This window comes from Microbacterium sp. EB106-03-03-XG65, assembly GCF_058791955.1.
On the sequence record NZ_JBYTEB010000001.1, the window covers coordinates 367022 to 421407 of the forward strand.

The following is a 54386-nucleotide window of genomic DNA, read 5'->3' on the forward strand; positions in this document are numbered from 1 at the left end:
AGGCGCGTGACGTGCTGAGGTCGCTGGCGTTCCTGCAGACCACGAGCGGACCGAATGCCGGTCGGGTCGTGCTGTGGCAGCAGGAGGACGGCACCCTGAACCCCAGCGCGATCCCCGTCGAGCTGCCCGACCCGTCGGACTCCGCCGAGTCGTACTGGCTCGCCCGCTCGGTCTGGGCGTTCGGCGAGGGATATGCGGCGTTCCGTCGGGAGGATGCCGAGTTCGCGGCGTTCCTGCTCGCGCGGCTGCACCTGGCCCTCGATGCGCTCGGACGCGAATCGCTGTCGCGCGCCGGGCAGCGGGTGCGCAGCGACGGGCGCGATCTGCCCTCCTGGCTGATCGCCGGCGGCGCGGATGCCACGGCCGAGGCCATGCTCGGGCTCGCCGCCGCGACCGAGGCCGGAGACGCGCGCAGCCGCCAGGCTCTGCAGACCTACGGCGAAGGGGTCGCCGCGATGGCGACTGACCCTGCGAAGGGCTGGCCGTTCGGAGCCGTGCTGCCGTGGACGGGGTCGCTCGGCTTCTGGCACGCCTGGGGGGCGGCCGCGCCGGAGGCGCTGGCTCGCGCGGGTGCGCTGCTGCGGCGACGCGAGTGGATCGCAGCGGCCGTGGCGGATGCCGGGACGTTCACGCCCCAGGTGCTCGCCTCGGGTGGACCCCACAACGCCTGGGCGCCGCTGCCCGCCGAGGCGCAGATCGCGTACGGCGCGCATGGACGCGTCGCGGGGGCCGTCGCCGCGGCTGCGGTGGGCGGCGAAGGACTGCGTGTGCTCGCGGGGCTCGCCGCCGGATGGTTCTTCGGCGCCAACACCGCGGGCATCCCGGTCTACGATCCGGCCACCGGGGTCACGTTCGACGGCGTCGAGACCGACGGTCGGGTGAACCGCAATTCGGGCGCGGAGTCCACGATCCACGGCCTGCTCACGATGCAGCTGCTGGACGCGAACCGCGACATCGCACGCATCGCCACGTCGATCACGGGACTGTCGTCGTTCGCGGGACTGCGGGTCATCGACGCCGAAGGGGCGCGACTCTCGGCGGGCTGCGAGGTCGTGCGGCCCGAGGGCGGCGCGTGGACCGGCGAGGGCAACCTCTCGGGCGGCGCGTATGTGCGGGTTCCCGCGGGCGAGACGGTCGAATTCGACGTGACTGAGGCCGGCGGCATCCTGCACGGACTCGTCTGGAGGCAGAAGGCGGATGCCGGGGACGCTGTGTGGGAGGTGTTCCGGGGTCGCAAGCGGCTCTGGAGCACGCGCACCCCCGCGGGCGGCACCGGCGATCGCGGACTCACCGAAGCCGACGGGATGCTCGTTCCGCAGCTGCTCGGTGGCGATCTGCCCGCGGAACCCGTGATCGTGCGGTGCACGAGCCGCGGCGACGTGCGGCTCGACGCTCTGGTGATCCAGCCGGCGGTGTCCACGGCCGTGTATGCCACGGCATCCGGCTCGGCGGTGCTTTACGCGAACGGCACGCGGCGCGATCAGCGGACAGCCCCGCTCGCCCCCGGCTCCGGCCGCGCGTACGACGCCGACGGGTCGCAGCGCGGCCAGGGGGTGCAGGGCGGCAGGGTCCGCGTGCGCGGCGGCGGGTTCACGATCACCCGGACGTGACCGGCTCTTTCCTCCCGCTTCGAATCGCGCACTGTGCACCTTTCGGGCCCCGATTTCTGCACAGTGCGCGATTCGAAAGCCGAGGCACCGACTAGCGACGCTGCAGGTCAGGGTCGACGGCTGTCGGTTCGGGCGAGCGCGTCTGCTCGTCCTTCGTTCCGCTGCTCACGCCCCAGACCGGCCCGAAGAGCAGCCAGAGTCCAGCGACGCCCCAGGCGCGGCCGATCCACCACCACAGCTCTCGGGATGCGCCGTCGTCGACCGCCACCGCCATGAACACGAGGTAGGCAGCCGTCGCGATGACCGCCGCGACGACGACGCGGAGCCACTCCTTCCACAGCGCGGCCTGCTTCTCGGCTCGTCCGGCGGGCTTCGACGGCGCGGGGCCACCGGCGAACCGGTGTGCGAATCGAGCATCCGCCCACCGCACGATCGCCGGCCCGAAGCCGACGGAGAATCCGAGATAGATGCCGGCCAGCCCGTGGGTGATGTCGAACGGAGATCCGCCTCTCAGATCGAACGCCGTCGCCACCACGAGCACCACGTCGAGAAGAGGGATCAGCAACAGCACGGCTCCACCCAAGCGCTTCAGACGCGCCGGATAGCGCAGCAACAGTCCGAGCCCGAGGAGGATCCACAGTCCGATCTCGCACCCGATGATCACGGCAGCGATCGGATGCTCCTGCAGGAAGTGCAGCGGGGTCATCATTCTCCTTATTGGCACAGTTGGGCTAACAACGCTCAAGCTAGCACAGTTGGGCTACATTGAAGCCATGCCCCGACTCATCGATCACCACGAGCGCGAGAGGCAGATCGCGGCAGCCGTGTGGCGCATCGTTCTCGCCGAGGGAGTGAGCGCCGTTTCGCTGCGGACGGTCGCGACCGAGGCCGGCCTGGTCGTCGGATCCGTGCGGCACATCTTCGCCTCGAAGTCCGACCTGCTCGCCTTCGCCATGCGCCTCGTCCACGAGCGCGCCGCGGACCGCATCCGCCCCCACCTCGACGACCCAGAGCCTCTGCGCGCCGCCCTCGGGGCACTCGAGGAACTCCTCCCGATCGACGATGAGCGGGTCATCGAGATCCGCGTACACCTGGCACTGACCGCGGAGGCGCCCCGACACGCGCAACTCGCCGAGCTCGCCGACGCCGCGCACGCCGACATCGCGCGTCTGTGCCGCGGCCTGCTCCAGCGATTGATCGATACCGACGCGCTCGATCGCGGCATCGACCTCGACCAGGAGGCGCGGTACCTGCAGACCGTCGTCGACGGGATCGCTCTGCACGGCTCCCGCGGAGCGCTCGATCGCGCCCAGCAGACCGAGCTGATCCGCACTCACCTGCATCGGCTCGCGCACGAGTCGTTCGGGTAGCATCCGCCTCCCGCTTCGAATCGCGCACTGTGCAACTTCCGGGCCCCGATTTCTGCGAAGTGGGCGATTCGAAAGCCGAGGGGCTGGGCGGACTACGGTTGCGGTGTGCCTGCGATTCCCATGAACGATCCACTGCCTGAACGACCCGCGCCCGACAACCCCTCCGGCAAGCTCGTGCTGCTGCGGCATGGCGAGACGGAATGGTCGAAGGCGGGCCTGCACACCGGGCTCACCGATGTGCCGCTGACCGCCCGCGGCGAGGATCTCGCGCGAGGCGCCGGTCGACTGGTCGCCGATTACGATTTCTCGCTCGTGCTGTCATCGCCGCTCGAGCGCGCCCGTCGTACCGCGGAGCTGGCGGGGCTGCACGCCGAGGTCGATCCGCTGCTCGTCGAATGGGACTACGGCGGATACGAGGGTCGCACCACCAAGGAGATCCGCGCCGAGCTCGGCTACGACTGGAGCGCGTTCACACACGGCGTGATCCGTGGTGAGACGCCCGGCGAGACGGTCGAAGAGGTCGCTGCCCGCGCGTCACGGGTGCTGACCCGTGTGCTGCCCGTGCTCGTCGAGGGAGACGTGGCGCTCGTCGCCCACGGCCACTTCCTCCGCATCCTCACGGCGGTCTACCTGCGACTGGCCCCGCGCTTCGGCGCGCAGATCTCACTCGACGCCGGATCCGTCTCGGTGCTCAGCTTCTATCGCGAGCAGCCCGCGATCCTGTCGTGGAACTACGGCCTCGAACTGCCTCTCGCGCCGTCCGAGTCCTGAGACGTTCGCCCGCGCGAGGAGGCGGTTCAGCTCGCGCGGAGCAGCGAGACCGCGTAGATCGTGGGCGCGCCGTCGAGGTCGAGGTCGATCCGCATGCCGGTGCCTGTCGTGGTCACGTCGAACGCGATGGTCGAGTTCGTGCACGCGATCGGCTCTCCCGCTCCGTCCAGCTCTGACTCGTCCGTCAGCTCGCCTGCGGTGAGGGTGATGGTGCCCTCGCCACGGCACGCCAGTTGCGCCTGGTACGAGCCGGGTTCGATGGATCGGAAGTCGGTTCTGTGGTGCGCAGCGGTGCTGGCGCTCATCCATCCCGAGAACCCGGTGGCATACGCCTCTTCCTCGGATCCCGGAACTGCGGTCTTCGCCCAGTCGGCGATCTCATCGGGCGGGATCGGCAGTTCGGCCGCCTCGGCGCTCACGCTCGGATTCGGGGTCGGCGTCGCGGTCATGGAGGGAGTCGCCGATGCGCTGGGCGACGGCGATCCGCTGCCGTCACCGCCTGCATCCGGGCTGCCGCTCGTGCACCCGACCAGCAGCATGGCGGCTGTCGCAAGGGTCGCTGTCGTGAGGATCCTCCGTGTCGTCTCCATGCCTCCACGCTACGGAGGACTCAGCGGATCGCAACCCCGCGCGGGAGGTCGACCGCGGAGCGCCCGTCGGCAAACGCCCACTGACCACCTCTTTTTTGAACAACTAAAAAAAGGAGTAGTCTAGAGACATGGACACCGACTTCGACTCCGCACTGCGCGATGCGGGACTGCGGGCCACCGCGGGCCGCGTAGCCGTGCTGGAGGCGATGGAATCCATGGCTCATACGGATGCAGAGCGGGTCTACCGTGCCGTGTCCGAAGTGCTTCCGACCACGTCGATCCAGTCGGTGCACAACATCCTCGCGGACCTGACGACGGCGGGGCTGCTGCGCCGGATCGAACCGGCAGGATCCGCATCGCTCTACGAACGGCGCATCGGCGACAACCACCACCACATCGTGTGCACCCAGTGCGGTGCGATCGGTGATGTGGACTGCGTGGTCGGCGAAGCGCCGTGCCTCACCCCGTCCTCGGCGGGGGGATTCACCGTCCAGACAGCCGAAGTGACCTTCTGGGGCCTCTGCCCCAGCTGCCAGAACGGCGCGCAGTAGCATCCGCCGCGCATCCCGGGCACCCGGGATGATCGTCGTGCCTGCGTGCAGAAGGAGAAGAACATGACCGACCCATCGACCACCCCCGCGACCACGACGCAGACGGGCACACCCGTCGCGAGCGACGCGCACTCGCTCACCGTCGGAGCTGACGGCCCCACCGTTCTGCACGATCGCTACCTCGTCGAGAAGCTCGCGTCGTTCAACCGCGAGCGCGTGCCGGAGCGCAACCCCCACGCCAAGGGCGGCGGAGCCTTCGGAACGTTCACCGTGACCGAGGACGTGTCGGCCTACACCCGTGCCGCGGCCTTCCAGCCGGGCGCTCAGAGCGAGACGCTGCTGCGTTTCTCGTCGGTCGCCGGAGAGCAGGGATCCCCCGACACCTGGCGCGACGTGCGCGGCTTCGCGCTGCGTTTCTACACGCCCGAGGGCAACCTCGACATCGTGGGCAACAACACCCCGACCTTCTTCCTGCGCGACGCCATGAAGTTCCCCGACTTCATCCACTCGCAGAAGCGCCTCGGCGACTCGGGCCTGCGCAACGCCGACATGCAGTGGGACTTCTGGACCCTCTCCCCCGAGTCCGCCCACCAGGTCACCTACCTCATGGGCGACCGCGGCCTGCCGCGCAGCTGGCGCCACATGAACGGCTACGGCTCGCACACCTACCAGTGGATCAACGCCGCCGGCGAGCGCTTCTGGGTGCAGTACCACTTCCTGTCGAAGCAGGGCGTCGAGGCGATGAGCGCCGAAGAGGCCGAGAAGCTCGCAGGATCGGATGCCGACTACTACCGCCGCGACCTGTTCGACGCGATCGCCAGCGGCGACGCCCCCTCGTGGGACGTCTACGTGCAGGTCATGCCGTACGAAGAGGGCAAGACCTACCGCTTCAACCCGTTCGACCTGACGAAGACCTGGTCGAAGAAGGACTACCCGCGCATCAAGGTCGGCACGTTCACGCTCGACCGCAACCCGCAGAACTTCTTCGCCGAGATCGAGCAGGCCGCCTTCTCGCCCGGCAACCAGGTTCCCGGAACCGGCATCTCGCCCGACAAGATGCTCATGGCTCGCGTGTTCGCGTACTCGGACGCCCAGCGCTACCGCATCGGTGCGAACTACAACCAGCTGCCGGTCAACCAGCCGCACGCGGCCGAGGTGCGCAACTACATGCACGAAGGCCAGATGCAGTACAAGTTCAACCCGGCCGAGCACCGCGTCTACACGCCCAACTCCTACGGCGCAGCCGGCGGCCCGACGGCCGACCCGGCCGCAGGTGTCGAGGCGAGCTGGGAGTCGGACGGCGAGCTGATCCGCGCCGCAGCGACACTGCACCTCGATGACGACGACTTCGGTCAGGCCGGCACGCTGTACCGCATGGTCTTCGACGAGGAGCAGCGCGCGCGCTTCCTCGACACGCTCACCGGACAGGGCAGCGCCATCACGATCGACGCCATCCGCGAGCGCTTCTTCCAGTACTGGACGAACGTCGACGCAGCGCTCGGCGACGCGCTCCGCGCGCGCTTCTGAGCCGCAGCCGCTGACGACCGAGACCCACCGTCCCCTCGGGCCGGTGGGTCTCGGCGTCTCCGGGGGTCTCCGGGGGAGCACAATGGATGCCGTGGCTGTACCTCTCTCCGACCTGAACACCATGCCCGATCCTCAGTCGGTGCACGCGGCTGACGGCACTCGTCTCGCGACCTACACCTGGGGCGACATCGACGCACCGGTCGTGGTGATCGTGCACGGCTTCGCCTCGAGCGCCCGTGACACCTGGGTGCTCACCGGGTGGGTGCGCGAGCTCACGAAGGCCGGCTACCGGGTGCTCGCGCTCGATCAGCGTGGCCATGGTCTGAGCGAGAAGCCGCACCAGTCCGACGCCTACGGCATCCGCACTCTCGCGACCGACGTCGAGACGGTCATGGACACATATCTCGTCGACGAAGCGTTCTACGTCGGCTACTCTCTCGGCGCGCGGGTCGGATGGGAGGTGGTGCGCGACCTCCCGCACCGCATCGGACGCGCGGTGCTGGGCGGGGTGCCCGACGGCATCCCTCTCGCCCGGCTCGATCTCGATCAGGTGCGAAGGTACCTGGCCGACGGCACCCCCGTCTCTGATCCGACGACGCAGAACTACATCGCGCTGACCGAGCGCGTGCCGGGTAATGATCTCGGCGCCCTTGTGGCGCTGGCTGGCGGTCTGCGCCAGTCGCGGACGATCGACCCTGACCCGTCGAATGCTCCGGCGTCCCCGATCCTGTTCGCGACGGGGTCGAAGGATGCGATCATCGAGGGCTCGAGAGCTTTGGCGACCGCAGCCCCGCAGGGACGGTTCTTCGAGATCCCGGACCGTCATCACTTCAACGCTCCGGGATCCCGCGCCTTCAAGGAAGCCGCACTGGCCTTCCTGTCGGAGACCTGACCGCGGGGATGAGAAGAGCCCTCCGCCTCAGGGAGACGAAGGGCCCTCGATGTGACGGTCAGACCGTCGCGCTCTGCTCGCGCTTCGGCAGCACCCATCCCGCACGCGGGAAGTGGCAGGTGTAGCCGTTGGGGTACTTGATCAGGTAGTCCTGGTGCTCTTCCTCGGCCTGCCAGAACGGCCCCTCGGGCTCGATCGTGGTCACGGCCTTGCCCGGCCACAGGCCGGAGGCGTCGACGTCGGCGATGGTGTCGCGCGCGACCGCCTCCTGCTCGGGGCTGAGGGGGAAGATCGCCGAGCGGTAGCTCGATCCGATGTCGTTACCCTGACGGTCCTTGGTGGACGGGTCATGGATCTGGAAGAAGAACGCCAGAATGTCGCGATACGTCGTCTTCGTGGGATCGAAGACGATCTCCACCGCCTCGGCGTGACCCGGGTGGTTGCGGTAGGTCGCGTGCTCGTTGCTGCCGCCGGTGTAACCGACGCGGGTGTCGAGCACGCCGGGCTGGCGGCGGATGAGGTCTTCCATGCCCCAGAAGCAGCCGCCGGCGAGCACAGCGGTCTCGGTCCCGGGGGTGCGGGTGATTGTTCCGGTGTCGGTCATGAGTTCTCCTCAGAGTTCGGGGTGGGGAAGAGGTGACGGTAGCGACCGTACCCCTCATCTTCGAGGCTGTCAGCCGGGATGAAGCGGAGTGCGGCGGAGTTCATGCAGTAACGGAGGCCTCCGGCCTCGCGGGGTCCGTCGTCGAAGATGTGACCCAGGTGGCTGTCGGCCCCGCTCGAGCGGGCCTCGGTGCGCTTCATCCACAGAGTGCGGTCGGTGCGGGTGGTGACGGCATCGGCCTCGATCGGCTTGGTGAAGCTCGGCCATCCGGTGCCGCTGTCGAACTTGTCGGTCGACGCGAAGAGCGGCTGGCCCGAGACGACGTCGACGTAGATGCCGTCGTCGTGGTTGTTCCAGTACGCGTTGCGGAAGGGCGGCTCGGTCGCGTCCTCCTGCGTGACCTCGTACTGCAGGTGCGTGAGGTCGCTGACGGCCCCGGGGGTCTTGCTGTACTCGTTCGACATGGTGTGTCTCCTTTGTCCGACGCGGCTGGCTGCGGCGTCTTAGAGCACAACCGTAGGATGGCTCGTTTTGGTCCCCCGGGACTGTGAGCGCGCTGTGAGTTTCGTGCAGTCGATAGAGTTGCTCCGCCATACACAACAGGGAGACGCACATGTCGGTTGGACTGCTCGCCGTCGTCGATGACATCCTCAGCGCGGCCATGAAGGCCTCTGCCAAAGCGGCGGGAGTCGTGATCGACGATGCCGCCGTGACCCCGCAGTACGTGCAGGGCATCACTCCCGCTCGTGAGCTGCCCGTCGTCGCGAAGATCGCACTCGGCTCGCTCGCCAACAAGTTCGTCATCATCATCCCGATCGCTCTGCTGCTCACCGCCTTCGCGCCGTGGGTGCTGCCGTATCTGCTGATCCTCGGCGGCGCGTACCTGTGCTTCGAGGGCGCCGAGAAGGTGCTCGAGTGGTTCGGTGTGCAGCACGGCCACGCCGACGAAGGTGCCCGCAACGAGAACAAGCTCGTATGGGGAGCGGTGCGCACCGACCTCATCCTGTCGACGGAGATCATGCTGATCTCGCTCGCGAACCTGGAGGCCGGCCTCGGCATCTGGACCACCCTCGCGATCCTCGCGGTGATCGCCCTGCTGATGACCGGCGTCGTCTACGGCGCCGTGGCTCTGCTCGTCAAGATCGACGACATCGGGCTGAAGATGGCGAAGAACCCCTCGAAGCGCGTGCGTCACACCGGCACTCGCATCGTCCGGTCGATGCCTGCGGTGTTCCGATTCATCAGCATCCTCGGCACGGTGGCCATGCTGTGGGTCGGCGGGCACCTGCTGCTCGTGAATCTCGGCGAGGTCGGAGTGCACTTCGGCGCCGACATCCTGCACAGCATCGAGCACTTCCTCGAGCCGGCCGGTGGCGTGATCGTCTGGATCGGCGACACCCTCTTCTCTGCCATCGCGGGCCTGATCGCGGGTCTGATCATCGTCGGCATCATCCTCGGCATCGGCCGTCTGATCGGCAAGGAGCCGAGCTTCCACGAGGGCGAGGAATCGCCCGCCGACGTTCACGTCTGACACCGACACGGCCTCTGCGGCGTCACGCTGCCACGTCATATCGGGCCCTCCCGCCCAGACGCGGTGTCCGGTCAGGATCCACGTGCGGCGGCGGGTGCTCATGCCTCCAGTTTAGAACATGTGTTCGAATCTGACGCGAGATGCCGGCATCCGATACGGCTCGCGCATCCCCGCACCCCCGCCGGATCAGGGCACTACGAACCCGCGTGGTCCTCGCTCCGCAACCACTCGTCGAAGGTGGTCGTGCCCTGCAGAGCATCCGGCCCGCCGCGCAGCGAACCAGATGCCAGCCCGCGCCCGTACGCCCCCGGAAGGCGGATTCCGACCACCGGCCGACGGACCCGGTCGAAGGCCAGCTGACGCCTCGCCAGATCGAGCAGCACCTCGTCACGCGGCCCGACCAGATCGCGCGCCCTGACCGCGGCACCTGCTTCGGCGACCCGCACCAGGTGAACACCGACCTCCCTCGCGGCGACCGGCCGCATGAGCAGCTTCGGCATCACCGCGACCGGACCGCGCATCCCCGACAGCAGCTGACCGGCGAACTCGTGGAACTGCGCGGCGCGCGCGACGGTGAACGGCACCTCGCCCGCGGCCACGGCGCGCTCCTGCGCCAGCTTCCCCGCATAGTACGAGGCGTCGATCCCGTCGATCCCGACGATCGACAGCGCGACGTGGTGGCCCACACCTGCGCGCACCTCGGCGGCGAGCAGGTTGCCGGTGGCGGCCTCGAAGAACTCGACGGCGGCCGACGCCGACAGAGTCGACACGTTCGTGACGTCGATGACGGCATCCGCGCCTCGCAGTGCATCGTCCAGTCCCGCGCCCGTGCTCACGTCCGTTCCGCTCGCCCGCGACAGAACGACCGCATCGTGCCCGGCAGCCTCGGCGGCATCGACGACATACCGCCCCACGACCCCTGTTCCCCCTGCGATGGCGATCCTCATACGACTCCCTCTCGATCCGCGGTGCATTCTGCACCTCCTGCATCGAATGACGAGACAGCAGCGAGAAGTGTGAGGCCTCACACTCCTGAGTCCCGCATCGTCATATTCTGCGAAGGCGCCCCGCGCGCGTATCCGGTGAAAGGCACAGTATGGACGAGACCCTCGACGATGTCTTCCGCGAGCGCCGCCGCCTGCTGGCTCTCGGCTATCGCATGACCGGAACGCTCGCGGATGCCGAGGATGTCGTGCAGGAGACGTATCTGCGCTGGTACCGGCTCGCCGAAGCCGAGCGCGAGGCGGTCGCGAACCCGGCGGGCTGGCTCACGACCGTCGCGGGGCGCGTCGCTCTCGACCTTCTCGGTTCCGCCCGACGCCGGCGGGAACAGTACATCGGCCCCTGGCTGCCGGAGCCGATTCCGGCCGACCTCTTCGCCGGCGCAGCGGCCGGAGCGCGCTCAGCGCGCCTGACCCAGGATCCGCTCGATCGCATCACCCTCGACGACGACGTCTCCACGGCACTGCTCGTCGTGCTCGAGGCGATGACGCCCGCCGAGCGCGTGGCATTCGTGCTGCACGATGTCTTCGCCGTGCCGTTCGACGAGATCGCCGAGGCGGTGGGTCGGTCCTCGGCTGCGGTGCGACAGCTGGCCGCATCCGCCCGCCGTCACGTTCGCGAGAGCCGGGCTGTCGCGGTGTCTCGCGCCGAGCACGACCGGGTCGTACGGGCGTTCCAGGAGGCCGCGAGCACGGGCGAGATCACCCCGCTGCTGAATTTCCTCGCACCTGACGTCGAACTGCGAAGCGACGGCGGCGGGATCGTCAGCGCAGCGCGCAATGTCGTGAGCGGCGCCGACAACGTCGCCCGATTCCTGCTGGGCATCGCCGCCAAGCGACCCGACATGTCGATGGAGCCGGAGCAGTTGGGCGATGGGCTCGGCTTCGTCTTCCGCGAGCAGGGCGAAGCCGTGTCGGTCATGAATCTGCACGTCGAGGAGGGCGCGATCACGCGACTGTGGATCGTCCTCAACCCCGCCAAGCTCACCCACTGGCTGCGCCCCTGAGGCATCGCGGGCGTCAGGACCTCGTCGGGGTTCGAGCCGACGGCGAGGCCAGTCTCGCGCATCCGCGGCGCGGGCATCCTGCTACCGTCGTCCCGTGCGCACCCGAGCGCAGATGCAGGAGACCCGATGAGCGACCATCAGATCCGGGATGCCGAGCCCGCCGATGTCGAGGCGATCACGGCCATCTACAACGATGCGGTGCTGACCACCACCGCGATCTGGAACGACGAGGCGGTCACGGTCGACGACCGCACCGCCTGGCTCGCCGAGCGGACCGAACGCGGGTATCCGGTGCTCGTGGCGGTCGATGACACGGGCGTACTCGGCTACGCGACGTTCGGCGACTGGCGCCCGCACAGCGGCTACCGTCACACGGTCGAGCACTCCGTCTATGTGCGCGAGGGGCAACGAGGTCGCGGCATCGGCAAGGCGCTCATGGTCGAGCTCATCCATCGCGCGCGCAGACTCGGCAAGCACGTCATGGTCGCCGCGATCGAGAGCAGCAACACAGGGTCGATCATCATGCACAAACGCCTGGACTTCATGCAGGTCGGACGGATGCCGCAGGTCGGCGCCAAGTTCGACCGCTGGCTCGACCTCACCTTCCTGCAGCTCGTGCTCGACGAGCGCCCGTTCCCGGACCGGCACGCATGAACGCGTTCCTGTGGCTCGTCGACGCGTTCAACTCGCAGTGGGTGCTTCCGGGCGGACAGGTGCTGCTGATCCGCGAGGTGGTCGGCAATGCCTTCGGCCTGGCCAGCGCGCTCGGCGGCATGCAGCGCAAGATCTGGGCGTGGCCCGTCGGCATCGTCGGCAATCTGCTGCTGCTCACGGTGTTCCTCGGCACCATCCTGAACCCCGACCACGAGCTGCCGCACCTGCTGGGGCAGGCCGGACGCCAGGTCATGTTCATCGTCGTCGCGATCTACGGATGGGTGCGCTGGCGCCAGGCATCGTCGGACGGCGGCCGGGTGACTCCGCGGTGGGCTCCGAACAGCGCCCGCATCGGGTTGGTGCTCGCGATGATCATCGGCACGGTCGCCCTGACTCCGCTGTTCCGCCTGCTCGGCTCGTACGAGCCCGTGTGGGCAGATGCCTGGACCTTCGTCGGCTCGCTGCTCGCCACGTACGGCATGGCCAAGGGGTGGACCGAGTTCTGGCTGATCTGGATCGCGGTCGACATCGTCGGCGTGCCGCTGCTCTTCAGCTCGGGCTTCTACGCCACCGGATTCATGTACGTGTTCTACGGCGTCTTCACCGCAGTGGGGTTCGTCGTCTGGTGCCGCGCGCAGGCGAACGCCAAACCGCAGGTCGACACGATCATGCCCGATCCGAGGCCCATCACCTCCACGATGAAGACCGTCGACGGCGACTGACGGTTTCCACTGACCCTTTCGAATCGCGCACTATGCAGTTCAGACCGGGTCGAATCTGCCAAGTGGGCGATTCGAAAGCCGGCCGGGGGGCGGCACCCCGAATGTGTCGGCGCATGTCAGCGAGGGTGGCCGCGGTGGGCGGCGGCGGGTTTGCTTGACGGCATGACCCGTCAGATCCGTTTCAACGCCTTCGACATGAACTGCGTCGCCCACCAGTCGTCCGGCCTGTGGCGGCATCCCGACGACCGATCGCGCCAGTACAACACCATCTCGTACTGGACCGATCTGGCGAAGCTGCTCGAGAGCGCGACCTTCGACGGCATCTTCATCGCCGACGTGCTCGGCACCTACGACGTCTACGGCGGAACGAACGAGGCGGCGATCCGCAACGGCGCCCAGGTTCCCGTGAACGATCCGATCCTGCTGGTCAGCGCGATGGCCGCGGTCACCGAGCACCTCGGCTTCGGCATCACCGCGGGCACCGCGTTCGAGCATCCGTATCCGTTCGCCCGCCGCCTCAGCACCCTCGACCACCTCACCAACGGACGCATCGGGTGGAACGTCGTGACCGGCTACCTGCCCAGCGCCGCACGCAACATGGGACAGACCGACCAGCTCGCCCACGACGACCGCTACGACCATGCCGACGAGTACGTCGAAGTGCTCTACAAGCTGTGGGAGGGGTCGTGGGAAGACGACGCGGTCGTCGAAGACCGCGAGAGCGGCATCTTCACCGATCCGTCGAAGGTGCACCCGATCGGCCATGAGGGCAAGCACTTCAGCGTTCCCGGCATCCACATCTCCGAGCCGTCACCGCAGCGGACTCCTGTCATCTACCAGGCGGGTGCGAGCCCCCGCGGAGTGCGCTTCGCGTCGGAGAACGCCGAGGCGATCTTCGTCGCGGCGCCCTCGAAAGAGGTGCTCGCCGGCACCGTGAAGCGCATCCGCGACGGGTTGGAAGCCGCCGGTCGCGACCGCTACGACGCGAAGATCTACACGCTGCTCACCGTCATCACCGGAGCCACGAGCGAGGATGCCGCGGCGAAGCACGCCGAGTACCTGTCGTACGCCAGCCCCGAAGGAGCGCTGACGTTCATGTCGGGCTGGATGGGCGTCGACCTGTCGCAGTATGCCGAGGACGAGCCGGTCGGCAATGTGGAGTCGAACGCGATCCAGTCGGTGCTGCAGCATCTGAAGGAGGAGGCCGACCTCGGACGCGAGTGGACCGTCGGCGACTTCGGACGCCATAACGCGATCGGCGGCCTCGGCCCGACCATCGTGGGCTCCGGCGTCGAGATCGCCGATGAGCTGCAGTCGTGGGTCGAGGAGACCGACATCGACGGGTTCAACCTCGCCTACGCGGTCACGCCCGGCACCTGGCAGGACGTCATCGAGCACGTCATCCCGGTGCTGCGCGAGCGCGGCGTCTACCCCGAGGAGTACACGCCGGGCACGTTGCGCAACAAGCTGCAGGGCAAGGGCGACCGCGTGCAGGACACGCATCGTGCGGCGCGGTATCGAGTCGGGGCGAACGTCCCGGTCAGCTGACCGTTGCGGGCGCTACTCGGCCTTCGAGCTGAACAGCCCTCGCAGCACGAGGAACACCACGACCGCGACGACGAGCACGATCGCGAGCTTGGCGATGAACCACAGGATCGAGAACAGCGCGCTGACGATCCACCAGGCGATCACGACGGCGAGGATGACGCCGACGATGGTCCAGAGCGAGTTCTTGTTCATGCTTCCAGCCTAGGCGGCGGCCGGACGTCACAGATCCGGATGCGCCGGCATCCGCCCTTCCGCATCCGATGCGTCGCCGTCAAGACCCTTCACGTGCGCCGATCGCCGGGCGAGACTGCGAGTATCCGATCTTTGGGAGCATCTCCATGTCTGCGCCAGCACTCACTCCGTCCGCCGTCCACGGCATCACAGCGAGAGGTCCGCTCAGCGATGCCGTCATCCGTCGACTGACCGGCGATGACGCCGACGATCTCGGCGCCAGGGCCGAGGCGGCGCTCGCCTCGACCGACGATGTCGTGCGCGACGACGATGTCCAGCTCGCGCTCTTCGTGCTCTATGCCTCGTCGTACGGGTCGCTTCCCGAACTCGACCCGGCCCTCGAGTGGGATGCGGCGTTGATCACCACGCGGGGAATCCTCGAGCACGCGTTCGAGCGGGCACTGCGGGCGACCGTGCCGATGCCGGAGCTGCCCGAACCGACGGTCGACGCCGTCGGCCGCGCCCTGTTCGCCCTCGCCGAGGCCGACACGGGCCCCAGCCTGTCGCGCTACGTCGCGAAGAAGGCGACGAAAGAGCAGATGCACGAGTTCTTCATGCAGCGCTCGATCTACACACTGCGCGAGGCCGACCCGCACTCGTGGGCGATTCCCCGGCTGACCGGCCGCGCGAAGGCGGCGCTCGTCGAGATCCAGTCCGACGAGTACGGCGGCGGAAGGCCCGATCGCGTGCACGCGACGATCTTCGCGCGCGCGATGCGCGGTGCCGGACTCGACGACACCTACGGCGGATACGTCGACGACGTGCCAGCCATCACGCTCGCCTCGCTCAATGCGATGTCGATGTTCGGACTCAACCGGCGCCTCCTCGGCGCCATCGTCGGTCATCTCGCCGCGTTCGAGATGACGTCGTCGATCCCGAACCGCCTGTACGCCGACGGTCTGCGGCGCCTCGGCTTCACCGAGGACGTGACCGACTACTTCGACGAGCACGTCGAGGCGGATGCCGTGCACGAGCAGATCGCGGCCCGCGACCTGGCCGGCGGGCTGGCCGAGGATCACCCCGAGCTGCTGCCCGACATCATGTTCGGCGCAGCCGCCTGCCTCACCGTCGACGGCTGGGCGGCCGGCCACATGCTCGACACCTGGACTCGCGGCGAAACGTCGCTGCGACCCCGGGACGCCCGATGACCGGGCGTGAGGATGCCGTGACGATCACCGCCTACCCCGACGGGCCGCTGCTGGTGCGTGGGGCAGCCGTGCTCGAGACGGCCGACGGCGAGCCGATGGAGGTCACACGACGCACCGTGGCGCTCTGCCGCTGCGGCCTCTCGACGATCAAGCCGTTCTGCGACGGCACGCACAAGGCGTCGGGGTTCCGCACCGACGTGTGACGCCGAGCGGTCTCGTCCCCGCCCTCGCCCTCGCCCTCGGGAGGAGATCTACGCCTCGGGAGGAGCCTCAGCGGCATCCGCTCCTTCCGTGCGTGAGATCTCCGCCCGGGGCGCAGGAAGGATGCAGCTATGAGGCGCCCGCCCGCCCTGCTTCAGCGCGGATTCAGCGTGCGCGCGCCAGACTGGAGCGATGCGGATCCTGGTGGTTGACGACGAGGTGCGGTTGGCCGACGCCGTCCGCCGGGGGCTGGAGGCCGAAGGATTCGCGGTCGACGTCGCGAACAACGGAGTCGACGGACTCTGGCGTGCACGCGAGACCCGGTACGACGCGATCGTGCTCGACCTGATGATGCCCGGCATGAGCGGGTGGAAGGTGTGCGAGGCGCTGCGCGCCGAAGAGAACTGGACCCCCGTGCTGATGCTGACCGCGAAGGACGGCGAGTGGGATCAGGTCGAGGCCCTCGAGACCGGAGCCGACGACTATGTCACCAAACCGTTCTCGTTCGCGATCCTGGTGGCCCGCATCCGCGCCCTCGTCCGGCGCGGCGCCGTCGCTCGCCCCGCGGTGCTCGAGGCCGGCGACCTGAAGCTCGATCCCTCGTCGCACCGCGTCTGGCGGGGCGACACGGCGGTCACGCTGACCGCGCGGGAGTTCGCGGTGCTCGAGTACCTCATGCGCCACCGCGGGCAGGTGCTGTCGAAGCGCGCGCTGATCGACGGCGTGTGGGATGACGACTTCGACGGCGACCCGAACATCGTCGAGGTCTATGTCGGGCATCTCCGCCGCAAGCTCGACAAGCCCTTCGGACGCGAGGCGATCGAGACGATCCGCGGCGCCGGATACCGGTTGGCGGCAGACGGTGGCTAGTCGCGCGTGGAAGTCGGTGCGTGCCAGAACGACCCTCGGCGCGACCCTCGTCGTCGCGGTCGCGCTGCTCATCGGGGCGTTCTCGTTCTACAGCATCCTGAGTTCGAGCATCCATGCCAGCGCCGAGCGTGCCGCCGAGCAGCGGCTCGACGAGCTGACCGAGCGTGTCGACGGCCCGGGCGGAGGCCCAGGTGCAGGTCGCGGCATCGACACCCTCGATGACGAACTCGTGCAGATCGTCGCCGCCGACGGCTCCGTCCGCTCGGCGAGCGAAGACGCCCGCGACGACCTGGGCTCCCGAGCACTTCCGATCTCCGACGACCCGCAGCGGGTGATGATCGACGGCTCGCCGATGCTCGTCGTCTCCGACGGCCTCGACGACGACGAGACGCTCGTGCTCGCCGTGCCCATCGACGGAGATGACGAGACGCTGTCGACCGTCGCGGTGCTGCTCGCGATCGCGCTGCCCCTGCTGCTCGCGCTCGTCGCGGTCACCACCTGGCTCGTCGTGGGTCGCGCTCTCCGGCCCGTCACACGCATCCGCGAAGAGGTCGACGGCATCACCGCCGAGCACCTGCACAATCGGGTCGAGGTGCCTCCGTCGGCCGACGAGATCGCCGCTCTCGCGACGACGATGAACCGGATGCTCGACAGGCTCGACGCCTCGGCGACCGCACAGCGCCGCTTCGTCTCGGATGCCTCGCACGAGCTGCGGTCACCGCTGGCCACGATCCGCCAGCATGCGGAGCTCGCCCAGGCTCACCCTGCCACGACCAGCATCGGCGAACTCGCCGAAGTCGTCTCCGAGGAAGGGCTGCGGTTGCAGGGCATCGTCGAGTCGCTGCTGCTGCTCGCGCGCCTCGACGAGGGCGGCGGCACGCACGACGAGGCCGTCGATCTCGACGACCTGGCTCTCGGCGAGGTGCGCCGGCTGCGCGCTCGGGGGGTCGAGGTCGACGGGTCCGGCATCCGGGCCGCTCGCGTCGAGGGCGACCCGCGCCTGCTCGGCCAGCTGCTGCGCAACCTTGCCGACAATGCCGCCCGGCACAGCGCGGGACACGTGGCGATCGGTGTGATCCCGCAGGGCTCATGGGTCTTCGTGACCGTCGAGGACGACGGCGCCGGGGTGCCGCCCGGCGAGCGCGACCGCATCTTCGAGCGTTTCGTGCGGCTCGACGAGGCTCGCAGCCGAGACGCAGGCGGCAGTGGTCTCGGGCTCGCCATCGTGCAGGGGATCGCCGCCGCGAGCGGCGGAACCGTGTCGGTCGATGACTCGCGTTGGGGCGGCGCGCGCTTCGTCGTCACGCTCCCGCTCGCGGTCTGAGCAGGGTGGCTCGAGCGGGCCGCAGCGGCTCCGCGTGGGAGCATGGAGCACATGCAGACCCCCATGATCGACTACCTCACCGCGCTGCTCGAGTCATGCGGGTCGGATGCGGGTGAGGTCGCCTCATACATCCCGGAGCTCGCGCACGCTGACCCCGATCGCCTCGCGGTCGCCGTCGCGACGCTCGACGGAGAGGTGTACGTGGCGGGTGACGCAGACGTGGAGTTCACGATCCAGTCGATCTCGAAGCCGTTCACGTATGCCCTCGCGATCGCCGATCAGGGACTCGAGGCCGTGCTCGAGCGCATCGATGTCGAGCCGTCCGGCGACGCGTTCAACGAGATCTCGCTCGAGCCCGAGACCGGCCGTCCGCGCAACCCGATGATCAACGCCGGGGCGATCGCCGCCCACGCCCTGGTCGGCGGCGGTGGTGCCGACGCGCGGGTCGAGCGCATCGTCGAGCTCTACAGCCGGCTCGCCGGTCGCGAGCTCTCGATCGCGGAGGACGTGTTCGAGTCCGAGCTCGCGTCAGCCGATCGCAACATGGCGCTCGCCTACATGCTGCGCACCGTCGGCACTCTCGACGCCGACCCTGCCGACGTCGTGCGCGGGTACACCCGCCAGTGCTCGGTGTCGGTCACCGTGCGCGACCTCGCACGCATGGCGTCGGTGCTCGCCGCGGGTGGCCGCACTCCCGACGGCGACCAGGTGATCGACCCCGTCATCAACCGGCAGGTGCTCAGCGTCATGACGACCTGCGGCATGTACGACTCCGCGGGCGACTGGCTGACGTCCGTCGGCATCCCCGCGAAGAGCGGCGTCGCGGGCGGTCTGATGGGCGTGCTGCCCGGGCAGGTCGGCATCGCCGCGTTCTCCCCTCGGCTCGACCCGCACGGCAACAGCACTCGCGGGGTGCGCATGTTCGAGCGCATGAACCACGATCTCGGTCTTCACCTGATGACGTCGACCGACTCGTCGCGATCCGTGTCGCGCCGGGTCGAGCACGACGGGGCCGCCGTGCACGAGATCGCCGGGGACCTGCACTTCATGGAAGCCGAGCGGGTGCTTCGCGGCTTCGCCGAGGAGCCGTCGGGAGACGGACCGGTCATCGTCGACCTCGATCGGGTGCAGCGTGCGAACAGCATCGCCCGCCGCATGATGCTCGAGGGGATCCGACGTCTGCACCTCGACGGCCACGACGTGCGGATCGTGGATCCCTGGGGCGTTCTCGGCAGCGCCGAGACGGGATCGGGCGAGCTCGTGCACGGTGAGCAGGCACACGGCGGCTTCGTACCGGCATCGTTCTCCGACGTGGCGAGCGCGGTTCGCGGCTGACGACGCCCTTCCTGAAAGCGGCTTCAGGACGCTTCAGGGTGGCTTCAGCACTGCCGCGAGAGCATCGAGACATGAACGACAAGAACTCGACCCCCGACCAGACGCCCGAGAACCTGCCCGCAGGATCCACTCCCCCGGCACCGCCCGCTCCCCCGGCAGCATCCGCGCCGGCATCCGACGCCCAGACCGTGCCCGTCGAGCCGCTCCCCGCCGACGCCTCTGCGGCTCCTGCGGCTCCTGCGGCTCCCGCGGCTCCTGCGAAGCGCGGCCGCAAGCGCGCCCTTCTGATCGGCGGCGGGATCGCCGCGGCCGTGGTGCTCGTCGGCGGCGGCGTGGCGCTCGGTGCGGCCGTCGGCGATGAGTTCGGCGACGACGACGATCGCCCCTCGATGGCCGACGGACCCCGCGGCGACGGCGACCGGGGCGGACAGCCCGGCGACGACCGCGGCGACGACCGCGACGATGACGGCCAGGGCCCCTCGCAGGGCGGAGGCCCCGTCACCGGTATCGGCACCGACTCCGCCGACGAGCTCGTGCAGATCGCGGATGCCGCCCGCGGCGCTGCAGAGGGCGGCGTCACCTCGATCGATGCGAAGCGGGACGGCACCTGGGAGGTGCAGCTGATCGGAGCCGACGGCAGCGAGACCGAGGTGCGGGTGGATGCCGACCTCGAGGCCACCGTGATCTCGACCGAGCAGGATGACGACTCTGCCCCCACGAGCACGCTCGACGAGGCCACGATCCGCGCGCTGGTCGACGCCGCCCTTGCCGAGGCCGACGGCATGATCACCGACCTCGACGCCGACAACGACGAGGTGAGCCCCTACGACGCATCGGTGCTGACGAGCGACAACCGCTCGATCGACATCGACTTCAGCGCCGACTTCGCCGTGGTCGGCACCGACACCGACGACTGAACGCGCTGCCCCGTAGTCCCCGACGTCGTTCTTCGAGCCGCCGCCCCGCACCGGGTCGGCGGCTCGACGCGTGTGCGGCCGGATACCATTTCAGTCATGACGAATTCCGGTCGGATCGACGACGTCTCCATCGGCGGAGAGATGATCCGCCTCGGCCAGTTCCTGAAGTACTCGGGGCTGCTCGACTCGGGCGGCAACGCGAAAGAGGTCGTGATCGACGGATTCGTCAAGGTCAACGACGAGGTCGATCGCCGTCGCGGGCGCCAGCTGCACGACGGCGACCTGGTGACGTTCGAGGGCCGCACCGTGCGTGTGCGCCCCTGACGGCACCCGTCACCGCTTGGTCGCGTAGCGGAGGAACATCACTCCGCTGGGGAACCGCTTGTCGTCGAGCAGCTCCAGGTCGACGTGCACCCCGTGGGGGAAGAACGGCGTGCCGCCTCCCACGATGCCCGGCCCGATGATCAACCCGAACTCGTCGACCAGTCCGGCACCGATCGCCTGCGCGGCGAGCGCGGGACCGTCGACCGTGAGATCGCTGTCGGACTCGTCCTTCCACCGCCGGACCGCCTCAGGGTCGAACGTGCGCTCGAGCCGCGTGCGCTCGCTCGACACGTCGGGCAGCGTCGTCGAGAACACCACCTTTTCAGCGGCCTGCCACACCCGCGCGTAGTCGATGCCGACCTGCGGCTGATCGGGCTCGAGGTGAGCGGTCTCCCAATAGACCATCGTCTCGTACATGCGCCGACCGTAGAGATAGGTGCCGACGTCGGCGAACTGCCGATTGATGAAGTCGTGCAGCTCTTCGTCGAGCGCCCAGTCGAACCCGCCGTCGGGTCCGCTGACGTAGCCGTCGAGCGACGTGATCATGGAGTAGATGAGTCGGCCCATGCCGCGAGGCTACTCCCGGCATCCGGGCGTGGCGACCCCCACCCTGCCGCCGCCATAGCGACCCTCGGCGCGAGACGCAAGGCGCTGGCCGACATTCCGACGAGCGCGCACGCTGGAGTCATACCCCCAGATCAGCGACCGAGAGGAACCCTCATGTCTCGCGACCAGTACACCTTCACCAACCCGGCCGAGCTCTACTCCGACATCGAACCCCAGAAGCAGCACATGCCGGAACCCGGTCTCGATGCCGACCTCGCCCCGAAGGCCGATCTCGGCGAAGAGAGCTACCGCGGCACCGGCCGGCTGACCGGACGCAAGGCCCTCATCACCGGCGGCGACTCGGGCATCGGCGCGGCGACCGCGATCGCCTTCGCGCGCGAAGGTGCGGACGTCGCCCTCTCGTACCTGCCCGAAGAGGAGGAGGATGCGGCGCGCATCGCCGGCATCCTGCGCGAGGCGGGTGCGACCGTGGCGCAGATCCCCGGTGACCTGCGTGACCCCGAGTACTGCCGCACGCTCGTCTCGGAGGCGGTGGGAGCCCTCGGCGGTCTCGACATCCTCGTCAACAACGGCGGCAAGCAGGTCTATCAGGAGTCGCTGACCGACATCACCGACGAGCAGTTCGACGACACCTTCAAGACCAACGTCTACGCGATGTTCTGGATCACGAAGGCCGCGCTGCCGCACCTCCCGGCAGGCTCGACGATCATCAACACGACGTCGATCCAGGCCTATTCGCCGTCGGGGATCCTCGTCGACTACGCCTCGACCAAGGCGACGATCAACGCCTTCACGAAGGGCCTGGCCGAGCAGCTCGCCCCGAAGGGCATCCGCGTGAACGCCGTGGCGCCGGGCCCGATCTGGACGCCGTTGCAGCCGAGCGACGGACAGCCGCAGGAGAAGCTCCCGGAGTTCGGCGAGGACACCCCGCTCGGACGCATGGGCCAGCCGGCCGAGCTGGCACCGGCCTACGTCTTCCTCGCCTCTGCCGAGTCGAGCTACGTCGCGGGCGAGACGCTGAACGTCAACGGCGGTATGCCCACCCCGTGACCTCTGCCCGCGAGCGCCCCCTCCCGAGAGGTTCGAGAGGGGGCGCTCGCGCGTCTGCCCCTGGAGGGGTGTCGGCGGTGTCGACCAGTATGTCGGTATGGCAGACGGATACGACCACGACTTCCTCCCGACCCGAGTCCCCCTGCCCCGGCCGGAGCGCGAGGCGACAGCGCTGACCTACCCACGCTTCACCGTGCTGCTCGACGCCGAGCGTCGCCTGGCCGCCGCGACGGCGGTGAACATCGATGGCGCGCTTCTGCGCGAGCTGCCCCGCACCGGCGAGTGGAGGCTCGACCCCCGGATCGGGCCTGAACTGCAGACCGGTCCCGAGGTGTACGCGCGCAACGACCTCGACCGCGGGCATCTTGTGCGTCGACGAGACCCCGGGTGGGGCGAGGTCGCTGACGCGCGAGCGGCGACCGAGGCGACCTTCTTCTATCCGAACGCGGCACCGCAGGCCGCAGGATTCAACCAGTCGAAGGAACTCTGGCTCGGCCTCGAAGACCACGTGATCGAGTATGCCGACACCACGGACCAGCGCATCTCGGTGTTCACCGCTCCGGTGCTGGGCGCGGAAGATCCGCCGTATCGCGGCATCCCCATTCCCCTCCGGTTCTGGAAGATCGCTGCCTGGCAGGGGCCTGACGGCCTGGCGTCCGCCGGCTTCGTGCTCGATCAGTCCGAGCTCGTCCGGTTGCGGAACGGACTCTTCTCCGCGCCTCCCCTGGGCGGCTTCCGTACCTTCCAGGTTCCGATCGCCGAGATCGCACAGCTCACCGGCATCGACCTCGGGCCGCTGCTCGCCGCGGACGTGCTCGCGCAGCGCACCGCCCGAGCGACCCCATGGCGACCGCTCGCCTCGGCATCCGACGTCGTGCTCCAGCCGCAGGCGCAATAGACCTGGGAACGCCGCCACACGCTCCGGGGAGAGGGAGTCGCCCTCGGGGAGAAGAGCGACTCGGTGGCGGCGTTCACGCGGATCCGCAGGTGTTCGAGGGGGAGCTCGAACACATCGACCATCTCGCGTCCGGTGAACCCGACTGCCCCGAGTCGCGCCGCTTGCGAGGTGAGAGGGTCCACCTTGCGTGTGAGGACGCACCACGTCAGTAGCCGTGCGGGGGTCGTGTGCGAGTACTTCAGTAGGCGCATCGAACTACTGCCTGCCGCCTGCGGGAGGGCCTCGACGCCGCACGGCCGTACGCAATGCGAGATCAGGGCCTCGTAACCGGTCGAATTCCGAGGTCGACGCGCGGGCCGGTGCGCGAGGCTCGCTGTCGTGCCGCACCGCGAGCACGTGGCGGAGGCGTCTACCCTCCCCGACCTCTGGGGAGTACCTTTTGCACAAGAGCAGCGCGTGAGAAAGCGGGATCTCATGGTCGTCGGTCGCGAAGAGAGCCTCGCCTCCGCCGTGGACCTCCTTCGCGCGGGGGTCAGCATCGATGTCGTCGGCAGTCGAGGATCGGGGCGCAGTGCGTTCCTCAAAGAACTGCGCACCCGGATCGAGGAGGACGAGTGGACGGTGGTCGCCGTGCGCGGCATCGCCTCGCTACGACAGCATCCGCTGGCTGCGCTTCACCTGGCCGGAATCGGCGACCCGGCCACGCATCGCCCCGGAGCCCATCTGCACGAGACTGCCGAGTCATTGCGACATGCGCTGCGAACGCCCCGATCGGTGCTGTTCCTCGATGACTGGGATGACCTCGACGAGTCGTCCTGGGGCGTCGCCGAGGCGGTACGGCGCGAGAGCGGAGTGCCGATCGTCCTCTCCCGCCTGCAGGGTCTGCGCGCGAGGCACACGCCGAGCGGTCTGCCCGCCTCGACTCTCGAGCCCTCGTATGTGATCGAGATGGCGCCGCTGCGTTTCGAGGAGATGGAGAACGCGCTGGAGGCGTATCTGGCGGCGCCGATCGAGGCGACCACGATGAGTCGGGTGTTCGCGAAGTCGGGCGGCAACATCGGCCTCGCCCTGAGCCTGGTCGACGCGACGATCCGCGAGAGGCGACTCGTGAAGCGATCCGCGGAGTGGACCGCCACGCGTGATCTGTGGAGCAGCGGCCTCCGCGCCGTGCTCGAAGCGCACCTCGAGAGCCTCGACGACTCGACCCGCGATGCGCTGGAGATCATCGCGATCGTCGGGGTCGCCGACATCGACACCGCGAGCCAGCTGGTCGATTGGGGCACCCTGGAACTGCTGGAGGAGCGGAGGATGATCACCTTCATCCCCAGTGGCGACCGCCAGCTCGTCGCCGTGATGCCCCCGCTGCTGGTCGAGTTCTTCCGACACGAGCCACTCACGGCTCGGCGAACGCGGCTGACGGGAGAGATCGTCCGCCAACTGAGCACGCCGGAGTCGGTGTGGTCGGTCCTCACCGAGCCCCGGTCGTCGCCGCCGTCCTCGGGCGGCCAGGATGCTCTCTTCGTGAGGCTGCTGCAGGAGCGGGCGCGCGCCCGACGCATCGTGACCGCCGCGGAGTGGGAGGCGAATCCGCAGGCATCCAGTGCCGTCAGGTACATCCGTGCCCTCATGCACACGCACACCCCGAGGGTTCGGGACGTGATCACCGAGGTGCTGTCGTCACCGGATTCTCTCGTGGGCGATGACGCCAGCCGCGCCGAATTCTCCGCCTTGAAGGCCGAGTGGACCGCGTACGTCGAAAACGATGTCGCCCGAGCGATCGCGGACCTGCAGGACGAGGCGCCGAGAGTCGGCCGCTATGCGGGCATGCTGCGGGCCGTCGAGGTGCAGCTGCTCGCGAACGTCGACCGGGTGCCGGAGGACTTCAGCACGCGCCTCGAGGTCGCCGACGACCTCCCCTCAGCCGTCAAGGCGATCATGCTGGAGACCCAGATGAGCGTGCTCGTCGGTCTCGGACGCTTCACGGACGCGAAACGCGTCTTCAGCCTCATCGAAGCACTCGGTGACGCCCCGCAGCGCCACACGTCTCGGATGCTCCTCGGTCTCGCGTTGCTCGGATCGGGCGATCCGACGACCGCTCTCGACATCCTGCAACGAGGATTCGATGAAGCGCACGGCTACCTCGACATCGATGGCGTGCGCGCGTTCGGCACCGCCGCCGCACTGTGCCACCTGGGATCCGGGGATCACGCGGCAGTCGACGAGCTGCTCGAGGTCATCTTCTCCGCCGGAGAGCCCTCGCCCCTCCCGCCCGGGATGCAGCTGTCGCTCCTCGCGATCGCGGCCGTCGTCGCCATCCGGCGAGGGCAGCTGACCGCCGGCGAGAGGCTCGCAGCCGATCTCGATCAGCTCGGCGCCGTCGACGGGCCTCTGCCCGGTCAGAGCAACGCCTGGCCACAGGTGCAGCTGCTCGCCTTCGACGGCAAGACGCGGGAGGCCGCCGAGATGCTGGCGCGTTCGGGAGACGCCCTCTGGAGACGCGGCGCTCGCTTCGCCGGCCTCATGGCCGAGCTCTCGGCCGTGGAGCTCGACCCCACCCGCGAGCGGCTCGAGATCGCGCTCCTGCACGCGAAGGAGCTGCCGGATGCGGTGGGGCTCGCCGCCCAAGCCGCCTTCGTGAGTGCATTGGTCGCCCGGGATGCGGAGGCGATGCTCGCGACGGCCGACGAACTGGAACGCCGCGGGATGACCGGCAGTGCGTTGTCGGCGTGCCGGTTCGCACGTGCCTGGTTCGCCGAGGCCGGCGATGATGCCTCCCAGCGCCGCGCCGCAGACGTCGAAGAGCAGCTGCGCGCTCGTCACACCGGTCACACTTTCGATCTGGCTCGGTTCGGCGCTGTCGCCGTCACACTCACCGAGCGCGAGAAAGAGGTGGGCAGACTGGCCGCGAGCGGCCTGTCGAATGCCGAGATCGCCACCCGCCTGGTGCTGAGCATCCGCACCGTCGAAAGCCACATGCACCGCATCATGCGCAAACTCGACGTCTCGAACCGACGGGGCCTGCGCCGTCATGCCGAAGCGCTCACCTGAACGCGAGGTCTGGCCAAAGGGTCACTTGTGCCGGGTGTGATCGGGTGTCACTCTGAATGAGCAGCCCTGTCGCGCTCGTCGCGGCGGCCGCGGCGTCGTCCCTATGACGGCTCCTGACGGGGCGCCCTTTCCGCCGCCTCCCCCGTGGTGGGGGCGTCCCGTCTCCCTCCTCCCGGGCCTCACGTTCTGACGGCCGCATCCAGCACCCGCATCTGCGATGATCGGTGCATGGTTCGGGGGGACTCGTCGTCAGGCACAGCGCGCAGGGTCTGGACGTTCATCGGCGTGGGCGTGTTCCTCGCTGTCGCCGCGGTCGCGGGACTGAGATTCGTGAACCCGCTGTTCCCTGCCACGACCGAGACCTCGTGCACGGTGACGAGCGGTGTCGATCGTCATCACGTCAGGAAGGGCCCCGACTTCTCCACGGTGGGCACGGACTGCGGCGAGTACTTCGCAGAAACCGAGGTGACCTGCGCAGGCGATCCGTCGCGCACCGTGCATCTCGTCGCCGGCGTGACCTACGACCTGACCGTCCGAGGTCCGCGGATCCCGGTCATCTCCGACCCGACCGTCATGGAGGCCGAAGTGTCGCCCATCCAGCTCGTACGACCCGAACCCGAGCTGGAACTCGACGACGACCCGATGTGGGACAACCTCAAGGCTCTCCGCGAATCCCGTTCACCCGAGGTGCTGCGCGCGTTCGACTACGAGCAGCCGCCCTATTCGCCGCCCTGCGACGCGTGGCGCACCCTCATGACCACCGAAGGGCTGCAGATGTTCGACATCCCGCGGTCCGAAGAGATGCTGCGTGTTCCCGAAGGCGAGGTCGCGCGCGATCCGAAGCTCCCCTGCGAAGGATGGAAGTGCGATCTGGAGTGAGCGCTCAGCGCACCATCCGTGCATCGGTGATCAGCGGCGCGTGCGGGTCGATCTGCTCGACCCCGTCGAAGCCGAACCCGTTCCGCAGGTAGAAGTTCGTCGCGCGCTCGTTCTCCTTCGCCACCCACAACATCGCGGGCCTCGTCCCGATCGCCGCGTCGAGCAGCTGCTGCCCGACTCTCTGCCCGTGGTGCGCAGCGAGAACGTAGATCGCGTACAACATGAGGGTGCGGGTCGGCGGGAAGCAGATGCGAATAGGCCTCCTTCCACGTTGCGACGTGGAGGTCGGCGATTCGCGAGGAATCGCTCGGCTCCGGCTCGCGGATCGTCACCGCCATGCGCGCCCCTCGCCACTCGAACCGTCATCCGACGGCGCGCCGCCGGGTCGATACGGAAGCGCCATCAGTTGAAGTCGCCGCCCGGCGCCATATCGTGGAAGCGCGAGTAGTGGCCCTGGAACGCCACGGTGATCGTCGCCGTCGGACCGTTACGGTGCTTCGCGACGATCAGGTCGGCCTCGCCGGGACGCACGTCTTTGTCGTAGACCGAGTCGCGGTGCAGCAGGATGACCATGTCGGCGTCCTGCTCGATCGATCCCGACTCACGCAGGTCGCTGATCGCGGGCTTCTTGTCCTGACGCTGTTCGGGACCACGGTTCAGTTGCGACAGAGCGATGACGGGGACCTGCAGCTCCTTCGCGATGAGCTTGAGGCTTCGCGAGAACTCCGAGACCTCTTGCTGACGCGACTCGACGCGCTTGCCCGAGGTCATCAGCTGCAGGTAGTCGATGATGACCATGCGCAGCCCCTCGCGCTGCTTGAGCCGTCGACATTTGGCGCGGATCTCGACCAGCGTCATGTTGGGACTGTCGTCGATGTAGAGGGGCGCATCGTTGATGCGTCCTCGCGTCGCCGCGACCGTGGTCCAGTCGCGCGGGTCGAGGTTTCCCTTTCGCATGTTCTGCAGCGGGATCTGCCCCTCGGCGCTGAGCAGTCGCATCGCGATCTCGCTCTTGCCCATCTCGAGCGAGAAGAAGACCGACGGCAGGTTGTGACCGATCGATGCCGCGCGCGCGAAGTCGAGCGCGAGCGTCGACTTACCCATGGCGGGTCGCGCGGCGACCACGATCATCTGCCCGCCGTGCAGGCCGTTGGTCAGCTCGTCGAGCTCTTTGAATCCGGTCGGCACACCTGTCATCGAGCCGTCACGGCCGCTGGCCGCCTCGATCTCCTCGAGGGCGGCGTCGACGGCGATCTGCAGGGGGACGTAGTCCTCGGCCGTCTCCGACCCGGTGATCGAGTAGATCTCGGCCTGCGCGTTGTTGACGAGGTCGGTCGCATCGCCCTGGCCGTCGTAGCCGAGCTGCACGATGCGCGTTCCGGCGTCGACCAGTCGCCGCAGGATCGCCCGCTCCGACACGATGCCGGCGTAGTAGCCGGCGTTGGCCGCGGTGGGGACGATCGACGTCAGCGTGTGCAGGTAGTCGGCGCCGCCGGCGCGGCTGAGCTCGCCCGTCTTGATCAGCTCGTCGGTGACCGCGACGACATCGGTCGGCTCACCGTGCGAGTACAGCGACAGGATCGCCTCGAAGATCAGCTCGTGCTTCGGGATGTAGAAGTCGGCGCCCCTGAGGGTCTCGATCACATCGGCGACGGCATCCTTCGACAGCAGCATGCCACCGAGCGCACTCTGCTCTGCGAGGAGGTCGTGCGGCGGGGTCCGCTCGGGCGGACGCTTGCCGCCGAGGCGGTCCTCGGAGATGTCAGCGATCGACACAGTGTTCCCTTCGATGCGACGAGCGTGGTGGGGCGCTGCCCGGATGTCGTGCTGCGCTGTCGCGGCTATTCGACGCCGTCTGCACAGCGAACCAGCAGCCACCGACATCGGGTCGCTCGACCACGCTACGAGCGGCGATTTACGGTCGCAACAGACCCTGTGGATAACTATGTGGAAAGTGTGCGGAGAATTCCGGAGTGTCTGTGTACAACCGCTGTGGATAACCCAGTGGACTACCTGAAATACGACGACCGTTATTTGCTTTCAACTGCGGTTTTTCGTTTCCCCAACCTGTGGATGAGAACGTGGTTCAACCGCGCGTTTAAGGTTTGTTCACCGACTGGGGGGATGTGTAGAACCTGGGGAAAGTCAAGCCGAGTTTTCACCGGGCGCGTCACACTCGGCCTCATTGCGGAACACACGGTCACGACCTGCGGATTTGGTTCTCCGCGGGGTCATCCGGAACGGATGCGGGCAGAACCCGAGCTCCTGCCTAAACTCTTTCGGGGAGGTCATCATGCAGGTCGACTACGGTCAGCTTTCACTCGCGTCGCAGGTGCTGCGGAGGCAGCAGGAATCGCACACTCGGGCGGTGAGCGAGTACATCCAGAAGTACGGGATCCTCACTCCGAGCGACACCGGCATCGTCATGCTGCCGTTCACCGGCGTCTCGTTGGCGGTCGCGATGCTCGGGGTGCAGGCATCTGACATGTTCGGGCAGGTCTGCAGTCTCGCCGCCGACCGCGTCGACGACGCGGCACGCGCCTACGAGGCTCACGAGAAGCAGGCCCACGAATCGGCGCAGGCGCTCATGCAGCAGCTCGGCCTGAGCCTGGCCCCGTACCAGGGCCCCTCGACGCCTCCGACGCTGGGCGGCGCGGGTTCTGCGGCTCCCAGCGACCACGGCAGCGCCGAGCCCGATCTGATCTCCGAGATCATCGGCACGCCCGATGCGGTCTCCGGGGGCATCAGCGATCTCTACGAAGACGCCACTTCACGCGCAGACGGTTGGTCCGGCGCCGGTTCCGTGTCGGAGCGGTCGGACGCGTCGTCGTGGCTCGTCGCGCCGAACGCGACCAAGAGCGAGATCGAGAACATGCGTTGGGGCGCCGGCCCGATCCTGGGCGGCGTCGACTGGTTGATCGAGCAGCTCGTGGGGCTGAGCCTGCTCGAAGACGTCATCATGAAGCCCTTCGCGGGCGACTGGACCGGCATCGAAGAGGTGCAGCAGGCGTGGTCGCACGTCGGCGAGGCCATGAGAGGCATATCCGACAACGCTGCGGGCCTCGCCGAGACGGGAACGTTCTGGCAGGGCGATGCGGGAACGGCGTACCAGGGCGGCATGGCCGCGATCGGTCTCGGCGCCTACGGACTCGGCAGCGTCGCCGACTCGGTCGCAGGGCTCGTCGGACAGCTCGTGCTCGCCTCGAAGGCCGCTGCCGCCACGATCGGGTTCGCGATCAACCAGCTCTCGCAGACCCTGATGCGCATGGCGCTCGAGGCCACCGTGCCGATCGCCGGGTGGATCGTCGCCGCGGCCGAGGGCGCTCTGGCTGCGACGAAGATCTTCGGAGTGATCCGGCTGATCTATTCGATCATCAACATCATCTACGACGTGATCGAGAGCGTCGTGACGGCACGCGCTCAGCTCGTCGAGAACCTGCTCCGCCTCGAGGACCTCGCGCAGGTGCTCGTCCAGACGTCGAGGAAGTACGCATGACCTTCGCCCAAGACCCCGCCGCCTGGCGCGAGCGCCTCGCGGCAGTGCAGTCACAGCTCGACGAGCTCTTCCCTCCCGGAGAGGAGGCCGACGCCGAGGAGGCCTTCGCCGCGCAGGCCCGCCAGGGCACTCTGGGCCGCGAGTGGCAGGTGCTCCAGGGGCGGATCGACCTGAACCTCACCACCCGTGACGCGATCCTCTCGGGCGAAGACGATTCCGTCGAAGCGGAGTTCGTGCGGCAGACCGGAGCGCGTCAGTCGGACGAGCTCGTCGAGGCGCTGCGCCGCACAGCCCCCGGCGATCCTCGAGACCCGGGAGCCGAGCTCCGCGCCCTCCACGCGGAGACGATGGAACGCGGCGCACGCATCGACGCGATGCTGCGCGAGATGGCGCGACGGGAAGGACGCATCTGATGGCTGCCCTCAAGGCCGAACCCGCGATGATCACGGCACTGGCGGCAGAGATCATCGCCGGCAGCGAAGAGATCTCGGCCGCACTCGGTCGGCTGCAGGCCGCGGCAGACGACCTCTCGCATCGCTGGACCGGCGAGGCGCAGCAGGCCTACGCAGCGGCGCAGAGCCGATGGACGACGTCGATGACAGAACTCGCCGCCACAGCCAAGGCCGCCGGCGAACTGGCCGACGAATGGTCGACCGGTCTCCGCGATCTCGAGCGCTCGCTCGCGCAGGGGTGGCCGGGATGACCGAGGACCCGAAGCGCCTGCGCTGGGCCGTCAACGGTGCCCGCACCTTCACTGTTCCGACGGATGCCGTGGGCGCCGTGATCGGTGAGATCGACCGCACGATGCAGGCCGCGCACTTCCGCCGCGATTCCGCAGCCGTCGGCGCCGAGCGTGTCTACCGTCGCGGCTCCGCCGTGGGCGACGTGCTCATCGGCGGCAGCGGCCTCTCGGTGATCACGAGCAGGCTCGGCCCTCTCTCGGCCAAAGGGGTGACGATCGTATCCGTCGTACACGGTGACGCGGGGGCTCGAGTGATCGTCTCTCTCGTGGCCGGCTCCCACGTGGGCGCGGACTTCGTCGATGCGGTCGAGGATGCCGCGGGCGCCCTCGCGGCACGCGGTGTGCCTCTCGACGACCAGGGCTGGACCCGGGCGGTCGACGTCGATCCGGCGCTTCCCGCGAATCCACGGCGCGCAGCGGAGCTCGGACTCACCTGACGACCACACGCAGAACGCCCCCTGTCCCGAAGGACAGGGGGCGTTCTCGTGAGAGCGTCGAGCCTTACTTGGCGGCGACGACCTGCAGGGTGATGACAGCGGTCACGTCGTCGTGCAGACGAACCGTGGCCTCGTGCTCACCGGTGACCTTGATGGCCGATCCGATGTGCACCTTGCGCTTGTCGATCGAGCCGAGACCGGCTGCCGCGACAGCGTCGGCGACATCGGCGGTCTTGACCGAGCCGAACAGACGGCCCTCGTTGCCTGCCTTGACCGTCAGGCGCACCTTGGTGCCCTCGATGGTGTTCTTCAGGGCCACGGCCTCGTCGCGATCGTGGATCGCGCGAGCCTGACGAGCAGCCTGGATCGATGCGACCTGCTTTTCGCCACCGCGGGTCCACGCCGTAGCGAAGCCCTGGGGGATGAGGTAGTTACGGGCGTACCCGTTCTTGACCTCGACCACGTCACCGGCGCTTCCGAGCCCGGCGACCTCGTTCGTGAGAATCAGCTTTGCCATATCCGTACCCCTTAGCGGCCAGCGCCGGCGTAAGGCAGGAGCGCCATCTCGCGAGCGTTCTTGATTGCGCGAGCGATCAGACGCTGCTCCTGCACGGAGACACCGGTGATACGACGGGCGCGGATCTTGCCACGCTCCGAGATGAACTTGCGAAGGGTCGCGACATCCTTGTAATCGATGAGACCGACCCGGATCGACTTCGCGGGAGCGGTGGGCTTGCCACCCTTCCGCGGCTTGCGGCGGTCGCCGCTCGACTTTCCAGCCATTGTTTTTCCTTAGTTGTGAGACGGACCACCGAGTCTTTCGACGGACTCAGCGACCCGATCCAGAAGATTTCTCAGAAGGGGGTGTCGTCACCGAAGCTGCCCGGAGTGCTCCAGGCATCTGCGCTGGTCGACGAGCCGGGCGTAGACCACGGCTCCTCCGACACCTGCTGCTGCTGCGCGGGGCGCGACTGTCCGCCGCCGCCACCGCCACCGTTGGACGCCGCCCGAGTGACCTGCGCGGTCGCGTACCGAAGCGAGGGGCCGATCTCGTCGACCTCCAGCTCGATCGCGGTGCGCTGGTTGCCCTCGCGGTCCTGGTAGGAGCGCTGACGCAGACGGCCCTGCGCCATGACGCGCATTCCCTTGGTCAGCGAACCCGCCACGTGCTCGGCGAACTCACGCCAGACCGACGCGCGGAGGAACAGCGCTTCGCCGTCCTTCCACTCGTTGGCGGCGCGGTCGAAGTTCCGAGGCGTCGAAGCGATGGTGAAGTTCGCCACCGGCAGTCCGTTCTGCGTGTAACGCAGCTCGGGGTCGGCCGTGAGGTTTCCCACCACGGTGATGACTGTTTCGCCGGCCATGGAACTCAGGCCTTCGCAGCCTTGGCGGCCTTGCGGGCAGCCTTCTCCTCGGCGCGCTTCGCCTCGGAAGCGATCATTGCCTGAGCTTCCTCAGCGCGGAGCACCTTGGTGCGCATGATCTGCTCGTTCAGCTTGAGCTGACGGTCGAGCTCCTGCGTGGCTTCGCTGGTAGCGGTGAAGTTCACGACGGCGTAGATGCCCTCGGTCTTCTTCTGGATCTCATAAGCGAACCGGCGCTTGCCCCAGACATCGACCTTTTCAATCGAGCCACCATCGTTGGTGATGACCTTCAGGAACTTGTCGAGCGTGGGTGCGACCTGGCGCTCGTCGATCTCGGGGGTCAGAATGACCATGAGTTCGTACTGGTGCGTCACTTACCCACCTCCTTCGGACTAGAACGGCTTCCGGGACTTTCCCGGAAGCAGGAGGGTGTGTGCATGTCGTCCGCCATGGCTTCCCGAATGGATGCCAAAGGGCAGACAACCTCGACAGTCTAGCTGAGATTCCTCCGGGCCGCCTCCACGCGGTAGCGCCGGGTCTTGGCATGCTGGGATGCGTGCGTGGTGATGGCCACCGCGCGCACGACCGAAGGGGGAAACATGATGCGTTCCAAGAAGTGGGGAGTCGGGCTCGCCCTGACCGCTGCCGTGCTGCTCACCGGGTGCTCTGCCGGGGCAGAGGAGAAGCCCGCCGAAGAGAAGCCCACCGCCGCCGCCGAGCAGGAGGAGACGACTGCACCCGCATCCGACTGCCCTGAGCTCGCCGAAGGCGCATCCGTCGACGGCGCAGCCCTGGGCGCCTGCATCACCGAGGCCATGACCGACACCGCGGGCTACGCGGGCACCAGCTCGGTGCTGGGCATGGAGTCGACGATGAAGTACAGCCCGGCCGACAAGGCCGTCGAGTCGAACTCGCCGGTGGGGTCGCTCATCGTGATCGGCGACGATGTCTGGGTCAAGTCGCCCACGAGCGAGTGGCAGGCCGCGGACCCGCAGTCGTCCGACCCCGTCATCGCCGCGCTCAGCACGAGCGCCGCCAACCTCGAGGGCATCGACCCCGCTGAGGCCGCGGGTGGCCTGACCGGTGACTTCTCGGTCACCGGCACCGGCAGCCGCCTCGGCCAGGACGTCTTCCTGGTGAGCGGCACGGCCGACATGCAGGGTATTCCGGTCGACGTCGTCTACGAGGTCACCTCCGACTACGTGATCCTGGCGTCGACAGCATCCGCGGATGCCGGTGGCCAGTCCATCGAGACCTCGATGGAGATCACCGAGTGGGACGTCGCGCAGAACATCGTCGCGCCGATCTGATCCACCGTCGAAGACCGCGGGCCGGGGCTTTCGCCTCGGCCCGCCGTCATACGGACGCCGTCGACGACATCCGGCGACGCTCCGCTGCCACGAGGGACACGACGACCAGGCCCGGCGCGATCACGATGAGCGGAGGGAGCATCCAGACCACCGTGATCGCCACCCCGAGTCCGAAGAGCACGAAGACGTCGCCGATCGGATCATCGAGAAACAGATTGCGGCCGGCGCGCCAGAGTTCGGACCACCGCGCTCGCGGATGCCACAGCGCGGCCGTCCGCAGCGACGCCACAGCGACGACAGCGGCGAGCGCGCCGCTCACCACCGCGAGAACCGTGCCGCCGGGCAGCAGTCCCTGCACGCCACCGATCGCATTGAGCACGAGCAGGCCGATCACGGTCGTCGACGCCGCTCCGAACCACCACCCGGAGCGGATGGCCAGCAGACCCCACCTGGCCAGCCGTGCGACCGAGTCCTGCTCGTGATCGAGGTGCGCGTCGAGGTGCCTGACGCCTGCCGCGACCGCCGGGGCGAGAGTCACGAGCGGCAGCGACAGCACGGCGACCCCGAGCCCGACGATGAGCATCTCCCCGAAGGCCGAGACGCCCGTTCCGCCGAAGCGCCGTTCGTCGCCCCGGCCGCGCGCACGCCGAGTCGCGCTCATCCCTTGAGCCCTTCGGTCGCGACGCCCGAGACCAGGTATCGCTGGAACGCGAGGAAGAACACGACCACCGGCAGCAGCGCCAGGATCGCCATGGCCATCTGCGCCCCGTAGTCGCTCGTGGAGGTCTGGTCGACGTACAGCCGCAGCGCGAGGGGCATCGTGTACATGCCGGGATCCTTCAGATACAGCAGCGGCCCGAAGAAGTCGTTCCACGACCAGATGAACGCGAAGATCGAGCTCGTCACCAGTGCGGGCTTCATGAGGGGCAGGATCACGTAGGCGAAGGTGCGCACATGACCCGCACCGTCGATGCGGGCCGCCTCGTCGAGGTCTCGCGGGAGCCCGCGGATGAACTGGATCATCAGGAACACGAAGAACGCATCGGCTGCGAGGAACTTGCCCAGGAGCAGCGGCCAGTACGTGTTGATCATGTCGAGCTGGTTGAACACGATGTACTGCGGGATGATCACCACGTGGAACGGCAGCAGCATGGTCGCGATCATGCACAGGAAGAACAGCCGGCTGCCGCGGAAGCGGATGCGGGCGAACGCGTATGCCGTGATCGAGCACGAGAGAACGATGCCGATGACCGACGCCAGCGCGAGGATCAGCGAGTTCGCCACGAACGTCCAGAACGAGACGCCGCCGATCCCCTGCAGCGCCTTGAGGTAGTTGTCGAACGAGAAGTTCTCGGGCACGAGGCTCACCGAGCCGATGATCTCGTTGCCCGGCTTGAACGACGACATGACCATCCAGACGGCGGGGTACAGGATGACCACGAGCACGGCCAGGGTGAGCACGTGGAAGACGACGGTCTTCGCGCCGTTCTGCCTGCGCCGGTTCGACGCCTCTCGCAGCGCCCGCCCCGTCGTGCGATCGGTCGTGACCACCTCGGTGTGTGTGAGGACCTTGCTCATCGTTCGTCTCCTGCGTAGTGGACCCAGGCCTTCGAGCTGCGGAAGAGCATCACGGTGACGATTCCCACCACGATCACGAGCACCCAGGCCATGGCCGAGGCATAGCCCATCTGGAAGTCTCGGAACCCGCGCAGATAGAGGTAGAGCGTGTAGAAGAGCGTCGATCCCGCGGGTCCTCCGCTGCCGTTGGAGATGATGTACGCCGAGTTGAAGACCTGGAAGGCGTGGATCGTCTCGAGAAGCAGATTGAAGAACAGCACCGGGGACAGCATCGGGATGGTGATCGAGAAGAACCGGCGCACGGGCCCGGCACCGTCGACGGATGCCGCTTCGTAGAGCTCCGGCGGCACCTGCTTGAGGCCGGCGAGGAAGATCACCATCGGCGCTCCGAACTGCCACACCGTCAGCAGGATCAGCAAGGGCAGGGTGCGTGCGGGATCGCCGACCCACCCGCCCTCGGACGCGGGCGGGCCCCCGAAGAACGACCCGATCTGTGCGACGATCCCGTTGTCGATGAACATCGCCTTCCAGACGATCGCGATCGACACGCTGCCGCCGATCAGCGACGGGAGGTAGAACGCCGACCGATAGAAGCCCTGGCCCCGCCGCGGCACGTTCAGCAGCATCGCCACGGCCAGCGCGGCGATCAGCTTGAGCGGGGTGCCGACCAGGACGTAGATCCCGGTGACCTTGACGGCCTGCAGGAAGTTCGGATCGGAGAACATCCGCGTGTAGTTGTCGACGCCGATGAACTCCGGGTCGTTGAACAGGTTGTAGTCGGTGAAGGACAGGAACAGCGAGGCGACCATCGGCCCCGCCGTCAGGGCGAAGAAGCCGATGAGCCACGGGCTGAGGAACAGATAGCCCGCTCTCGTCTCTCGACGAGCGCGCAGGTTCGTGCGCGTCCTGACCGGTCGAGCCGGGGCGGTGGCTGCGGGAGCAGTCATGGAGTCGTCCTTTCTCCTGCATCCGGGCTGTGCAGCCCCGCGGCAGGGTCGTGCGAGACGGTCAGGATCCGAGAACCAACGACATCTCGGTGAAGAGCTCCTGCGCGAACTGCTCGGTCGTGATGTCGCCGTAGCGCAGCTGCTCGTGGAGTTCGCCCCACTTGGCCTCGATGGTGCCGTAGCCCGCGGGCAGGATCGGGTAGCTGGCCGTCATCTCGTCATCGATCGAGGCGAGATAGTCGAGGTTCACAGTGTCGGCGGGGGTCTGGTCGATCGCGGCACGCCCCTCCTCGGTGGGCGGGGTGCCGAGCGACGTGCCGAAGATCTCGGCGACCTGGGGAGACGTGGTGAGGAAGTTCACGAACGCCGCCGCAGCCTGCTGCTGGTCCGAGTTCTTCGCGACGCTCAACAGCATGCTGGGCTTGGGAGCGAGCACGTGCGCGTCCTGACCCTTGTCGAGCGGGGGCTGGACCATGCCGATGTTCTCAGTGCCGGCATCCGTCATCCCCTGCAGCACCGTGGTCGAGAAGTTGAACCAGATCGCGGTCTCTCCTGCGAGGAAGCCGCCGCTCGGCGACAACGCCACGCTGCGCTCGACCGGGTAGAAGTCCCCGTCGTCGCGGAGGTCGGCCGCGCTGTCGAGGTACGAGATCACGTCCTCCTCGTCGAACGCGGGAGTGCCGTCCTCCTCGAAGACCGGGTTGTCGTCTTGCATCAGGTGATAGATGAAGTTCGGCAGACCGCCCGTGTAGTCCTCCGCGCCGTAGATGCGCGGATCGGACCCGCCGCCCGCCTCGTTGACCTCGAGGATGAAGTCGTTCAGCTCGTCCCACGACATGTCGTCGGTCGGGTAGTCGATGCCGAAGGAGTCGAGCAGGTCTTTGTTGTACATCATCGACCAGGCGTTGGTGCCCAGAGGAACGCCGACCAACTGGTCGTCCACCGTGCCGGAGCCCAGCACCTGGTCGTTGATGCCGTCGAGCGGCAGCAGCGTGTCGCGGTAGGGCGTGAGGTCGGCGAGCAGGTTCTTGCTCGCGTACTCGCCGAGATAGCCGGCATCCATCATCACCACATCGGGAAGCGACTTCCCGGCGGCCTCCGTGTTGCGCGCGGTCCAGTAGTCGCCCCACGCGTTGAAGTTGCGCACGACCTCGACGTTCGGGTACTCCTCGTTGAAGAGCGCCACGACCTGCTCGAACCGATCAGCCCTGTCTTCATTGCCCCACCACGAGAAGCTGATCTCCGCAGCCGTGTCCTCGTCGAACGTCACCTCCGTCGGGGCATCGTTCGAACCTCCGCTGCATCCGGCGAGCACCAGGGTGGTGACGCCGGCGACGGCGAGCAGTGCGGGCAACCTCTTGGACATGGGATCTCCTCATTGAGTGGGCCGGGGCCCTGTGGGTCGTGCACGGCGGCCTGGTCCGGCCACCGATGGGAAACGGTGCGCAGTCCGTCAGTGCTCGCTCGCACCCTCGATCAGGGCGCGGAAGGTCGCGAACGGAAGCTTCGGCTCTCTCGCCTCGGTGAGCAGGCCGTTGCGCTCCTGCATGGTGTCGGTGAGCTGGGTCCAGCACCAGCCGGCGAGTCCCGTCGGTCGTCCGCGGAAGCCTCGAGTGCCCGACTGCACTGCCCCGAGGATCTCCCCGAGCATGCGCGTGAAGTCCTCGGCGCCGGATGCCTCCGAGTACCCCCACGAGTCGGTCGGGCTGGCGTCGACCGCCCACTTCACGCCGCCGAACTCCGTGAGCATGATGGGCTGCCCGGTGTCGTGGGCACCCGCGAGGCGGATCCGCCGCCCGGCCGGACCGATGCCGCCGATGTAGTCGCGGAGAGCCGACTCCCCGATGTCGTAGCGGTCGGCGAGCACCTGACCGTCCGCCTCGTAGTCGTGCAGGGTCCAGAGATCGGAGGTGCCGAGTTCCCAGCCGTCGTTTGAGATGACGGGGCGGCTCGGGTCCAAGGCTCTGGTCAGGTGGTACAGCCCCTCGGCGAAGGCGCGCTGATCCGCGCGGGAGGCGATGTGCTGCACGCCCCAGCTCTCGTTGAGAGGCACCCACGTGATGATGCTGGGGTGGGCGCGGTCGCGGACGACGGCTTCGGTCCACTCGGCCGTCGTGCGCCGCACCGCCTCGGTCGAGAACGTGTAGGTCGCCGGCATCTCGCCCCAGACGAGCAGGCCGAGCCGATCGGCCCAGTACAGGAAGCGCTCGTCCTCGATCTTCTGGTGCACGCGCACCGAGTTGAACCCGAGCTCGGTGATCAGCTCGGCCTCGCGGCGCAGAGCGTCGGCCGAGGGCGCGGCGAGATGCGATTCGGGCCAGTACCCCTGGCTCAGGACCGACCGCAGCGTGACGGGTCGATCGTTGACGAGGAGCGCACCCTGATCCCAGCCCACCGAGCGCAGTCCGAGGTAGCTCGCGCAGGCATCGGTCTCGTCGTCCTCGGTCTCGACCCGGACCCACGCGTCGAGCAGCACCGGGTTCTCGGGCCGCCACAGCAGGTGTTCGTAGTGCTGGCCGTTGCGCTGCCCGTCGAGGGGGAAGGTGAGCGTCGTGCTCGTGTCGTTCGCGAGCACGCTGGCGGATCCCAGGATCAGTCCGTCATGCGCGATCTGCACGTGGACGACGCTGTCGGCGCGACGGCTGAGCGACACGTCGACCGTGACGGTTCCTGCGGTCAGATCACACGTCCAGTTGATCGCTGTGACGTGCTGCGATGCGACCGACTCGAGCCAGACGGGCTGCCAGATGCCGGTGGTGCGGTGGTACCAGATCGCATGCGGGTCTTCGTGCCAGTCCTGCTTTCCTCGGGGCTGCGCGAGATCGTGGGGATCATCCTCTGCGCGCACGACGATGACGTGCTCGTCGAGCGATGTGTCGAGCGCGTCGGTGATGTCGACGGCGAACGGCGTATGCCCTCCCTCATGCGACCCCACCGCTGCCCCGTCGACCCATACCGTGGCCCGGTGGTCGACGGCACCGAAGTGCAGGACGGCGCGCCGCTGCGGAGTGTGGGCTGCAGCGTCGAGATCGCTCGCGGTCAGCGCACGCCGGTACCAGACCACAGGGTGGAAGCCGGTCGCGCCGATGCCCGAGGCCGGCGATTCGGGAGGGAAGGGCACGCGGATGCGGTCGGGCAGCTCGCGTCCGTCATGCCACTGCTCGCCGAGTCCGCTGTCGGCGTCGTCGTGCGCGAAGCCCCACTCGCCGTCGAGTTCGACGAACGAGTCGCGCACCAGTTGCGGGCGCGGACGCGCGGTCTCCAATCGACTCGCCCTGATGCTCTCGATCGCTCGGTCGGCGTCTCGCAATGCCACGTGTGGCTCCCTCTTCCGGTCGGCCGCGGCCGACCCTTCGTCATCGAACTCGTCCCTCCGCCCCGAGGGATCGTCTGGTACGGAAAGCGCATTCCGTTCCACGTTGAACTACACGATAGTTCCACGTTGAACTAACGTCAACCACTAAACTCGGATCGAGGAGCTCGCACGTTCTCGCGACCTCTCGACCTGATGAGAGGATGCTCCCTATGCCGCGCGTGACCCTTGCCGACGTCGCCGCGCGAGTGGGCGTGAGCGCGAAATCCGTCTCGAACGTGGTGAACGGCACCGGCTGGGTGGGCGACGAGGTCAGACAGCGCATCCTCGCAGCGATCGACGAGCTCGGCTATCGCCCCAATCTGGCCGCGCGACAGCTGCGCAACGGCCGCAGCGGTCTCATCGCCCTGGTGCTGCCGGACCTGCGCGAACCGTACTTCGCCGAGTTCGCCTCGCAGTTCGTCACCACCGCCCAGTCGCGAGCGCTCACCGTGCTGATCGCGCAGACCGGAGGCGACGCGGCCAGCGAGACGGCGTTGATGGCGGGCGAGGGACTCCCTGCTCTCGACGGCATCGTCATGAGCCCGCTCGCGCTCACGGCGGCCGACATCGCGAGCCGCCCGGCCGCACCGCCCCTCGTGCTGATCGGAGAACAGGCCGAGGCGCTGGTCGCAGCGACCGCTCACCACGTGGGCATCGACAACGTGTCGGCGGCTGCGGCAGCCACGGAGTTCCTTCTCGAGAGCGGGCGTCGACGCATCGCCGCGGTGGGTGTGCAGCAGTCAGGGCCGACCGCCACCTCGCGCCTGCGATTCGAGGGGTACCTCAGAGCCCTTGCCGCAGCAGGCATCGAAGCCGACCCCTCGCTCCACGCCACCGTCGAGCAGTTCAACAGGGCAGAGGGGTCGAAAGCGGTCGAGCGCCTGATCGAGAGCGGTGTGGAGTTCGACGCGCTCTTCTGCTTCAGCGACAGCCTGGCGCTCGGCGCTCTCTACACGCTCGGCAGCCGCGGCATCGCAGTGCCCGAGCAGGTACAGGTCATGGGTTTCGACCACATCGAGGAGGGCGGATTCCACATCCCGACCTTCTCGACAGTCGACCACGGCGCCGAGAAGGCCGCCTCGACGATCCTCGACATCGTCACTGCGGTCGTGCCGACGCCCGGTGCACGCCACGAAGTGCCCTACAGGCTCGTTCCTCGCTGAGCGTCCGGCGACCCCGCGTCGACCCCTGCGTCGACCCCTGTCCCCCCGGGTCTGCGCACCCCGAAGGGCGGAGATCTCCCTGTCGGGCGGACGACCAGCGGCGCAGCATCCGCCCGACGGGGTGAACACCGCCCGTCGCGACGACGCAAAGTCGACCACATCGAGGCGCGAGGCGAGAGCGCGAGCGGCGCGAGGCGAGAGCGGGCCCGCCCGTCAGTCGAGCACGGGCGCGACCTCCGACCACACCGCACGCTCGTCGCTCGACGGCGCTGCCGGAATGCGTCCCGCACCGTCGGGCTCGGGGATCGCGGCGAGCAGCGCCTGGGTGTACGGATGCTGCGGAGCGGACCACACACGATCCGTGGCGCCCGCCTCGAGCACCCGCCCGGCGAACATCACGAAGGTGCGGTCGGCGATGCGACGGACCACGGCGAGGTCGTGCGAGATGAACAGCATCCCCGCGCCGGATTCCGCGACGAGGTCGCGCATGAGTCCGGCCACGCTGGTCTGCGTCGAAGCGTCCAGCGCCGAGATGGGCTCATCCGCGACGAGGAGCGACGGCCGCGCGGCGAGCGCACGCGCGATCGCGAGACGCTGCTTCTGCCCGCCTGAGAACTGGTGCGGGAAGCGCGTGGCGACCTCGGTGGGCAGCCCGACGCGTTCGAGCCACTCCGCGACGGTCGATCCCTCGGCGCCGCGAGCGCGGGCCGTCGCGATGCCGTCGGCGATCTGATCGCCCACGCGGCGGCGAGGGTTCAGCGAGGTCGACGGGTCTTGGAACACCATCTGGATGCCGGTGAGAGCGAGGTCGCGTCGACGGATGCCGAGGGGCTTCACGGGGGCGTCCCGGAAGCGCACCTCTCCCCCGGCGAGCTTCTCGATGCCGACGACCGCCCGGGCGAGGCTCGACTTGCCGCTGCCGGATTCGCCCACGAGCGCGACGGTCTCTCCGGGGGCGACGGTCAGCGAGACGCCGTCGACGGCGACCACCGGCGGATTCCCGGGGTAGCGCACGACGACACCCTGCGCGTCGAGGACGGCGACTTCACTCATCTCGGGCCTCCTCTTCGGCATCCTGCACGGCCGACTCCGGCAGCACCGGATCGAGCAGCGCGGGATCCGCGTCGACTCTCGCGATCTTCGATCCCGGCAACGCCGCGAGCAGTGTGCGGGTGTACTCGTGCTGCGGGTCGCGGAACAGGGTCTCGCGGTCGGCCCGCTCGACGATGTGGCCGTTCTTCATGACGGCGATCTCATCGGCGATCGCGCTCATGACTCCCAGGTCGTGGGTGACGAGCAGCACCGCCAGATTGCGTTCGGTCGCGAGGTCGCGCAGCAGGCGCAGGATGCCGGCCTGCACCGTGACATCGAGGGCGGTGGTCGGCTCATCGGCCAGCAGCACCTCCGGGTCGCACGCGAGAGCGCAGGCGATCGCGATGCGCTGCCGCTGTCCGCCCGAGAACTGGTGCGGATAGCGCTTCAGCGCAGCATCCGGATTCGGCACCTGCACCGTCTCGAGCAGCTCGATCGCCCTGGCCTTCGCAGCCTCGCCCCGCAGGCCGAGGTGCACGCGCATGTGATCGGTGAGCTGGCGGCCGACCGGCAGCTGCGGGTGCAGCGACGCCGAGGGATCCTGGAAGATCATCGCGATGCGCTTGCCCCGGATGCGGTTGAGAGCCCGACGGCGCATGCCCACCAGCTCCTGCCCCGCGAGCGTGATCGAGCCCCCGGTGCGGGCCTGCCGAGGCAGGAGGCCGAGCACGGCCAACGACGTGAGCGTCTTGCCCGATCCGGATTCGCCGGCGAGACCGTGGATGCGACCGGCCTCGAGGTCGAGGGAGATGCCGTGCACGAGCGGTCGACCGATGTCGATCGTCAGGTCGCGGATGCTCAACGCACTCGTCGAGACAGAGGCGGTCATGCTGCCACCCCCTTCGCCGAGGCCGCATGATCGGCCTGCTTCTCGTGCGTGACCTCGGCCGTCGGGTCGAGGATGTCGCGCATCGCGTCGCCCAGGAAGTTGAAGGCGAGCACCACGGTGAGGATCGCGAGCCCGGGGAAGACCCCGAGCCACCACGCGTCGAAGTTCTGCATCGCCGCCGAGATCATCGAGCCCCATTCGGCCGTGGGCGGCTGCGCGCCGAGGCCCAGGAATGAAAGGCCCGAGAGCAGCAGGATCGCGGCTCCGATGTCGAGCGTCGCGAGCACCAGCACGGGGCCGGCGATGTTGGGCAGGATGTCGATGAACAGCGTCCGCAGCGGCGAGTGGCCGAGCAGACGACCCGCGATCACGTAGTTCTGACCGCGGAGACCGAGCACGATGCTGCGCGTGACTCGCGAGTACTGCGGCCACGAGACGACGATCGCGGCGATCACGGCGTTGAAGAGCGACGGGCCGAGCGAGGCCGCCACGACCATCGCGAGGATGACCGTCGGGAACGCCATGAACAGGTCGGTGATGCGCATCAGCGTCTCGTCGACCCATCCGCCGAAGTAGCCGGCGACGGCGCCGATCACGGTGCCGATGATCATCGCGGCGATCACGAGCATCAACGCGAGCGGGAGGCTCACCGTCGCACCCGTCATCAGGCGCGAGAAGATGTCGCGCCCGTTGCCGTCGGTGCCGAGCAGCGTGTCGATGCCGGGCGCCTGCAGACGAGGCAGCACCTGGGCGTTGGGGCCGTAGGGGACCCACCACTGAGCGGTGAAGGCGACGATGATCCAGGCACCCGCGATCACGGTGCCGATCACCCCGAGCGGAGTGCGCCAGGCGCGCGGCCAGCGCACGCGGAACCGCCACGGGCCGGATGCCGAGTCGATGCGGCTCATGCGATCCTCACTCTCGGGTCGAGGACGCCGTACAGAAGGTCGACGACGAAGTTGATGAGGAGGTAGATGAATCCGACGACGAGGCCGACGCCCATGATGCCGGGCAGGTCGAGGTTCGCCGCCGAGTTGTAGGCGTAGGTGCCGAGGCCCGGCCAGGCGAACACCGACTCGACGAGCACGGTGCCCGAGAGCAGAGCGCCGAATGCCACGCCGACCACGGTGAGGATCGGGAGGGATGCGCCGCGCAGCACGTAGTCGAGGATCACCCGCATCGCGGGAAGGCCCTTGGCCCGGGCCGCACGCACGTAGTCGCTGCCCAGCACCTCGAGCACCGAGGTGCGGATGAACCGGGTGAGCAGGCCGATCGTCACGAGCGACAGCACCATGACCGGGAGGGCCAGGTGGGCGAGAGCGTCGGCGAACCCGACGCCGTCTCCGTTGAGCAGGTAGTCGACCGTGTAGAGGCCGGTGATGCGCGGCGGCGGGGTGATCGACGGACTGATGCGACCGGATCCTGGGGCGATGCGCAGCTCGAGGAAGAACACGTAGAAGCTGACGAGCGCGAGCCAGAAGGTCGGCACGCTCAGTCCGATCAGCGTCACGATGCGGATCACCTGGTCGGTGACGAGTCCCCGGCGGTAGGCCGCCAGCGTGCCGAGCACGACGCTGACCGCGAGGCTGAGGATGATGGCGCCGATCGCGATCTCGATCGTCGCCGGCACCGCGGTGGCCAGGTCGCTGGTGACCGGTCGCCCGGTCACCAGCGATGTGCCGAGGTCTCCGCGGAGGAGATTGCCCATGTAGATGAAGTACTGCACGAACAGCGGCTGATCGAGGCCCTGGGCCTTGATGAACGCCTCGCGCGTCTCAGGGTTCTGCGATGCTCCCTCGCCCAGTGCCGCCGACACGGGGTCGCCGGGCACGAGGTTCGTCAGCGCGAAGGTCACGATCGTGACCCCCACGAGGAGAAGCAGCGAAGTGCCGATCCGGCGCAGCAGGTATCCGACGAGCGGTGACCTGCGACGCTGTGCTTGCCGTCGCACGGCCACCGTCGTCATGAGTCAGCTCCGATCAGCCGGCGGGCGTGATCTCGGCGATGTCCATCTCCCACACCGAGTTGTACACGGCGCCGGTGACGGCATCAGCGGCGGCGATGTTGCGGCCGGGGACGATCAGCGGCACGAACGGGCCCTCCGCCTGCATCGCCTCGGCGAACGAGGTGAAGGCGTCGCTGCGCTGGGCCTCGTCGGTCGCGGCGGCGGCGCCTGCGGCGATGCCCGCGATCTCGGGGTTGGCCTCGGCGGCCCAGCCCGCGCGCAGACCGACCTTCAGACCGGGAGCGAACGGGAGGAAGTTCGCCGAGTCGGCGTAGTCCGGGCCCCAGAACCACAGGCCGAAGCCCTCGGTGCCGTTGACGTAGGCGTCGAGCTCGGTCGCGAAGGGCGCCGGGGCGAGTTCGACGGCGATGCCGGCATCCTCGAGCTGAGCCTGGATGCGCTCAGCGAGCGGGGTGAACTCCACGCCGCCGACCGGGTAGTCGTTCGGGAACTGCAGCTTCAGGGTCTGACCCGTGTAGCCGGCCTCGGCGAGCGCCGCCTCTGCCTTGTCGAGGTCCTGCTCCACGCCGGTCTCGAGGGCACCCTCGAATCCGGGAGGGATCACGCCGGTCGCCTGCACGGCACCCGCACCCGCGAGTTCGAGCAGAGCGTCGTAGTCGAGCGCGTAGCGGATCGCCTCGGCGATCTTGACGTTCGCGAGCTCGCCCGCGACCGCCTCGGACTGGTTGAGCAGCAGGAAGATCGTCTGGCCGGAAGGCACCGAGTCGACGTTCAGTCCATCGCCGAGGCCCGAGACCTGGTCGCCGTTCAGGTCCATCGCGACCATCGAGTCGCCGCCCTTGAGGTTGGCGAGCTGCGTCGCGCTCTCCGACACGTTGCGCACGACGACGCGGCCGAACTGGGCCTCTTCGTCGCCGTTGTACTCATCGCTCTTGGTCAGCACGACCTGCGACGAGAGGTCGAGGGTGTCGAGCACGAACGGACCCGATCCCGCGGACTCGCCGTCGAGGAAGCTCTGCGCAGTGTCGGATCCGTCGATCGATCCGCCGTTCTCGATCACGACGTCGGAGTTGACGATGCCGAGAGCCGGGTTCGCCAGGATCGCGGGCAGCTGCAGCAGCGGGGTCTCGGAGGTGATCGAGATCGTCTTCTCGTCGACCTCGGTGATGGTGAGTCCTCCGAGGAGGAAGTTCGGCTTGGCATCCGTCATGCCCTGGATGCGCTGCAGCGTGAAGACGACGTCCTTCGCCTCGATCGGCGAGCCGTCGGAGAAGACGCGGTCGCCCTCGAGCGTGAAGGTGAACTCGGTCGCCTCGTCGTTCTGCTCCCACGACGCGAGGCCGGGGACCGGAGTCGAGACGTCGGAGCCCTCGAAGTCGACCAGGGTCTCGTAGAGCGCCTTGGCGATCATGTTGCCGGTCGGGTCGTAGGTGTGCCCAGGGTCGGCGGTCTCGATCGAGAACGCGGTGTCGATGACGAGCGAGTCCGAGCCGGACGACTCTGCACTGTTGTTCGCCGAGTTGCCACCGGAGCAACCAGCGAGGGCGAGGAGCGCGACGGCTCCGATCGCGATGACGGACGTGCTGCGACGTGACGACATATGGGCCTCCAAGGGCGAGGAGTTCATCGGGTTCGGTCGACGCCGGGTGGACGACCGGTGATCAGATTCGCATTGTATGGGACTATGTGTCCAGCAAGAATGCAGACGTCATCACAGTCTGTCCATGACCCAGCCCCTGAGGAGCATTGTGTCCACCAAGAGCGACGAAGCTGTGAGGCAATCTGGACGAAGTGCCGCCCCGCTGGACGACATCGGATACAGAATCCTCGAGACTCTGCGCGATAACGGTCGCATCTCGATCGCCGCCCTCGCCGAGGAGGTCGGGATCTCACGGGCCAACGCCTATACCCGCGTCGAGAACCTGATGCAGGACGGCGTGATCACAGGCTTCAGCGCACAGGTCGACCAGGCCAAGGCGGGGCTGTCGATCGGCGCGCTGGTGTTCGTCACGGTGCATCCGCAGGCCTGGGCGTCTTTCCGCGACCGCATCGTCGAGATGCCCGACGTCGAGTGGTGCGCCATCACCACGGGCGAGCATGACGCGATGCTGCTCATCCGTGCGGTCGACGTGAGCGGTGTGCACGAGTTCTCCACCGGCGTGATCGCGCAGCTTCCCGAGGTGCGCACGGTCGTCAGCGTCGTGGTGCTCGACGAGGTCGTGCGACGCTCGTTCCTGCTCCCGACCGACCTGCCGGAGCGCGAGTCGCAGGCCCCCCTCGGCATGACACGCTGGACACCGGCTTCCCCCGGGCGCGACACCCTGCCGCCACGCTGACACCCCGGTCGTTGAGCGAGGACGGCGAAGCCGCCCGAGACGAAACGCCCGCACTCAGGCCGCAGCGACCTCTTCGCACACGCTGAGCTGCGGCAGTCCGTGCATCTCGTAGTGCTCGACGAGACGGATGCGCCCGTCGTCGGTGAGCTCGAGCTCGCTCTCGCCGTCGCCTGTGACGACGGTGCCGTCGGCGACGAGCACGTGCACGAACGACACCCAGATCGTGTCTCCCGTGCGAGTGCCCACGAAGCGGCCGAATGTCACGGTGTCACCGGAGTAGTCGCCCCAGATCGCACCGTCGCGCTCTTGATAGACGAACTCGCTCGGCGCAGCCGGGTCGACCGCCGAGGTGGTCGAGGAGACCATGCGGAAGCGGCGGCCGTCGAGCGAGGGGATGGATGCAGAGGAGGTCACGTTCCGATTATGGGGGTGTCATCGGCATCCGTTCGAGCCCCCTGATCGGGCGTCTCGGGCGCCCCCGATCCACCCCGCCCGCGCGAGACGAAACGCGAGCGACGCGCCCTCGCCCGCCGCGATTCGTCCTCTCGGTGATTCGAGGTCGAGGCGCAGCATCCGACCGGCGCTGTGCACGACGAGGGCGCGACTGACGCATATTCCGGCGTCTCCGCCGCGTCCGTGGGTCCAGCGATATCTCGCAGGTAGCGTGGAGCGCATGCAGTGGACCTCTGACACCTCGGCCGGAGAGTGGCTGCGCACGCGACTCGATGGCGCGGAGAACGCGAGCATGCACTCGGTCGTTCCGCACGGCTTCCCCGCGTACGCCCGCGTTCTGCATCCGGCGATCGTGCGTTCCTTTCCCGACCGCCCCGTCCCCGACGAGGACGAGTGGTCCCGCATCCCGGAGCAGGAGAGACAGGGGCTGGTCGATCAGTTCATCGACGCGCCGACGACCTGGGCAGATGCGGCCGCGGCGTTCGGCACGACCCTGCATCCGGCAGCTCAGTGGCAGAGCCTCGTGCGCACGCCGGCCGGGGGCGACTGGCGCACGAGGATCGCACCCGACGGTCGCGAGTTCACCGCACCGCTCGAGGGAGAACTGTCGGCCGAGGTCTTCGCCGCGATCGCCTCGCACCTGCTCCCGCACACACAGACTCCGGATGCCGGCTTCGCTGCGCTCTGGGAGGGGCACGGCGGGCTCCTCGGCCACCTCGGCCACGCGCCGTCGCGGGCGTTCCTCACCTTCAGTGACGAGCCGAACCATCGCGCGATGCTCGATCGCAGCGTGCACGATCCGTTCAACAACGTCTTCCGCAAGCCCACCTGGCAGCAGGGCGTGCTCTCTCGCGAGATCTCGGAGGGGCCGCGTCTTCACCTGCCGGGTCGCGATCACGTGCTGTTCCGCGGAGAGCTGCGCGCCTTCACCTCGCCGGAGTGGGTCCTCGAAGTGCCGTGGCGCGACCGGCCCGCCGAGGCACACGGATTCCCGCCGGCGGCGCAGAGCCCGAGCCTCCTGTGGCCCGATGACCACGCCTGGGTGCTCGTGAGCGAGGTCGACTTCGACTCGACCATCGTCGCGGGGTCCGCCGAGCTCGTGGCCGCGCTCGTGGCGGACGACCGGATCGAGGCCCTCGCGATCGGCGAGAACGCTCACCTCACCTGGGATGCCGACGAGGTGAACCGATGAGCGCGCCTCGCCCTGATGCGTCCTTCGATGCCCGGCCGCTCACGGATCCCGTCGATCCGCGCGCCGTCAGCGCTTTCGCCTCCGAGCTCCGCACGAAGGGCTCGACGCGTCTCGCGGGGACGACGATCTTCGCCTTCGTGGTCATCGCCCTGATCTTCATCGTCGCCGTTCCCGTTCTCGCGTCGACCATGATCTCGATCGTCACCTCGACGGGAGGATCCGGGGTCGGATCCCTCGGCCTGTTCGTGTTCGGGGGGATCGGCATCGCGGCCGCCGTGATCGGCATCGTCAGCTGGCGTCGCTCGCGGGTGACGAGATACCGTCTCGACGCGTTCGCGCGGGCGAACGGCATGTCGTACGAAGCGCGGATCGCGGACCCGCCTCTTCCGGGGATGGTGTTCGGGCTCGGCCACTCGCGAGTGGCGACCGATCTGGTGCGGGGCGACCGACCGCGCTTCGTGGAGTTCGGCAACTTCCAGTACACGACCGGATCGGGCAAGAACGCGACGACGCATCGCTGGGGCTACGTCGCGGTGAAGCTCGACGTGCCGCTGCCGAACATCGTGCTCGACGCCACGGGCAACAACGGATTCGGCTCGAACCTGCCTGCTGCCTTCCAGCGCGAGCAGCGGCTGTCACTCGAGGGCGACTTCGACAAGTACTTCACGCTCTACTGCCCGACCGGATACGAGCAGGACGCGCTCTACCTGTTCACGCCGGACATCATGGCGCGTTTCATCGACAACGCCGCCGAGCTCGACGTCGAGATCGTCGACGACTGGCTCTTCCTCTACACGCAGCGCAAGGTGACGACTCTCGATCCGGCGAACTGGGCGTGGCTGTTCGGGACCGTCGGCGCGCTGCTGACCAAGTTCGAGCAGTGGGCGCGCTGGCGTGACGATCGTCTGCTCGTCGAGGGATCGGACGCTGCTGCGTCGGCATCCGGCCCTGTGGCGAACGCGTCGCCGGCCGCATCCGATCAGCTGCCGTTCGCCCCGCCCGCGGGACTGCTCTCGCCGCCGCCCGGGGTGGCGCAGGAAGGCCGCCGGCTCAAGCGCAGCGGCCGCTGGCTGCCGATCGTCGTCGTGGTGGGCTTCACGATCTTCTGGTTCTGGTCGCGTTCGTTCTGAACGCACCCGTCGAGGGCGGGTTGTGGGGGTGGGTGCTGACTGGGGATCAGCGCTCCCACCCCATCCCCCCTCGGGATCAGAAGGAGATCTGACTCTCCCCCTGCAGGACGGTCGAACCGTCCGACGCGGGGTCAGCTGGGGACTGACATATCAACCGCGTTAGGCATAACGGTATACCGGGATACGTTGCACGGAATTGCGGCAGACGATCCCGAATGCACCGTTTCGATTGACCTGCGAATCGAGTACTTTTCGCGCGATTCTGCATTGATTTTCGTGCGTCGCGCGCGAGCCCTCCCCTCGACGCGAAACCCACCTTTGGTGCCGAAACCCGCGTTCGTGGCATGGGTCTCGTCCGAAGATCGGGGTCTCGACCCCGCGCACACGCGGCCCCCCAGCAAAACCCACCCTTCGACGCGAAACCCACGTCCCAGGCATAGGTCTCGTCCCAAGATCAAGGTCTCGACCCCGCGACCACGCGGCCCCCAAGCGAAACCCACCCTTCGCCGCGAAACCCACGTCCCAGGCATAGGTCTCGTCCCAAGATCAAGGTCTCGTCCCCGCGCACACGCGGCCCCCAAGCAAACCCACCCTTCGACGCGAAACCCACGCCCCCGGCATGGGTCTCGTCCCAAGATCAAGGTCTCGACCCCGCGCACACGCGGCCCCCAAGCGAAACCCACCCTTCGCCGCGAAACCCACGTCCGCGGCATGGGTCTCGTCCGAAGATCGGGGTCTCGCCTCAAGATCAGGGCCTCACCCATAGATCGAGATCCCGCCCCGGCCGGCCCCCCGACGGCATTCGGGAAGTGATCCAGGTCGGCGTGCGTTACCCCTCGTGACGGTGACGGGGCCGCATCCCTCTGCATGCACGAGAATGGAAATGATGTCTGAACGCGAAGCCCACACCCTCTGGCAGGCCTCCCGCCGCGACGCGGTCACAGGCCCGACCGGCAACCTCGCCCTGATCGAGACCCGCTGGACCGGCGAGCAGCCCGATCTCGCCACGGTGCCCGAAGCAGCCTCCCCCTCTGTCGTGGCGACTCCGATCGAGCGCACGAACATCGAGACCGGTGAGGCCGAGCACGGACTGCGCCTGTGGGATGCTGATGCACCCGCGATCCGCGCCTTCGATCGCATCGACACCTACGAGTACGACCCCGCGTGGGTTCTCACGGGGCACTTCACCCCGGTGTCCGGCGACCGTCGGGTGTCGTTCGAGCACATCCGAGACAACGGCGGCACGCGCGAGCTCGTCGTCCCCGGCGACATCCACTTCGAGCTCGACGGTCAGGAGTACGACCTGGCCGCCTTCGACGACGGCGGCACGCTGCTGCTCGTGTTCGGCGACGAGACCAACGGCTCGGAGACCTACGGGTCGGGACGCTTCCTGTTCGTCGAGCTGCGCGACGACGAGGGCGAGGTCGTCCTCGACTTCAACCGCGCCTTCGTGCCGCCCTGCGGTTTCAGCGCCCAGTACAACTGCCCGCTGCCGCCGGCATCCAACCGCTTCCCCCTGCCTATCCGAGCAGGCGAGAAGAACGTCGTGTTCCGCGACGGCTTCGACATCTACTCGGCGTGACGCCGCATCCGCTCACCCCGACCTACCCGCTCACCCTGGAGTACTCATGAGAAGAACCCGCATTCTCGGCGCGCTCGGCGCCGTCGCCACGCTCGCCCTCGTGGCCGGCTGCGCGTCGGGCGCCACCGACGACGCCGCGAGCGAAGACGCGACCATCTACATCGGCTCGCTGTACGAGCCGACCAACCTCAGCAACACGCAGGGCGGCGGCCAGGGTGTGACCGAGGCGCTGACCGGCAACGTCTACGAGGGCCTCTACCGGCTGAGCGACGACGGCGAGGTCGAGCCCCTTCTCGCCGAGGACGCCGAGGTGTCGGACGACGGCCTGACCTACACGATCACGCTGCGCGACGACGTGACCTTCCACTCGGGCGACCCGCTCACCTCGGCCGACGTGAAGTCGAGCATCGAGGCCGTGACCGCCGAGGATTCCGTGTCGGCGCGCAAGTCGAGCTTCACGACCATCGCCGACATCGCGACGCCCGATGACCAGACCGTCGTCTTCACCCTGTCGCAGCGGTCGATCTCGTTCCTCTACAACCTCAGCTACGTCTGGATCGTGAACGACGAGGCCGGCGACATCACCGGCACGGAAGACGGCACGGGTCCCTACACGCTCGACGAGTGGAAGAAGGGCTCGACCCTGACGCTCACCCGCTGGGACGACTACTGGGGCGAGGCCGCCAAGAACGGCGAGGTCGTCTACACGTACTTCACGGACGCCACGGCCGAGAACAACGCACTGCTCACGGGCGAGATCGACGTGATCACCAGCGTGCAGAGCCCCGATTCGCTGTCGCAGTTCGAGGGCGACGACTACGTCATCAGCGAAGGCACCTCGACCACGAAGGAGCTGCTCGCGTTCAATGACCGGGTCGCGCCCTTCGACAACGCTCTCGTGCGCAAGGCGATCTACTCGGCCATCGACACCGAGAAGCTGCTCGACTCGATCTGGGGCGACTACGGCACCCTCATCGGCTCGATGGTGCCTCCGACCGACCCCTGGTACGAGGACCTCACGAACGTGAACCCGTACGACGTCGACCTCTCGAAGGACCTGCTCGCGCAGGCCGGCTACGCCGACGGTTTCACATTCACCCTCGACACCCCGAGCTACGACCCGCACCCCGCCGTCGCGGAGTTCCTGCAGTCGCAGCTCGCCGAGGTCGGCATCACGGTCGAGATCAACACGATCAGCGCCGACGAGTGGTACACGAAGGTGTTCAAGGAGCAGGACTTCGAGGCCACCCTGCAGGAGCACGTGAACGACCGCGACGTGGTCTGGTACGGCAACCCCGACTTCTACTGGGGCTACAACGACGCCGAGGTGCAGCAGTGGGTGTCGGATGCCGAGCAGGCCGCCACCACCGATGAGCAGACCGCGCTTCTCAAGAAGGTCAACGAGAAGATCGCCGAGGATGCCGCGAGCGTATGGTTGTACCTCTACCCGCAGATCGTGGTCGCCTCGAGCGACCTCAGCGGATACCCGATCAATGGCCTGAACTCGCAGTTCTTCGCCTACGACATCGTCAAGTCCTGACGTGCGAGGGGGATGCCGCACGTCGGCATCCCCCTCGTCCCACCTGAGAAGCCATGCTCGCCTACCTGATCCGCCGTCTCGCGTTCCTCGTGCTGTCGCTCGTCGTCGCCATGATCGCGATCTTCGTGCTGCTGCGGCTGCTCCCCGGCGACCCGGCGAATGCTCTGCTCTCGGTGAACGCGACCCCCGAGCAGATCGCCGCCGCCCGCGCCCAGGTCGGCTCCGATCAGCCCCTCCTGCAGCAGTTCACGACGTGGGCAGCACAGCTGCTGCGCTTCGATCTCGGTGAGTCCTTCCTGAGCTCGCGCCCGGTCGGACCCGACATCGCCGATCGCCTCGCCGTGACGCTTCCCCTCACTCTCATCGCCTTCACCGTGGCCCTGCTCGTCTCGCTCGTGATCGGCATCACCGCCGCCGTGAAGTCCGACCGCTGGTACGGCATCGCACTCTCGGGCTTCGCGCAGCTGGGGGTCGCCGTGCCCGTCTTCTGGGTCGGCGTCGTGCTCGTGTGGATCTTCGCGCTCGGTCTGGGAGTGCTGCCGTCCGGCGGTTTCCCCCGCGACGACTGGGAGGATCCGGCCGACGCACTCCGCTCGCTCGCGCTGCCCGTGATCACCATCGTGATCGTCATGAGCGCATCGCTCAGTCGCTACGTGCGCTCGGCCACGCTCGACGTGATCGGCAGCGACTATCTGCGCACCGCC

General features: G+C 68.2%; 58 protein-coding genes (2 of these 58 running past the window's edge). 34 read left to right on the forward strand and 24 right to left on the reverse strand.

Going from position 1 to position 54386, the window contains the following annotated elements:
• Window positions 1-1610: the 3' portion of a hypothetical protein gene (locus AC3WS6_RS01735; RefSeq protein WP_492499357.1), read on the forward strand. Its footprint begins 436 nt before the window's first position; the window shows 1610 of its 2046 coding nt (coding positions 437-2046); the start codon falls outside the window, past its left edge; it ends in the stop codon at window positions 1608-1610.
• A 91-nt stretch (window positions 1611-1701) separates the two neighbouring features.
• On the opposite strand, the gene AC3WS6_RS01740 is transcribed toward AC3WS6_RS01735, so the two are convergent.
• Entirely contained in the window at window positions 1702-2316 is a 615-nt protein-coding gene (locus AC3WS6_RS01740) for a hypothetical protein (protein ID WP_492499358.1), read from the reverse strand.
• 67 nt (window positions 2317-2383) lie between these two features.
• Here AC3WS6_RS01740 and AC3WS6_RS01745 point away from each other — a divergent pair, with 67 nt between their 5' ends.
• Both AC3WS6_RS01745 and AC3WS6_RS01750 read left to right on the forward strand, forming a co-directional pair.
• The gene (locus tag AC3WS6_RS01745; protein WP_492499359.1) at window positions 2384-2980 is read left to right on the forward strand and encodes a TetR/AcrR family transcriptional regulator; all 597 of its coding nucleotides are present in this window, start codon (window positions 2384-2386) and stop codon (window positions 2978-2980) included.
• A 120-nt stretch (window positions 2981-3100) separates the two neighbouring features.
• Window positions 3101-3751: a histidine phosphatase family protein gene (locus tag AC3WS6_RS01750; RefSeq protein ID WP_492501436.1), complete on the forward strand. Its 651-nt coding sequence runs from the start codon at window positions 3101-3103 to the stop codon at window positions 3749-3751.
• A 26-nt stretch (window positions 3752-3777) separates the two neighbouring features.
• On the opposite strand, the gene AC3WS6_RS01755 is transcribed toward AC3WS6_RS01750, so the two are convergent.
• A complete protein-coding gene (locus tag AC3WS6_RS01755) occupies window positions 3778-4341 on the reverse strand; it encodes a hypothetical protein (protein WP_492499360.1) in 564 nt (187 codons plus the stop codon).
• Between the two features lie 128 nt (window positions 4342-4469).
• Between AC3WS6_RS01755 and AC3WS6_RS01760 the strand changes: the two genes are divergently transcribed.
• From AC3WS6_RS01760 to AC3WS6_RS01770, 3 genes are all read left to right on the forward strand, one after another.
• The gene (locus tag AC3WS6_RS01760) at window positions 4470-4892 is read left to right on the forward strand and encodes a Fur family transcriptional regulator (RefSeq protein ID WP_492499361.1); all 423 of its coding nucleotides are present in this window, start codon (window positions 4470-4472) and stop codon (window positions 4890-4892) included.
• A 63-nt stretch (window positions 4893-4955) separates the two neighbouring features.
• The gene (locus AC3WS6_RS01765) at window positions 4956-6419 is read left to right on the forward strand and encodes a catalase (protein WP_492499362.1); all 1464 of its coding nucleotides are present in this window, start codon (window positions 4956-4958) and stop codon (window positions 6417-6419) included.
• Between the two features lie 82 nt (window positions 6420-6501).
• Complete coding sequence (locus AC3WS6_RS01770) at window positions 6502-7311, forward strand: alpha/beta fold hydrolase (RefSeq protein ID WP_492499363.1); 810 nt, start codon at window positions 6502-6504, stop codon at window positions 7309-7311.
• Window positions 7312-7369: 58 nt separating this feature from the next.
• Here the strand turns inward: AC3WS6_RS01770 and msrA are convergent, their stop codons facing one another.
• Both msrA and msrB read right to left on the reverse strand, forming a co-directional pair.
• The gene (gene msrA, locus AC3WS6_RS01775) at window positions 7370-7915 is read right to left on the reverse strand and encodes a peptide-methionine (S)-S-oxide reductase MsrA (RefSeq protein ID WP_492499364.1); all 546 of its coding nucleotides are present in this window, start codon (window positions 7913-7915) and stop codon (window positions 7370-7372) included.
• The gene (gene msrB, locus AC3WS6_RS01780) at window positions 7912-8379 is read right to left on the reverse strand and encodes a peptide-methionine (R)-S-oxide reductase MsrB (RefSeq protein ID WP_492499365.1); all 468 of its coding nucleotides are present in this window, start codon (window positions 8377-8379) and stop codon (window positions 7912-7914) included. The genes msrA and msrB overlap by 4 nt, the downstream gene beginning before the upstream one ends.
• 149 nt (window positions 8380-8528) lie before the next feature.
• Between msrB and AC3WS6_RS01785 the strand changes: the two genes are divergently transcribed.
• Window positions 8529-9446 carry a DUF808 domain-containing protein gene (locus tag AC3WS6_RS01785; RefSeq protein ID WP_492499366.1) on the forward strand — a complete coding sequence of 306 codons (918 nt, stop codon included), beginning with the start codon at window positions 8529-8531 and terminating at the stop codon, window positions 9444-9446.
• Window positions 9447-9640: 194 nt separating this feature from the next.
• On the opposite strand, the gene AC3WS6_RS01790 is transcribed toward AC3WS6_RS01785, so the two are convergent.
• A complete protein-coding gene (locus AC3WS6_RS01790; RefSeq protein WP_492499367.1) occupies window positions 9641-10393 on the reverse strand; it encodes an SDR family oxidoreductase in 753 nt (250 codons plus the stop codon).
• Between the two features lie 149 nt (window positions 10394-10542).
• Between AC3WS6_RS01790 and sigJ the strand changes: the two genes are divergently transcribed.
• The 4 genes from sigJ to AC3WS6_RS01810 all read left to right on the forward strand — a co-directional run bounded on the left by sigJ (window position 10543) and on the right by AC3WS6_RS01810 (window position 14378).
• Window positions 10543-11454: an RNA polymerase sigma factor SigJ gene (gene sigJ / locus AC3WS6_RS01795; RefSeq protein WP_492499368.1), complete on the forward strand. Its 912-nt coding sequence runs from the start codon at window positions 10543-10545 to the stop codon at window positions 11452-11454.
• A gap of 126 nt (window positions 11455-11580) precedes the next feature.
• Entirely contained in the window at window positions 11581-12108 is a 528-nt protein-coding gene (locus AC3WS6_RS01800; RefSeq protein WP_492499369.1) for a GNAT family N-acetyltransferase, read from the forward strand.
• Window positions 12105-12830: a nicotinamide riboside transporter PnuC gene (pnuC, locus tag AC3WS6_RS01805; RefSeq protein ID WP_492499370.1), complete on the forward strand. Its 726-nt coding sequence runs from the start codon at window positions 12105-12107 to the stop codon at window positions 12828-12830. Before AC3WS6_RS01800 ends, pnuC begins: the two co-directional genes overlap by 4 nt.
• A 162-nt stretch (window positions 12831-12992) precedes the next feature.
• The gene (locus AC3WS6_RS01810; protein ID WP_492499371.1) at window positions 12993-14378 is read left to right on the forward strand and encodes an LLM class flavin-dependent oxidoreductase; all 1386 of its coding nucleotides are present in this window, start codon (window positions 12993-12995) and stop codon (window positions 14376-14378) included.
• A gap of 12 nt (window positions 14379-14390) precedes the next feature.
• On the opposite strand, the gene AC3WS6_RS01815 is transcribed toward AC3WS6_RS01810, so the two are convergent.
• On the reverse strand, window positions 14391-14570 hold the full coding sequence (locus AC3WS6_RS01815) for a hypothetical protein (RefSeq protein WP_056311101.1): 180 nt from the start codon (window positions 14568-14570) through the stop codon (window positions 14391-14393).
• A gap of 146 nt (window positions 14571-14716) precedes the next feature.
• On the opposite strand from AC3WS6_RS01815, the gene AC3WS6_RS01820 reads away from it, so the two are divergent.
• The 7 genes from AC3WS6_RS01820 (at window position 14717) to AC3WS6_RS01850 (ending at window position 20728) form a co-directional block, all read left to right on the forward strand.
• Window positions 14717-15757 carry an iron-containing redox enzyme family protein gene (locus AC3WS6_RS01820; RefSeq protein WP_492499372.1) on the forward strand — a complete coding sequence of 347 codons (1041 nt, stop codon included), beginning with the start codon at window positions 14717-14719 and terminating at the stop codon, window positions 15755-15757.
• Window positions 15754-15960: a CDGSH iron-sulfur domain-containing protein gene (locus tag AC3WS6_RS01825; RefSeq protein WP_492499373.1), complete on the forward strand. Its 207-nt coding sequence runs from the start codon at window positions 15754-15756 to the stop codon at window positions 15958-15960. The genes AC3WS6_RS01820 and AC3WS6_RS01825 overlap by 4 nt, the downstream gene beginning before the upstream one ends.
• Before the next feature lie 190 nt (window positions 15961-16150).
• Entirely contained in the window at window positions 16151-16828 is a 678-nt protein-coding gene (locus tag AC3WS6_RS01830; RefSeq protein ID WP_492499374.1) for a response regulator transcription factor, read from the forward strand.
• Entirely contained in the window at window positions 16821-18152 is a 1332-nt protein-coding gene (locus AC3WS6_RS01835) for a sensor histidine kinase (RefSeq protein ID WP_492499375.1), read from the forward strand. The genes AC3WS6_RS01830 and AC3WS6_RS01835 overlap by 8 nt, the downstream gene beginning before the upstream one ends.
• A 51-nt stretch (window positions 18153-18203) precedes the next feature.
• On the forward strand, window positions 18204-19487 hold the full coding sequence (locus tag AC3WS6_RS01840) for a glutaminase (protein ID WP_492499376.1): 1284 nt from the start codon (window positions 18204-18206) through the stop codon (window positions 19485-19487).
• Window positions 19488-19558: 71 nt separating this feature from the next.
• Window positions 19559-20404: a PepSY domain-containing protein gene (locus AC3WS6_RS01845; protein WP_492499377.1), complete on the forward strand. Its 846-nt coding sequence runs from the start codon at window positions 19559-19561 to the stop codon at window positions 20402-20404.
• A 96-nt stretch (window positions 20405-20500) separates the two neighbouring features.
• The gene (locus AC3WS6_RS01850; RefSeq protein WP_201470604.1) at window positions 20501-20728 is read left to right on the forward strand and encodes an RNA-binding S4 domain-containing protein; all 228 of its coding nucleotides are present in this window, start codon (window positions 20501-20503) and stop codon (window positions 20726-20728) included.
• A 9-nt stretch (window positions 20729-20737) separates the two neighbouring features.
• Here the strand turns inward: AC3WS6_RS01850 and AC3WS6_RS01855 are convergent, their stop codons facing one another.
• Window positions 20738-21295 carry a dihydrofolate reductase family protein gene (locus AC3WS6_RS01855; protein ID WP_492499378.1) on the reverse strand — a complete coding sequence of 186 codons (558 nt, stop codon included), beginning with the start codon at window positions 21293-21295 and terminating at the stop codon, window positions 20738-20740.
• A gap of 153 nt (window positions 21296-21448) precedes the next feature.
• On the opposite strand from AC3WS6_RS01855, the gene AC3WS6_RS01860 reads away from it, so the two are divergent.
• The 4 genes from AC3WS6_RS01860 to AC3WS6_RS01875 all read left to right on the forward strand — a co-directional run bounded on the left by AC3WS6_RS01860 (window position 21449) and on the right by AC3WS6_RS01875 (window position 27170).
• On the forward strand, window positions 21449-22345 hold the full coding sequence (locus AC3WS6_RS01860) for an SDR family oxidoreductase (RefSeq protein WP_492499379.1): 897 nt from the start codon (window positions 21449-21451) through the stop codon (window positions 22343-22345).
• Window positions 22346-22442: 97 nt separating this feature from the next.
• Complete coding sequence (locus AC3WS6_RS01865; protein WP_492499380.1) at window positions 22443-23243, forward strand: DNA/RNA non-specific endonuclease; 801 nt, start codon at window positions 22443-22445, stop codon at window positions 23241-23243.
• 456 nt (window positions 23244-23699) lie between these two features.
• Window positions 23700-26291, forward strand: coding sequence for a helix-turn-helix transcriptional regulator (locus AC3WS6_RS01870; protein WP_492499381.1), 2592 nt, complete (start codon window positions 23700-23702; stop codon window positions 26289-26291).
• A gap of 228 nt (window positions 26292-26519) precedes the next feature.
• Complete coding sequence (locus AC3WS6_RS01875) at window positions 26520-27170, forward strand: hypothetical protein (protein ID WP_492499382.1); 651 nt, start codon at window positions 26520-26522, stop codon at window positions 27168-27170.
• A gap of 4 nt (window positions 27171-27174) precedes the next feature.
• Here the strand turns inward: AC3WS6_RS01875 and AC3WS6_RS01880 are convergent, their stop codons facing one another.
• Both AC3WS6_RS01880 and dnaB read right to left on the reverse strand, forming a co-directional pair.
• A complete protein-coding gene (locus AC3WS6_RS01880; protein WP_492499383.1) occupies window positions 27175-27393 on the reverse strand; it encodes a GNAT family N-acetyltransferase in 219 nt (72 codons plus the stop codon).
• Window positions 27394-27572: 179 nt separating this feature from the next.
• A complete protein-coding gene (gene dnaB, locus AC3WS6_RS01885; protein ID WP_194764328.1) occupies window positions 27573-28946 on the reverse strand; it encodes a replicative DNA helicase in 1374 nt (457 codons plus the stop codon).
• A 592-nt stretch (window positions 28947-29538) separates the two neighbouring features.
• Here dnaB and AC3WS6_RS01890 point away from each other — a divergent pair.
• Genes AC3WS6_RS01890 through AC3WS6_RS01905 form a run of 4 tightly spaced genes read left to right on the forward strand, consistent with a single transcriptional unit; the run spans window position 29539 to window position 31845 of the window.
• Window positions 29539-30666: a hypothetical protein gene (locus AC3WS6_RS01890; RefSeq protein ID WP_492499384.1), complete on the forward strand. Its 1128-nt coding sequence runs from the start codon at window positions 29539-29541 to the stop codon at window positions 30664-30666.
• Window positions 30663-31079 (forward strand): hypothetical protein, encoded by a 417-nt coding sequence (locus AC3WS6_RS01895; RefSeq protein WP_492499385.1) that lies wholly within the window; start codon window positions 30663-30665, stop codon window positions 31077-31079. Before AC3WS6_RS01890 ends, AC3WS6_RS01895 begins: the two co-directional genes overlap by 4 nt.
• Window positions 31079-31369 carry a WXG100 family type VII secretion target gene (locus AC3WS6_RS01900; protein WP_492499386.1) on the forward strand — a complete coding sequence of 97 codons (291 nt, stop codon included), beginning with the start codon at window positions 31079-31081 and terminating at the stop codon, window positions 31367-31369. The genes AC3WS6_RS01895 and AC3WS6_RS01900 overlap by 1 nt, the downstream gene beginning before the upstream one ends.
• Complete coding sequence (locus tag AC3WS6_RS01905; RefSeq protein ID WP_492499387.1) at window positions 31366-31845, forward strand: hypothetical protein; 480 nt, start codon at window positions 31366-31368, stop codon at window positions 31843-31845. The genes AC3WS6_RS01900 and AC3WS6_RS01905 overlap by 4 nt, the downstream gene beginning before the upstream one ends.
• Window positions 31846-31909: 64 nt before the next feature.
• Here AC3WS6_RS01905 and rplI read toward each other — a convergent pair whose 3' ends face one another.
• The 4 genes from rplI to rpsF form a co-directional block, all read right to left on the reverse strand.
• Complete coding sequence (gene rplI, locus AC3WS6_RS01910) at window positions 31910-32362, reverse strand: 50S ribosomal protein L9 (RefSeq protein WP_492499388.1); 453 nt, start codon at window positions 32360-32362, stop codon at window positions 31910-31912.
• Between the two features lie 11 nt (window positions 32363-32373).
• Window positions 32374-32628 carry a 30S ribosomal protein S18 gene (gene rpsR, locus AC3WS6_RS01915; protein ID WP_201470590.1) on the reverse strand — a complete coding sequence of 85 codons (255 nt, stop codon included), beginning with the start codon at window positions 32626-32628 and terminating at the stop codon, window positions 32374-32376.
• 71 nt (window positions 32629-32699) lie between these two features.
• The gene (locus AC3WS6_RS01920) at window positions 32700-33209 is read right to left on the reverse strand and encodes a single-stranded DNA-binding protein (RefSeq protein WP_194764331.1); all 510 of its coding nucleotides are present in this window, start codon (window positions 33207-33209) and stop codon (window positions 32700-32702) included.
• A gap of 5 nt (window positions 33210-33214) precedes the next feature.
• Entirely contained in the window at window positions 33215-33583 is a 369-nt protein-coding gene (gene rpsF / locus AC3WS6_RS01925) for a 30S ribosomal protein S6 (RefSeq protein WP_201470589.1), read from the reverse strand.
• Between the two features lie 225 nt (window positions 33584-33808).
• Here rpsF and AC3WS6_RS01930 point away from each other — a divergent pair, with 225 nt between their 5' ends.
• Window positions 33809-34519, forward strand: coding sequence for a hypothetical protein (locus tag AC3WS6_RS01930; protein ID WP_492499389.1), 711 nt, complete (start codon window positions 33809-33811; stop codon window positions 34517-34519).
• A gap of 46 nt (window positions 34520-34565) precedes the next feature.
• Here AC3WS6_RS01930 and AC3WS6_RS01935 read toward each other — a convergent pair whose 3' ends face one another.
• From AC3WS6_RS01935 to AC3WS6_RS01955, 5 genes are all read right to left on the reverse strand, one after another.
• On the reverse strand, window positions 34566-35180 hold the full coding sequence (locus tag AC3WS6_RS01935; protein WP_492499390.1) for a hypothetical protein: 615 nt from the start codon (window positions 35178-35180) through the stop codon (window positions 34566-34568).
• On the reverse strand, window positions 35177-36097 hold the full coding sequence (locus AC3WS6_RS01940; RefSeq protein WP_492499391.1) for a carbohydrate ABC transporter permease: 921 nt from the start codon (window positions 36095-36097) through the stop codon (window positions 35177-35179). Before AC3WS6_RS01940 ends, AC3WS6_RS01935 begins: the two co-directional genes overlap by 4 nt.
• Window positions 36094-37044, reverse strand: a complete 951-nt coding sequence (locus AC3WS6_RS01945) for a carbohydrate ABC transporter permease (protein ID WP_314426128.1) — start codon at window positions 37042-37044, stop codon at window positions 36094-36096. Before AC3WS6_RS01945 ends, AC3WS6_RS01940 begins: the two co-directional genes overlap by 4 nt.
• A gap of 61 nt (window positions 37045-37105) precedes the next feature.
• Window positions 37106-38410 carry an ABC transporter substrate-binding protein gene (locus AC3WS6_RS01950; protein WP_492499392.1) on the reverse strand — a complete coding sequence of 435 codons (1305 nt, stop codon included), beginning with the start codon at window positions 38408-38410 and terminating at the stop codon, window positions 37106-37108.
• Window positions 38411-38497: 87 nt separating this feature from the next.
• Window positions 38498-40360: a glycoside hydrolase family 2 protein gene (locus tag AC3WS6_RS01955; RefSeq protein ID WP_492499393.1), complete on the reverse strand. Its 1863-nt coding sequence runs from the start codon at window positions 40358-40360 to the stop codon at window positions 38498-38500.
• A gap of 209 nt (window positions 40361-40569) precedes the next feature.
• Between AC3WS6_RS01955 and AC3WS6_RS01960 the strand changes: the two genes are divergently transcribed.
• Window positions 40570-41562, forward strand: a complete 993-nt coding sequence (locus AC3WS6_RS01960) for a LacI family DNA-binding transcriptional regulator (protein WP_492499394.1) — start codon at window positions 40570-40572, stop codon at window positions 41560-41562.
• A 213-nt stretch (window positions 41563-41775) separates the two neighbouring features.
• On the opposite strand, the gene AC3WS6_RS01965 is transcribed toward AC3WS6_RS01960, so the two are convergent.
• Genes AC3WS6_RS01965 through AC3WS6_RS01985 form a run of 5 tightly spaced genes read right to left on the reverse strand, consistent with a single transcriptional unit; the run spans window position 41776 to window position 47049 of the window.
• The gene (locus AC3WS6_RS01965) at window positions 41776-42615 is read right to left on the reverse strand and encodes an ABC transporter ATP-binding protein (RefSeq protein WP_492499395.1); all 840 of its coding nucleotides are present in this window, start codon (window positions 42613-42615) and stop codon (window positions 41776-41778) included.
• The gene (locus tag AC3WS6_RS01970) at window positions 42608-43483 is read right to left on the reverse strand and encodes an ABC transporter ATP-binding protein (protein WP_492499396.1); all 876 of its coding nucleotides are present in this window, start codon (window positions 43481-43483) and stop codon (window positions 42608-42610) included. Before AC3WS6_RS01970 ends, AC3WS6_RS01965 begins: the two co-directional genes overlap by 8 nt.
• On the reverse strand, window positions 43480-44391 hold the full coding sequence (locus AC3WS6_RS01975; RefSeq protein WP_492499397.1) for an ABC transporter permease: 912 nt from the start codon (window positions 44389-44391) through the stop codon (window positions 43480-43482). Before AC3WS6_RS01975 ends, AC3WS6_RS01970 begins: the two co-directional genes overlap by 4 nt.
• A complete protein-coding gene (locus AC3WS6_RS01980) occupies window positions 44388-45449 on the reverse strand; it encodes an ABC transporter permease (RefSeq protein WP_492499398.1) in 1062 nt (353 codons plus the stop codon). The genes AC3WS6_RS01975 and AC3WS6_RS01980 overlap by 4 nt, the downstream gene beginning before the upstream one ends.
• 13 nt (window positions 45450-45462) lie before the next feature.
• A complete protein-coding gene (locus AC3WS6_RS01985) occupies window positions 45463-47049 on the reverse strand; it encodes an ABC transporter substrate-binding protein (protein WP_492499399.1) in 1587 nt (528 codons plus the stop codon).
• Between the two features lie 124 nt (window positions 47050-47173).
• Between AC3WS6_RS01985 and AC3WS6_RS01990 the strand changes: the two genes are divergently transcribed.
• Window positions 47174-47785: an Lrp/AsnC family transcriptional regulator gene (locus tag AC3WS6_RS01990; RefSeq protein WP_492499400.1), complete on the forward strand. Its 612-nt coding sequence runs from the start codon at window positions 47174-47176 to the stop codon at window positions 47783-47785.
• A gap of 54 nt (window positions 47786-47839) precedes the next feature.
• Here AC3WS6_RS01990 and AC3WS6_RS01995 read toward each other — a convergent pair whose 3' ends face one another.
• Window positions 47840-48199 carry an avidin-fold protein gene (locus AC3WS6_RS01995; protein WP_492499401.1) on the reverse strand — a complete coding sequence of 120 codons (360 nt, stop codon included), beginning with the start codon at window positions 48197-48199 and terminating at the stop codon, window positions 47840-47842.
• Window positions 48200-48458: 259 nt separating this feature from the next.
• Here AC3WS6_RS01995 and AC3WS6_RS02000 point away from each other — a divergent pair, with 259 nt between their 5' ends.
• The 5 genes from AC3WS6_RS02000 to AC3WS6_RS02020 form a co-directional block, all read left to right on the forward strand.
• On the forward strand, window positions 48459-49430 hold the full coding sequence (locus AC3WS6_RS02000) for a hypothetical protein (protein ID WP_492499402.1): 972 nt from the start codon (window positions 48459-48461) through the stop codon (window positions 49428-49430).
• Window positions 49427-50560 carry a hypothetical protein gene (locus AC3WS6_RS02005; protein ID WP_492499403.1) on the forward strand — a complete coding sequence of 378 codons (1134 nt, stop codon included), beginning with the start codon at window positions 49427-49429 and terminating at the stop codon, window positions 50558-50560. The genes AC3WS6_RS02000 and AC3WS6_RS02005 overlap by 4 nt, the downstream gene beginning before the upstream one ends.
• Before the next feature lie 886 nt (window positions 50561-51446).
• Complete coding sequence (locus tag AC3WS6_RS02010; protein WP_492499404.1) at window positions 51447-52142, forward strand: DUF1684 domain-containing protein; 696 nt, start codon at window positions 51447-51449, stop codon at window positions 52140-52142.
• Between the two features lie 46 nt (window positions 52143-52188).
• On the forward strand, window positions 52189-53682 hold the full coding sequence (locus tag AC3WS6_RS02015) for an ABC transporter substrate-binding protein (RefSeq protein WP_492499405.1): 1494 nt from the start codon (window positions 52189-52191) through the stop codon (window positions 53680-53682).
• 53 nt (window positions 53683-53735) lie between these two features.
• Window positions 53736-54386: the 5' portion of an ABC transporter permease gene (locus tag AC3WS6_RS02020; RefSeq protein WP_492499406.1), read on the forward strand. 312 nt of this gene lie beyond the right edge of the window; only the first 651 of its 963 coding nucleotides appear in the window; it begins with the start codon at window positions 53736-53738; its stop codon lies off the right edge, out of view.

Bases quoted from the DNA above. Each gene is read 5' to 3' on its own strand.
- AC3WS6_RS01815 (WP_056311101.1), bottom strand. From the start codon at position 14,570: ATGAACAAGAACTCGCTCTGGACCATCGTCGGCGTCATCCTCGCCGTC.
- AC3WS6_RS01930 (WP_492499389.1), top strand. From the start codon at position 33,809: ATGATGCGTTCCAAGAAGTGGGGAGTCGGGCTCGCCCTGACCGCTGCC.
- AC3WS6_RS01800 (WP_492499369.1), top strand. From the start codon at position 11,581: ATGAGCGACCATCAGATCCGGGATGCCGAGCCCGCCGATGTCGAGGCG.
- AC3WS6_RS01975 (WP_492499397.1), bottom strand. From the start codon at position 44,391: ATGAGCCGCATCGACTCGGCATCCGGCCCGTGGCGGTTCCGCGTGCGC.
- AC3WS6_RS01865 (WP_492499380.1), top strand. From the start codon at position 22,443: ATGGCAGACGGATACGACCACGACTTCCTCCCGACCCGAGTCCCCCTG.
- AC3WS6_RS01745 (WP_492499359.1), top strand. From the start codon at position 2,384: ATGCCCCGACTCATCGATCACCACGAGCGCGAGAGGCAGATCGCGGCA.
- AC3WS6_RS01920 (WP_194764331.1), bottom strand. From the start codon at position 33,209: ATGGCCGGCGAAACAGTCATCACCGTGGTGGGAAACCTCACGGCCGAC.
- AC3WS6_RS01755 (WP_492499360.1), bottom strand. From the start codon at position 4,341: ATGGAGACGACACGGAGGATCCTCACGACAGCGACCCTTGCGACAGCC.
- msrA (WP_492499364.1), bottom strand. From the start codon at position 7,915: ATGACCGACACCGGAACAATCACCCGCACCCCCGGGACCGAGACCGCT.
- AC3WS6_RS01750 (WP_492501436.1), top strand. From the start codon at position 3,101: ATGAACGATCCACTGCCTGAACGACCCGCGCCCGACAACCCCTCCGGC.
- AC3WS6_RS01980 (WP_492499398.1), bottom strand. From the start codon at position 45,449: ATGACGACGGTGGCCGTGCGACGGCAAGCACAGCGTCGCAGGTCACCG.
- AC3WS6_RS01880 (WP_492499383.1), bottom strand. From the start codon at position 27,393: ATGTTGTACGCGATCTACGTTCTCGCTGCGCACCACGGGCAGAGAGTC.
- rpsR (WP_201470590.1), bottom strand. From the start codon at position 32,628: ATGGCTGGAAAGTCGAGCGGCGACCGCCGCAAGCCGCGGAAGGGTGGC.
- AC3WS6_RS01760 (WP_492499361.1), top strand. From the start codon at position 4,470: ATGGACACCGACTTCGACTCCGCACTGCGCGATGCGGGACTGCGGGCC.
- AC3WS6_RS02000 (WP_492499402.1), top strand. From the start codon at position 48,459: ATGCAGTGGACCTCTGACACCTCGGCCGGAGAGTGGCTGCGCACGCGA.
- AC3WS6_RS01935 (WP_492499390.1), bottom strand. From the start codon at position 35,180: ATGAGCGCGACTCGGCGTGCGCGCGGCCGGGGCGACGAACGGCGCTTC.
- AC3WS6_RS01985 (WP_492499399.1), bottom strand. From the start codon at position 47,049: ATGTCGTCACGTCGCAGCACGTCCGTCATCGCGATCGGAGCCGTCGCG.
- AC3WS6_RS01770 (WP_492499363.1), top strand. From the start codon at position 6,502: ATGGATGCCGTGGCTGTACCTCTCTCCGACCTGAACACCATGCCCGAT.
- AC3WS6_RS01855 (WP_492499378.1), bottom strand. From the start codon at position 21,295: ATGGGCCGACTCATCTACTCCATGATCACGTCGCTCGACGGCTACGTC.
- AC3WS6_RS02015 (WP_492499405.1), top strand. From the start codon at position 52,189: ATGAGAAGAACCCGCATTCTCGGCGCGCTCGGCGCCGTCGCCACGCTC.
- AC3WS6_RS01765 (WP_492499362.1), top strand. From the start codon at position 4,956: ATGACCGACCCATCGACCACCCCCGCGACCACGACGCAGACGGGCACA.
- AC3WS6_RS01970 (WP_492499396.1), bottom strand. From the start codon at position 43,483: ATGACCGCCTCTGTCTCGACGAGTGCGTTGAGCATCCGCGACCTGACG.
- AC3WS6_RS01830 (WP_492499374.1), top strand. From the start codon at position 16,151: ATGCGGATCCTGGTGGTTGACGACGAGGTGCGGTTGGCCGACGCCGTC.
- AC3WS6_RS01820 (WP_492499372.1), top strand. From the start codon at position 14,717: ATGTCTGCGCCAGCACTCACTCCGTCCGCCGTCCACGGCATCACAGCG.
- AC3WS6_RS01740 (WP_492499358.1), bottom strand. From the start codon at position 2,316: ATGACCCCGCTGCACTTCCTGCAGGAGCATCCGATCGCTGCCGTGATC.
- AC3WS6_RS01810 (WP_492499371.1), top strand. From the start codon at position 12,993: ATGACCCGTCAGATCCGTTTCAACGCCTTCGACATGAACTGCGTCGCC.
- AC3WS6_RS01940 (WP_492499391.1), bottom strand. From the start codon at position 36,097: ATGAGCAAGGTCCTCACACACACCGAGGTGGTCACGACCGATCGCACG.
- AC3WS6_RS01790 (WP_492499367.1), bottom strand. From the start codon at position 10,393: ATGAGGATCGCCATCGCAGGGGGAACAGGGGTCGTGGGGCGGTATGTC.
- AC3WS6_RS01840 (WP_492499376.1), top strand. From the start codon at position 18,204: ATGCAGACCCCCATGATCGACTACCTCACCGCGCTGCTCGAGTCATGC.
- pnuC (WP_492499370.1), top strand. From the start codon at position 12,105: ATGAACGCGTTCCTGTGGCTCGTCGACGCGTTCAACTCGCAGTGGGTG.
- AC3WS6_RS01950 (WP_492499392.1), bottom strand. From the start codon at position 38,410: ATGTCCAAGAGGTTGCCCGCACTGCTCGCCGTCGCCGGCGTCACCACC.
- AC3WS6_RS01875 (WP_492499382.1), top strand. From the start codon at position 26,520: ATGGTTCGGGGGGACTCGTCGTCAGGCACAGCGCGCAGGGTCTGGACG.
- AC3WS6_RS02005 (WP_492499403.1), top strand. From the start codon at position 49,427: ATGAGCGCGCCTCGCCCTGATGCGTCCTTCGATGCCCGGCCGCTCACG.
- AC3WS6_RS01895 (WP_492499385.1), top strand. From the start codon at position 30,663: ATGACCTTCGCCCAAGACCCCGCCGCCTGGCGCGAGCGCCTCGCGGCA.
- AC3WS6_RS01845 (WP_492499377.1), top strand. From the start codon at position 19,559: ATGAACGACAAGAACTCGACCCCCGACCAGACGCCCGAGAACCTGCCC.
- rplI (WP_492499388.1), bottom strand. From the start codon at position 32,362: ATGGCAAAGCTGATTCTCACGAACGAGGTCGCCGGGCTCGGAAGCGCC.
- AC3WS6_RS01960 (WP_492499394.1), top strand. From the start codon at position 40,570: ATGCCGCGCGTGACCCTTGCCGACGTCGCCGCGCGAGTGGGCGTGAGC.
- AC3WS6_RS01850 (WP_201470604.1), top strand. From the start codon at position 20,501: ATGACGAATTCCGGTCGGATCGACGACGTCTCCATCGGCGGAGAGATG.
- msrB (WP_492499365.1), bottom strand. From the start codon at position 8,379: ATGTCGAACGAGTACAGCAAGACCCCCGGGGCCGTCAGCGACCTCACG.
- AC3WS6_RS01825 (WP_492499373.1), top strand. From the start codon at position 15,754: ATGACCGGGCGTGAGGATGCCGTGACGATCACCGCCTACCCCGACGGG.
- AC3WS6_RS01900 (WP_492499386.1), top strand. From the start codon at position 31,079: ATGGCTGCCCTCAAGGCCGAACCCGCGATGATCACGGCACTGGCGGCA.
- AC3WS6_RS01990 (WP_492499400.1), top strand. From the start codon at position 47,174: ATGACCCAGCCCCTGAGGAGCATTGTGTCCACCAAGAGCGACGAAGCT.
- AC3WS6_RS01905 (WP_492499387.1), top strand. From the start codon at position 31,366: ATGACCGAGGACCCGAAGCGCCTGCGCTGGGCCGTCAACGGTGCCCGC.
- AC3WS6_RS01945 (WP_314426128.1), bottom strand. From the start codon at position 37,044: ATGACTGCTCCCGCAGCCACCGCCCCGGCTCGACCGGTCAGGACGCGC.
- AC3WS6_RS01785 (WP_492499366.1), top strand. From the start codon at position 8,529: ATGTCGGTTGGACTGCTCGCCGTCGTCGATGACATCCTCAGCGCGGCC.
- AC3WS6_RS02010 (WP_492499404.1), top strand. From the start codon at position 51,447: ATGTCTGAACGCGAAGCCCACACCCTCTGGCAGGCCTCCCGCCGCGAC.
- AC3WS6_RS01965 (WP_492499395.1), bottom strand. From the start codon at position 42,615: ATGAGTGAAGTCGCCGTCCTCGACGCGCAGGGTGTCGTCGTGCGCTAC.
- sigJ (WP_492499368.1), top strand. From the start codon at position 10,543: ATGGACGAGACCCTCGACGATGTCTTCCGCGAGCGCCGCCGCCTGCTG.
- AC3WS6_RS01860 (WP_492499379.1), top strand. From the start codon at position 21,449: ATGTCTCGCGACCAGTACACCTTCACCAACCCGGCCGAGCTCTACTCC.